At 71.5% G+C, this 54,547-nt stretch carries 53 protein-coding genes and 1 tRNA gene (2 of these 54 running past the window's edge); 36 read left to right on the forward strand and 18 right to left on the reverse strand.

Annotated features, from left to right (window positions below; genetic code table 11):
- From LR948_RS07240 to LR948_RS07255, 4 genes are all read right to left on the reverse strand, one after another.
- A protein-coding gene (locus LR948_RS07240) for an adenosine deaminase (protein WP_232753325.1) crosses the window boundary here: on the reverse strand, window positions 1–1,018 show its 5' portion. The gene continues 14 nt to the left of window position 1, outside the view; only the first 1,018 of its 1,032 coding nucleotides appear in the window; its start codon is at window positions 1,016–1,018; its stop codon lies off the left edge, out of view.
- A gap of 4 nt (window positions 1,019–1,022) precedes the next feature.
- The gene (locus LR948_RS07245) at window positions 1,023–2,240 is read right to left on the reverse strand and encodes a phosphopentomutase (protein ID WP_232753326.1); all 1,218 of its coding nucleotides are present in this window, start codon (window positions 2,238–2,240) and stop codon (window positions 1,023–1,025) included.
- A gap of 315 nt (window positions 2,241–2,555) precedes the next feature.
- Entirely contained in the window at window positions 2,556–3,863 is a 1,308-nt protein-coding gene (locus LR948_RS07250) for a thymidine phosphorylase (protein ID WP_232753327.1), read from the reverse strand.
- Entirely contained in the window at window positions 3,863–4,255 is a 393-nt protein-coding gene (locus tag LR948_RS07255; protein WP_232753328.1) for a cytidine deaminase, read from the reverse strand. The genes LR948_RS07250 and LR948_RS07255 overlap by 1 nt, the downstream gene beginning before the upstream one ends.
- 549 nt (window positions 4,256–4,804) lie before the next feature.
- Here LR948_RS07255 and LR948_RS07260 point away from each other — a divergent pair.
- Window positions 4,805–7,087: an NADP-dependent malic enzyme gene (locus tag LR948_RS07260; RefSeq protein WP_232753329.1), complete on the forward strand. Its 2,283-nt coding sequence runs from the start codon at window positions 4,805–4,807 to the stop codon at window positions 7,085–7,087.
- Between the two features lie 444 nt (window positions 7,088–7,531).
- Here the strand turns inward: LR948_RS07260 and LR948_RS07265 are convergent, their stop codons facing one another.
- Window positions 7,532–9,217, reverse strand: coding sequence for an NAD(P)H-dependent oxidoreductase subunit E (locus tag LR948_RS07265; protein WP_232753330.1), 1,686 nt, complete (start codon window positions 9,215–9,217; stop codon window positions 7,532–7,534).
- A gap of 199 nt (window positions 9,218–9,416) precedes the next feature.
- Between LR948_RS07265 and LR948_RS07270 the strand changes: the two genes are divergently transcribed.
- A complete protein-coding gene (locus LR948_RS07270) occupies window positions 9,417–10,430 on the forward strand; it encodes an alkane 1-monooxygenase (protein ID WP_232753331.1) in 1,014 nt (337 codons plus the stop codon).
- Between the two features lie 41 nt (window positions 10,431–10,471).
- On the forward strand, window positions 10,472–10,891 hold the full coding sequence (locus LR948_RS07275) for a hypothetical protein (RefSeq protein WP_232753332.1): 420 nt from the start codon (window positions 10,472–10,474) through the stop codon (window positions 10,889–10,891).
- A gap of 54 nt (window positions 10,892–10,945) precedes the next feature.
- Here LR948_RS07275 and LR948_RS07280 read toward each other — a convergent pair whose 3' ends face one another.
- Complete coding sequence (locus LR948_RS07280) at window positions 10,946–11,857, reverse strand: lytic transglycosylase domain-containing protein (RefSeq protein ID WP_232753333.1); 912 nt, start codon at window positions 11,855–11,857, stop codon at window positions 10,946–10,948.
- A 106-nt stretch (window positions 11,858–11,963) separates the two neighbouring features.
- On the opposite strand from LR948_RS07280, the gene ftsY reads away from it, so the two are divergent.
- Together ftsY and LR948_RS07290 are read left to right on the forward strand one after the other, a co-directional pair.
- Window positions 11,964–13,559 carry a signal recognition particle-docking protein FtsY gene (gene ftsY, locus LR948_RS07285; RefSeq protein ID WP_232753334.1) on the forward strand — a complete coding sequence of 532 codons (1,596 nt, stop codon included), beginning with the start codon at window positions 11,964–11,966 and terminating at the stop codon, window positions 13,557–13,559.
- A complete protein-coding gene (locus tag LR948_RS07290; protein WP_232753335.1) occupies window positions 13,556–13,951 on the forward strand; it encodes a GNAT family N-acetyltransferase in 396 nt (131 codons plus the stop codon). The genes ftsY and LR948_RS07290 overlap by 4 nt, the downstream gene beginning before the upstream one ends.
- Window positions 13,952–14,012: 61 nt before the next feature.
- Here the strand turns inward: LR948_RS07290 and LR948_RS07295 are convergent, their stop codons facing one another.
- Window positions 14,013–14,501, reverse strand: a complete 489-nt coding sequence (locus tag LR948_RS07295; protein WP_232753336.1) for an MgtC/SapB family protein — start codon at window positions 14,499–14,501, stop codon at window positions 14,013–14,015.
- Between the two features lie 120 nt (window positions 14,502–14,621).
- On the opposite strand from LR948_RS07295, the gene LR948_RS07300 reads away from it, so the two are divergent.
- Window positions 14,622–15,524 (forward strand): EamA family transporter, encoded by a 903-nt coding sequence (locus LR948_RS07300; protein WP_232753337.1) that lies wholly within the window; start codon window positions 14,622–14,624, stop codon window positions 15,522–15,524.
- A gap of 38 nt (window positions 15,525–15,562) precedes the next feature.
- Entirely contained in the window at window positions 15,563–16,165 is a 603-nt protein-coding gene (locus LR948_RS07305; protein ID WP_232753338.1) for an inner membrane-spanning protein YciB, read from the forward strand.
- On the opposite strand, the gene LR948_RS07310 is transcribed toward LR948_RS07305, so the two are convergent.
- Window positions 16,141–16,764: an ImuA family protein gene (locus LR948_RS07310; protein ID WP_232753339.1), complete on the reverse strand. Its 624-nt coding sequence runs from the start codon at window positions 16,762–16,764 to the stop codon at window positions 16,141–16,143. The genes LR948_RS07305 and LR948_RS07310 overlap by 25 nt on opposite strands.
- A 98-nt stretch (window positions 16,765–16,862) precedes the next feature.
- Between LR948_RS07310 and modA the strand changes: the two genes are divergently transcribed.
- The 15 genes from modA (at window position 16,863) to LR948_RS07385 (ending at window position 31,309) form a co-directional block, all read left to right on the forward strand.
- Window positions 16,863–17,744 (forward strand): molybdate ABC transporter substrate-binding protein, encoded by an 882-nt coding sequence (gene modA, locus LR948_RS07315; protein WP_232753340.1) that lies wholly within the window; start codon window positions 16,863–16,865, stop codon window positions 17,742–17,744.
- A gap of 16 nt (window positions 17,745–17,760) precedes the next feature.
- Window positions 17,761–18,456, forward strand: coding sequence for a molybdate ABC transporter permease subunit (modB, locus tag LR948_RS07320; protein ID WP_232753341.1), 696 nt, complete (start codon window positions 17,761–17,763; stop codon window positions 18,454–18,456).
- The gene (modC, locus tag LR948_RS07325; RefSeq protein ID WP_232753342.1) at window positions 18,453–19,547 is read left to right on the forward strand and encodes a molybdenum ABC transporter ATP-binding protein; all 1,095 of its coding nucleotides are present in this window, start codon (window positions 18,453–18,455) and stop codon (window positions 19,545–19,547) included. The genes modB and modC overlap by 4 nt, the downstream gene beginning before the upstream one ends.
- 717 nt (window positions 19,548–20,264) lie before the next feature.
- A complete protein-coding gene (locus LR948_RS07330; RefSeq protein ID WP_232753343.1) occupies window positions 20,265–21,308 on the forward strand; it encodes an aldo/keto reductase in 1,044 nt (347 codons plus the stop codon).
- 57 nt (window positions 21,309–21,365) lie between these two features.
- The gene (locus LR948_RS07335; RefSeq protein WP_370634906.1) at window positions 21,366–22,271 is read left to right on the forward strand and encodes an EamA family transporter; all 906 of its coding nucleotides are present in this window, start codon (window positions 21,366–21,368) and stop codon (window positions 22,269–22,271) included.
- Between the two features lie 43 nt (window positions 22,272–22,314).
- Entirely contained in the window at window positions 22,315–23,025 is a 711-nt protein-coding gene (locus LR948_RS07340) for a tRNA (guanosine(46)-N(7))-methyltransferase TrmB (RefSeq protein WP_232753344.1), read from the forward strand.
- 675 nt (window positions 23,026–23,700) lie between these two features.
- Window positions 23,701–25,050 (forward strand): 3-phosphoshikimate 1-carboxyvinyltransferase, encoded by a 1,350-nt coding sequence (gene aroA / locus LR948_RS07345; protein WP_232753345.1) that lies wholly within the window; start codon window positions 23,701–23,703, stop codon window positions 25,048–25,050.
- The gene (locus LR948_RS07350) at window positions 25,047–25,556 is read left to right on the forward strand and encodes a hypothetical protein (protein ID WP_232753346.1); all 510 of its coding nucleotides are present in this window, start codon (window positions 25,047–25,049) and stop codon (window positions 25,554–25,556) included. Before aroA ends, LR948_RS07350 begins: the two co-directional genes overlap by 4 nt.
- Window positions 25,553–25,993 (forward strand): GFA family protein, encoded by a 441-nt coding sequence (locus LR948_RS07355; RefSeq protein ID WP_232753347.1) that lies wholly within the window; start codon window positions 25,553–25,555, stop codon window positions 25,991–25,993. Before LR948_RS07350 ends, LR948_RS07355 begins: the two co-directional genes overlap by 4 nt.
- A gap of 70 nt (window positions 25,994–26,063) precedes the next feature.
- Entirely contained in the window at window positions 26,064–26,684 is a 621-nt protein-coding gene (locus LR948_RS07360) for a d(CMP) kinase (protein ID WP_232753348.1), read from the forward strand.
- Complete coding sequence (locus tag LR948_RS07365) at window positions 26,684–27,757, forward strand: hypothetical protein (RefSeq protein WP_232753349.1); 1,074 nt, start codon at window positions 26,684–26,686, stop codon at window positions 27,755–27,757. The genes LR948_RS07360 and LR948_RS07365 overlap by 1 nt, the downstream gene beginning before the upstream one ends.
- Window positions 27,758–27,981: 224 nt before the next feature.
- Window positions 27,982–29,664, forward strand: coding sequence for a 30S ribosomal protein S1 (gene rpsA / locus LR948_RS07370; RefSeq protein WP_232753350.1), 1,683 nt, complete (start codon window positions 27,982–27,984; stop codon window positions 29,662–29,664).
- Between the two features lie 258 nt (window positions 29,665–29,922).
- Window positions 29,923–30,207 (forward strand): integration host factor subunit beta, encoded by a 285-nt coding sequence (ihfB, locus tag LR948_RS07375; RefSeq protein ID WP_232753351.1) that lies wholly within the window; start codon window positions 29,923–29,925, stop codon window positions 30,205–30,207.
- 6 nt (window positions 30,208–30,213) lie between these two features.
- The gene (locus tag LR948_RS07380) at window positions 30,214–30,564 is read left to right on the forward strand and encodes a LapA family protein (protein WP_232753352.1); all 351 of its coding nucleotides are present in this window, start codon (window positions 30,214–30,216) and stop codon (window positions 30,562–30,564) included.
- Window positions 30,565–30,646: 82 nt separating this feature from the next.
- Window positions 30,647–31,309 carry a phosphoribosylanthranilate isomerase gene (locus tag LR948_RS07385; protein ID WP_232753353.1) on the forward strand — a complete coding sequence of 221 codons (663 nt, stop codon included), beginning with the start codon at window positions 30,647–30,649 and terminating at the stop codon, window positions 31,307–31,309.
- Window positions 31,310–31,373: 64 nt separating this feature from the next.
- Here LR948_RS07385 and arsC read toward each other — a convergent pair whose 3' ends face one another.
- The 3 genes from arsC to LR948_RS07400 are packed head-to-tail and all read right to left on the reverse strand — an operon-like array spanning window position 31,374 to window position 33,158.
- Entirely contained in the window at window positions 31,374–31,727 is a 354-nt protein-coding gene (gene arsC / locus LR948_RS07390) for an arsenate reductase (glutaredoxin) (RefSeq protein WP_232753354.1), read from the reverse strand.
- Window positions 31,718–32,776: a quinone-dependent dihydroorotate dehydrogenase gene (locus LR948_RS07395; protein WP_232753355.1), complete on the reverse strand. Its 1,059-nt coding sequence runs from the start codon at window positions 32,774–32,776 to the stop codon at window positions 31,718–31,720. The genes arsC and LR948_RS07395 overlap by 10 nt, the downstream gene beginning before the upstream one ends.
- 46 nt (window positions 32,777–32,822) lie before the next feature.
- A complete protein-coding gene (locus LR948_RS07400) occupies window positions 32,823–33,158 on the reverse strand; it encodes a DUF952 domain-containing protein (protein ID WP_232753356.1) in 336 nt (111 codons plus the stop codon).
- Between the two features lie 134 nt (window positions 33,159–33,292).
- Here LR948_RS07400 and LR948_RS07405 point away from each other — a divergent pair, with 134 nt between their 5' ends.
- The 3 genes from LR948_RS07405 to LR948_RS07415 all read left to right on the forward strand — a co-directional run bounded on the left by LR948_RS07405 (window position 33,293) and on the right by LR948_RS07415 (window position 37,766).
- The gene (locus tag LR948_RS07405) at window positions 33,293–34,849 is read left to right on the forward strand and encodes a bifunctional UDP-sugar hydrolase/5'-nucleotidase (RefSeq protein WP_232753357.1); all 1,557 of its coding nucleotides are present in this window, start codon (window positions 33,293–33,295) and stop codon (window positions 34,847–34,849) included.
- 1,046 nt (window positions 34,850–35,895) lie between these two features.
- Window positions 35,896–37,101, forward strand: coding sequence for a bifunctional 2-polyprenyl-6-hydroxyphenol methylase/3-demethylubiquinol 3-O-methyltransferase UbiG (locus LR948_RS07410; protein WP_232753358.1), 1,206 nt, complete (start codon window positions 35,896–35,898; stop codon window positions 37,099–37,101).
- Complete coding sequence (locus LR948_RS07415; protein ID WP_232753359.1) at window positions 37,101–37,766, forward strand: SOS response-associated peptidase; 666 nt, start codon at window positions 37,101–37,103, stop codon at window positions 37,764–37,766. Before LR948_RS07410 ends, LR948_RS07415 begins: the two co-directional genes overlap by 1 nt.
- 297 nt (window positions 37,767–38,063) lie before the next feature.
- On the opposite strand, the gene LR948_RS07420 is transcribed toward LR948_RS07415, so the two are convergent.
- A complete protein-coding gene (locus tag LR948_RS07420; protein WP_232753360.1) occupies window positions 38,064–38,723 on the reverse strand; it encodes a hypothetical protein in 660 nt (219 codons plus the stop codon).
- 320 nt (window positions 38,724–39,043) lie between these two features.
- On the opposite strand from LR948_RS07420, the gene LR948_RS07425 reads away from it, so the two are divergent.
- Both LR948_RS07425 and LR948_RS07430 read left to right on the forward strand, forming a co-directional pair.
- A tRNA-Gly gene (locus LR948_RS07425) sits at window positions 39,044–39,117 on the forward strand.
- A gap of 126 nt (window positions 39,118–39,243) precedes the next feature.
- Complete coding sequence (locus tag LR948_RS07430; protein ID WP_232753361.1) at window positions 39,244–41,043, forward strand: ABC transporter transmembrane domain-containing protein; 1,800 nt, start codon at window positions 39,244–39,246, stop codon at window positions 41,041–41,043.
- A 306-nt stretch (window positions 41,044–41,349) separates the two neighbouring features.
- Here the strand turns inward: LR948_RS07430 and LR948_RS07435 are convergent, their stop codons facing one another.
- On the reverse strand, window positions 41,350–41,565 hold the full coding sequence (locus LR948_RS07435; RefSeq protein ID WP_232753362.1) for a hypothetical protein: 216 nt from the start codon (window positions 41,563–41,565) through the stop codon (window positions 41,350–41,352).
- Between the two features lie 124 nt (window positions 41,566–41,689).
- Here LR948_RS07435 and LR948_RS07440 point away from each other — a divergent pair, with 124 nt between their 5' ends.
- Window positions 41,690–41,950, forward strand: a complete 261-nt coding sequence (locus LR948_RS07440) for a DUF2312 domain-containing protein (RefSeq protein WP_232753363.1) — start codon at window positions 41,690–41,692, stop codon at window positions 41,948–41,950.
- A 179-nt stretch (window positions 41,951–42,129) separates the two neighbouring features.
- On the opposite strand, the gene LR948_RS07445 is transcribed toward LR948_RS07440, so the two are convergent.
- From LR948_RS07445 to pgk, 4 genes are all read right to left on the reverse strand, one after another.
- Window positions 42,130–42,879 carry a YkgJ family cysteine cluster protein gene (locus LR948_RS07445; protein ID WP_232753364.1) on the reverse strand — a complete coding sequence of 250 codons (750 nt, stop codon included), beginning with the start codon at window positions 42,877–42,879 and terminating at the stop codon, window positions 42,130–42,132.
- Window positions 42,876–43,757, reverse strand: a complete 882-nt coding sequence (locus LR948_RS07450; protein ID WP_232753365.1) for a hypothetical protein — start codon at window positions 43,755–43,757, stop codon at window positions 42,876–42,878. Before LR948_RS07450 ends, LR948_RS07445 begins: the two co-directional genes overlap by 4 nt.
- Window positions 43,758–43,888: 131 nt before the next feature.
- Entirely contained in the window at window positions 43,889–44,188 is a 300-nt protein-coding gene (locus LR948_RS07455; RefSeq protein ID WP_232753366.1) for a septum formation initiator family protein, read from the reverse strand.
- Window positions 44,189–44,276: 88 nt separating this feature from the next.
- Window positions 44,277–45,464, reverse strand: a complete 1,188-nt coding sequence (pgk, locus tag LR948_RS07460; protein ID WP_232753367.1) for a phosphoglycerate kinase — start codon at window positions 45,462–45,464, stop codon at window positions 44,277–44,279.
- A 125-nt stretch (window positions 45,465–45,589) separates the two neighbouring features.
- Here pgk and LR948_RS07465 point away from each other — a divergent pair, with 125 nt between their 5' ends.
- From LR948_RS07465 to LR948_RS07485, 5 genes are all read left to right on the forward strand, one after another.
- Window positions 45,590–46,096: a peptidylprolyl isomerase gene (locus tag LR948_RS07465; RefSeq protein WP_232753368.1), complete on the forward strand. Its 507-nt coding sequence runs from the start codon at window positions 45,590–45,592 to the stop codon at window positions 46,094–46,096.
- Window positions 46,089–46,640 (forward strand): peptidylprolyl isomerase, encoded by a 552-nt coding sequence (locus LR948_RS07470; protein ID WP_232753369.1) that lies wholly within the window; start codon window positions 46,089–46,091, stop codon window positions 46,638–46,640. The genes LR948_RS07465 and LR948_RS07470 overlap by 8 nt, the downstream gene beginning before the upstream one ends.
- A gap of 251 nt (window positions 46,641–46,891) precedes the next feature.
- On the forward strand, window positions 46,892–47,488 hold the full coding sequence (locus LR948_RS07475; RefSeq protein WP_232753370.1) for a TetR/AcrR family transcriptional regulator: 597 nt from the start codon (window positions 46,892–46,894) through the stop codon (window positions 47,486–47,488).
- Window positions 47,485–48,339, forward strand: a complete 855-nt coding sequence (locus LR948_RS07480; RefSeq protein ID WP_232753371.1) for an SDR family oxidoreductase — start codon at window positions 47,485–47,487, stop codon at window positions 48,337–48,339. The genes LR948_RS07475 and LR948_RS07480 overlap by 4 nt, the downstream gene beginning before the upstream one ends.
- A gap of 350 nt (window positions 48,340–48,689) precedes the next feature.
- Window positions 48,690–49,646: a DUF3179 domain-containing protein gene (locus tag LR948_RS07485; protein ID WP_232753372.1), complete on the forward strand. Its 957-nt coding sequence runs from the start codon at window positions 48,690–48,692 to the stop codon at window positions 49,644–49,646.
- A 625-nt stretch (window positions 49,647–50,271) separates the two neighbouring features.
- Here LR948_RS07485 and tyrS read toward each other — a convergent pair.
- Complete coding sequence (gene tyrS / locus LR948_RS07490) at window positions 50,272–51,561, reverse strand: tyrosine--tRNA ligase (RefSeq protein WP_232753373.1); 1,290 nt, start codon at window positions 51,559–51,561, stop codon at window positions 50,272–50,274.
- 76 nt (window positions 51,562–51,637) lie between these two features.
- On the opposite strand from tyrS, the gene LR948_RS07495 reads away from it, so the two are divergent.
- From LR948_RS07495 to LR948_RS07505, 3 genes are all read left to right on the forward strand, one after another.
- Window positions 51,638–52,744, forward strand: a complete 1,107-nt coding sequence (locus LR948_RS07495; RefSeq protein WP_232753374.1) for an anhydro-N-acetylmuramic acid kinase — start codon at window positions 51,638–51,640, stop codon at window positions 52,742–52,744.
- Between the two features lie 173 nt (window positions 52,745–52,917).
- Window positions 52,918–54,261 (forward strand): FAD-binding oxidoreductase, encoded by a 1,344-nt coding sequence (locus LR948_RS07500; protein WP_232753375.1) that lies wholly within the window; start codon window positions 52,918–52,920, stop codon window positions 54,259–54,261.
- A 65-nt stretch (window positions 54,262–54,326) separates the two neighbouring features.
- Window positions 54,327–54,547, forward strand: partial view of a M20 aminoacylase family protein gene (locus LR948_RS07505; protein ID WP_232753376.1) — the start only. 943 nt of this gene lie beyond the right edge of the window; only the first 221 of its 1,164 coding nucleotides appear in the window; it begins with the start codon at window positions 54,327–54,329; its stop codon lies beyond the right edge, outside the window.

Genomic DNA, 54,547 nt, shown 5'->3' on the forward strand with positions numbered 1-54,547 from the left:
GTCTCTTGGCGATGGCCGCGCGGGTGGTCTCGTCGCAGAAGGCATGGGCCAGCGCGGTGCGGTTGAGGGTGGTGAAATCCTCGGCGTGCCAGCCGAAGCAGCGCGCGAGGTTCACGTATTCGTCGCGCATCGTGGTGTGGAAGAAGGGCGGATCGTCGGTCGAGACGGTGACCGGCACCCCGGCCCGGCGCAGCCGTGCGATCGGGTGGTCGGCAAGCCGCTTGTAGACCCCCAGCGCCACGTTCGAGCCCGGGCAGACCTCGAGGCAGATGCCCGCCTCGGCCAGCTGCTCGACAAGGGCGGGGTCCTCGGCGGCGCGCACGCCGTGGCCGATCCTTGCGACGCGCAGGTCGTCCACCGCCGAGGCGACCTCGGCGGGCCCGCGCCATTCGCCGGCGTGCACGGTGAGCTGGAGCCCGGCCTCGCGGGCCATGTCGAAGGACCAGGCGAAATCCTTGAGCGCGCCCTGGTTCTCGTCGCCGCCCATGCCGAAGCCGGTGATGAAATCACCCGCGGTCTCGGCGGCGCAGCGCGCCGCGCGGCGGGCCTGGTCGGGGCCGAAGTGGCGCACGCAGGTCACCACGCCGCGCAGGGTCACGCCCATGTCGCGCTCGGCGATCTCGGCGGCCTCGCGGATGGCGGCCAGGTAGTCCTGCCAGGCCGAGATGTCGCCGCCGCCGCAGAAATCGGGCGACAGGAAGCTCTCGGTGTAGACCACGCCGTTCTCGGCCGATTGCTCAAGGAGCGCCAGGGTCAGGCGGTGGAAGTCCTCGGGCGATTTCAGCACGGCGGTGGCCGCCTCGTAGGTGCGCAGGAAGCGCTCGAAGCCCGAGAAGGCATAGCCGCCGTCGGCGTCGAAGACGCCGTCGAGGCGGATGGATTTCTCCTCTCCGAGGCGGCGGATGAACTCCGGCGGGGCGGCGCCCTCGTGGTGCAGGTGCAGCTCGACCTTGGGCAGGTTGGCAATCGCTGCGAGGCTCTCTTCGTCGTGGCGGATCTCTTGGGTCTCGTCGGTCATCTGGTCACTCGTGGGGCGCGGGGCGTCCGGGCCCCTTTGCGGGAATGTCGAGGTGTCGCGCGATGGTCGCGGCGACATCGGCGAAGGCGATCCGGCCCAGCTCTCCCGGGCCCTGGCCGGCGATCAGCACCGGCACCCGCTCGCGGGTGTGGTCGGTGCCGAACCAGGTCGGATCGTTGCCATGATCGGCGGTCAGGCACAGCATGTCGTCCGGGCGCAGCCGGTCGAGGAGCGGGCCCAGCTCGGCGTCGAACCATTCGAGCGCCCGGGCATAGCCCGAGACGTCGCGGCGGTGGCCGTAATGGCTGTCGAACTCGACGAAATTGGCGAAGGTCAGGCTGCCCTCGGGCATCTCGTCGATCGCCGTGCCGAGATGGGTCATCAGCTCGGCGTCGGCGCCCTTCCGCAGCTCGTCGATGCCTTCCATGGTGAAGATGTCGCCGATCTTGCCGATGGCGCGCACCCGGCGGCCGGCGTCCTGGGCCCAGTTGGTCAGCACCGGCTGGGGCGGGCGGATCGCGTAGTCGCGGCGGTTGGCGGTGCGCTGGAAGGCCCCGGGGCTGCCCACGAAGGGCCGGGCGATGACCCGGCCGACGCGCATCTCGTGCAGGCGCGGGGCGATGTCGCGGCAGAGCTGGAGCAGCCGGTCGAGGCCGAAATGTTCTTCATGGGCGGCGATCTGGAAGACGCTGTCGGCGGAGGTGTAGCAGATCGGGAAGCCGGTCTCGATGTGCTCTTCGCCGAAGCGGTCGAGCATCACCGTGCCCGAGCCGTGGATATTGCCGAGGATGCCTTCGGTGCCCGCGAGGCGGCAGACCTCGGCGGTCAGATCCTCGGGGAAGGCGGGCCTTGTGTCGGGGAAATAGTGCCAGTCCCAGGGCACCGGCAGGCCGGCCAGCTCCCAGTGGCCCGAGGGCGTGTCCTTGCCGGGCGAGACCTCGGTCGCCGCCCCCCAGGTGCCGGAGAGGTCTCCGCCGCCGAGGTCCGGGGCGGGATCGCCCGAGGCCAGCGTCACCGCGCGCGAGAGGCCCAGCCCGTCGAGATGCGGCAGGTGCAGGGGGCCCGAGCGGCCTTCCTCGGCCCGGCCCTCGGCGCAGGCCCGCGCGATATGGGCGAGCGTGTTGGCGCCGCTGTCGGGCTTGCCGTCGTTGAAGAAGTCGCCCGCATCCGGGGCGCCGCCGATACCGACGGAATCCATCACGACAAGGAAGGCGCGGGGCATGGGTGATCCTTCACGGGCAGGCGTCTGAGGGTGGCACCGGGCCTAGCGCGCGCGAAAGATTTGGGCAAGGGGCGGGCGGCGGGGCGCCGCCGCGTCGGGCGGTGGTCTGGCGGCTGGCGCCGGGCTGCGGGCTGGCGGGGCGCTTGCCGCCTGGAGGCTCGGGTCCGGGGCGCCTGCCGCCTGGAGGTTCAGGTCTGCGGCGCCCGCTGCATGGGGGCCCACCGCGGAGCCACCCGCCGCTGAGATGCCCACCGCTCGAGCGCTCTCGGCTGACACGCCCGCTTCAGGGCCGCCTGGTGCTGATCCGCCCCCCGCTCAGGCCCCCGCCGCGATGCGGCCGATGGGCTTGCGCGCCGGGGCCTCGCCCAGGGTGAAGGCCGCGCGGATCGCCGCTTCCACCGCCTCGGCGTCCTCGACCCGGGCGGCGTGCAGCTTCACCAGCGGCTGGCCCGGCGCGACCGCGCGCCCGAGCGGCGCCACCTCGGAGAGACCCACCGCCGGGTCGACGCTGTCGGTCTCGACCCGCCGCCCGCCGCCGAGCCGCACCACCACGTGCCCCAGCGCCTCGCCGTCGATCGCCGCCACATGGCCCGCGCCCTCGGCGGTGACCTCGCGGATCACCGGCGCCTCGGGCAGGAAGCGGCCCGGCGTCTCGACGAAACCCATGGGCCCGCCCTGGGCATAGACCATCTTCTGGAAGGCCTCGGCCGCGCGCCCGTCGCCCAGCGTCGCGCGGACCTGGGCGGCGCCCGCCTCGGCATCCTTGGCAAGCCCCGCCTTGGCCAGGAGCGCGCCGCCCAGAAGCTCGGTCAGCGCCGCGAGCCTTCCCTCGGGATCCTGGCCCTTGAGGACCGCCGCCGCCTCCCAGACCTCGAGCGCATTGCCGAGCGCCGGCGCCGCCGGGGCGTCCATGTCGGTCAGGCAGGCCACCGTCGGGCAGCCCGCGTCATTGGCCGTCGCGGCCAGCGCCTCGGCCAGTTCCAGGGCCTCGGCCTCGGTCTTCATGAAGGCGCCGGAGCCCAGCTTCACGTCGAGGACCAGCCCCTCGAGCCCGGCGGCCAGCTTCTTCGACAGGATCGAGGCGGTGATCAGGTCGATCGAGGCCACGGTGCCGGTCACGTCGCGCACCGCGTAGAGCCGCCGGTCGGCCGGCGCGATATCCGCCGAGGCGCCGACGATGGCGGCGCCGGTCTCGCGGACGCAGCGGGTGAACTCGGTCTCGCTCAGCGCCGTGCGGAAGCCGGGGATCGCCTCGAGCTTGTCGAGCGTGCCGCCGGTATGGCCCAGCCCGCGCCCCGAGATCATCGGCACATAGACCCCGAGCGCGGCCAGCGCGGGGGCGAGCACCAGGCTCACGCAGTCGCCCACGCCGCCGGTCGAATGCTTGTCGAGGACCGGGCCCGGCAGGTCCCAGTCGAGCTTCCGGCCCGAATCGCGCATCCCCCGGGTGAGCGCCGTGCGCCCCGCCTCGGAGAGCCCGCGCCAGCAGACCGCCATGGCGAAGGCCCCGGCCTGGGCGTCCGAGACCGAACCCTCGGCGAGCCCGCGCGCGAAGCCCGCGATGGCCGCGGGATCGGGCTCCTGGCCCTGGCGCAGGGCCGCGATCAGCCGGGCGGGCTCCATCAGGACTTGTCCATATGCGACGCGGCGAAGGCCCCGGGCAGCAGCTCGCCCACCGAAAGCCGGGTCTCGGTGCCCTCGAGCGTGGCCAGGGTGACCATGGTCGCGGGGGCGGCGAACTCGGCGATCTTCTGGCGGCAGCCGCCGCAGGGCGGGACCGGGGCGGGGCTGTCGGCGACCACGTAGATCTCGGCGATCTCGGTCTCGCCCGCGGCGACCATGGCGGCGATGGCCCCGGCCTCGGCGCAGGTGCCCTCGGGGTAGGCGACGTTCTCGACGTTGCAGCCCCGGTGGACGGCCCCCGAAGGGGTGGTCAGCGCCGCCCCCACCTTGAAGCCGGAATAGGGGGCATGGGCGTTCTCGCGCACGGCAAGCGCGGCGTCGCGCAGGGACATCGGGGCACCTCTCGCAGCTCTCGGGAAGCGGCATGGTGGAGCGCGGGCGGAGGCGGCGCAAGGGGGGAGGCGGGAATGGGCCCCGCCGCCCTCTCACCCCTCGCACCAGAGGGCGCGCGCCGGACCGGGGGCCGGCGCTGCCGACTGTCGAGCGGGGCGCTTTATCGCGGCAAGGTCAGGGCTAGAGGCTATTTATGCACGTCACCCACAAGAGCGCCAGCCCAAGGGGCCGGTCCGGCGCGCGCCCGGCACCTTCGGTGCTATTCGGGCGCAAGAAGTGGCCGGTGTTCGGGTGGGGTAGCTTTGGAGATTGTTTGAACTGTGGCAGTCCCCAGAGGCGCGGCCTCGATGTGATGTTGCGGCCTTCTGAGCAGCAACCCCGCTCGCACACAGACGCTTTCACTACCTTGGACAGTTCAGCGCGTCCCCACCGCACCTATCTGCGCAGGCCCCAACCTCAGGCTCACCCCCCCCCAAATGACGTCACGTCTTTCCGCCCCCCGCGTTTTGCGCTACGCGAGATTCCCGGACCAGTGAGGGGAGAGAGGCATGTCGGATCAGACCACCGAGGGGCAACGGCAGCAGGCGCTCGACTACCACCGCTATCCCAAGCCCGGGAAGCTCGAGATCCAGGCCACCAAGCCGCTGGCCAACGGCCGCGACCTGGCCCGCGCCTATTCGCCGGGCGTCGCCGAGGCCTGCCTCGAGATCAAGTCCGACCCGACCACCGCCCGCGACTACACCGCGCGCGGCAACCTCGTCGCCGTGGTCTCCAACGGCACCGCGGTCCTGGGCCTCGGCGACATCGGCGCGCTGGCTTCGAAGCCGGTGATGGAGGGCAAGGCGGTGCTCTTCAAGAAATTCGCCGGCATCGACTGCTTCGACATCGAGCTCAACGAACACGACCCTGAGAAGCTGGCCGAGATCGTCTGCGCGCTGGAGCCCTCCTTCGGGGCGATCAACCTCGAGGACATCAAGGCACCCGACTGCTTCGTGGTCGAGGAGATCTGCCGCGAGCGCATGAACATCCCCGTGTTCCACGACGACCAGCACGGCACTGCCATCGTGGTCTCGGCGGCGGCGCTGAACGCGCTGAAGCTCGCGGGCAAAGCCTTCGAAGACATCAAGATCGTCTCCACCGGCGGCGGGGCGGCGGGCATCGCCTGCCTCAACATGCTCCTGAAGCTCGGCGTCAAGCGCGAGAACGTCTGGCTCTGCGACATCAACGGGCTGGTGCACGAGGGCCGCGAGGACGAGGCCATGACCCCGCAGAAGGCCGCCTTCGCCCAGCCCGGCGGGCCGCGCGACCTGGGCGAGGTGATCGAAGGTGCCGACCTCTTCCTCGGCCTCTCGGGCCCCAATGTCCTGAAGCCCGAGATGGTGGCGAAGATGGCCGAGCGCCCGATCATCTTCGCGCTCGCCAACCCCAACCCCGAGATCATGCCCGACGCCGCCCGCGAGGTCGCCCCCGAGGCGATCATCGCCACCGGCCGCTCGGATTTCCCCAACCAGGTCAACAATGTCCTCTGCTTCCCCTTCATCTTCCGGGGCGCGCTGGACGTCGGCGCCACGACGATCAACGACGAGATGAAGATCGCCTGCGTCGAGGGCATCGCGGCGCTGGCCCGCGCCACCACCTCGGCCGAGGCCGCCGCAGCCTATCACGGCGAAAGCCTGACCTTCGGGCGCGACTACCTGATCCCCAAGCCCTTCGACCCGCGGCTCTCGGCCACGGTCTCGGTGGCGGTGGCCGAGGCGGCCATGGCCTCGGGCGTGGCGGAACGGCCGATCACCGACATGGAGGCCTACAAGGCCAAGCTGCGCGCCTCGGTCTACCGTTCGGCGCTGATCATGCGCCCGGTCTTCGCCGCCGCCGCCGGGGCCTCGCGGCGCATCGTCTTCGCAGAGGGCGAGGACGAGCGCGTCCTGCGCGCCGCCCAGGCGATCCTCGAGGAGACCACCGAACAGCCGATCCTGATCGGCCGGCCGGAGGTCATCAATATGCGCTGCGAGCGCATGGGCCTGGAGATCCGGCCCGAGCGCGACGTCAATATCGTCAACCCCGAGAACGACCCGCGCTACCGCGACTACTGGACCACCTACCACGAGATCATGGCCCGCCGCGGCGTGACCCCGGACATCGCCCGGGCGATCATGCGCACCAATACCACCGCCATCGGCGCGGTCATGGTGCACCGCGAAGAGGCCGACAGCCTGATCTGCGGCACCTTCGGGGAATACCGCTGGCATCTCAACTACATCGAGCAGGTGCTGGGCTCGCCGGAGCTCTCGCCCCACGGCGCGCTGAGCCTGATGATCCTCGAGGACGGGCCGCTCTTCATCGCCGACACCCATGTGCATTTCGCGCCCACGCCCGAGGAGATCGCCCGCGCCGCGGTGGGCGCCGCGCGCCACGTCCGCCGCTTCGGGCTCGAGCCGAAGATCGCGCTCTGCTCGCAGTCGCAGTTCGGCACCCAGTCGAACGAGGCTGCCGCGCGCATCCGCGCGGGCCTCGAGCTGCTCGACGCCCAGCCGCGGGACTTCTGCTACGAAGGCGAGATGAGCGTCGAGGCGGCGCTCGACCCGGATCTGCGCGAGCGGCTGCTGCCGGGCAACCGCATGGTCGGCAAGGCCAACGTGCTGATCTTCGCCCATGCCGACGCGGCCTCGGGGGTGCGCAACATCCTGAAGATGACCGCCCGCGGCCTCGAGGTCGGCCCGATCCTGATGGGCATGGGCAACCGCGCCCATATCGTGACCCCCTCGATCACCACGCGCGGCCTCCTGAACATGGCCGCCCTCGCCGGCACGCCGGTCTCCGACTACGGCTGACGGCGCCCGCGCCCGGCCGCTGGGAGGTCGGGCGCGCGGCGCTTCGGCCCGGCCCCGAGCAGAGGCGCGCGACCACCGCCGCCGCCCCGCGCGACAAACGTCTGCGCCGCCCGACGCCTCGACCAAAGGCACCGCCGCGCGCCCCCCCCGCGCGGCGCAACGCCTCAATCAAAGCGCCACCGCGCAATCCCAGCCGCGCCCGCACCCAACAAACCCGCGCCCCCCCGGCCACAGCCGACCCACCTCACCACTCAAACCAAAAACCCGCGCCCGCCCTCACCCCCGGCGCGCAGCCCCTCTTTGCGCATGACCGGGCTGAAAATACCTCCGGGAGCGCGAGGGCAGCGCCCTCGCCCGCCCGATGATCGGAACGATCAGCGGGCCAGACAGTCCGCCCGCCGCCAGGCGGGCGACCGCCCAACCAACGGCCCAACCAAACCCGCTTCAGATCTCCTCGGGGAAATGCCGCATCACCGCGCGGATCGGGTTCGGAGCGGCCTGGCCGAGGCCGCAGATCGAGGCGTCGACCATGGCCTGGCTCAGCTCTTCCAGAAGCCCCTGGTCCCAGTGCTCGGCCTGCATCAGCTTCACCGCCTTCTCGCAGCCGACCCGGCAGGGGGTGCATTGCCCGCAGCTTTCGTCCTCGAAGAAGCGCAGCATGTTGAGCGCGGCAGCCCGGGCGCTGTCCTGGTCGGAAAGCACCACCACCGCCGCCGAGCCGATGAAGGAGCCGTGCTCCTGCAGCACGTCGAAATCGAGCGGGATATCGCCAAGCGAGGCGGGCAGGAGGCCCGAGGAAGGGCCGCCGGGCTGGTAGGCCTTGAAGACATGGCCCTGGGCCATGCCGCCGGCGGCTGCGATGATCTCGGTGATCGTGGAGCCTGCGGGCAGCAGGTAGACCCCCGGCGAAGCCACCCGGCCCGAGACCGAGAAGCTGCGCAGCCCGCGGCGTCCGTTGTGCTCGGTGGATGAGAGCACCTCGGGCCCCTCGCGGCAGATCCGGGCGACCCAATGCAGGGTCTCGACGTTGTGCACCAGCGTCGGGCGGCCGAAGACGCCGACCTGGGCGACATAGGGCGGGCGGTGGCGGGGCAGGCCGCGCTTGCCCTCGATGGATTCGATCATCGCGCTTTCCTCGCCGCAGATATAGGCGCCGGCGCCGCGCCGCAGCTCGATGAAGTCGCGCGGGGCGAGCCCGGCCTCCTCGAGCGCGGCGATCTCGCGGCGCAGGATCTCGAGGACGGCGGGATATTCGTCGCGCATGTAGAGGAAGACGTGGTCGGCCTCGACGGCCCAGGCGGCGATCAGGAGCCCCTCGAGGAAGAGATGCGGCTGGCGTTCGAGGTAATACCGATCCTTGAAAGTGCCGGGCTCGCCCTCGTCGCCGTTCACCGCGAGGTAGCGCGGCCCGGGTTCGGCGCGCACGAAGCCCCATTTGCGCCCGGCGGGAAACCCCGCGCCGCCGAGGCCGCGCAGGCCGGCGCTCAGGACCCGCTCCTGCACCTCCTGCCAGTCGCCCTCGGCGCGCAGATGCTCCAGCGCCGCGTAGCCGCCGCCCGCGCGGTAGGACGCGAGGGCCTCGTAGTCGGGGATGCGGGGGTGGATGGCGCCGGCGGTGATCGCGGCGCGGACGCTCTCGGGCGTGGCGGCGTCGATGTGGTTGTGGCCCAGCTCGCAGACCGGGGCGGTGTCGCAGCGGCCCATGCAGGGGGCGCGCAGGACGCGCACCTCGGCGGGGTCGAGCCCCGCCTCCAGCGCCTCGCGCAGCGCCTCGGCTCCGGCCAGCTCGCAGGAGAGCGAATCGCAGACCCGCACGGTCAGCGCCGGCGGCGGGGTCTCGCCTTCGCTGACCGGGTCGAAATGGGCGTAGAAGCTCGCGACCTCGTAGACCTCGACCTGCGACAGGCGCAGCTCCTCGGCGAGCGCGCGGATATGGGCCGCCGAGAGATGCCCGTAGGCGTCCTGGATGCGGTGCAGGAATTCGATCAGCAGATCGCGCCGCCTGGGCGCGGTGCCCAGGAGCGCGCGCACCTCGGCCTGGGCCGTCTCGTCGAGCGGCCGGCCCTTGGGCGTGGGGCGGCCCTTGCCGCGCCCGGATTTCCAGCTGCCCTTGCCCTGATCGAGCGCCATGTCGCCTCCTCGCGCGCTGCTGTCTCTGGTCCCCGGGTGTAGCCCGCGCGAGGCCCCGCCGTCACGCGGGATGCGGCGCCTGAGGGCCGCCTTGCGACCTCATCCTGCCGCGAAGGGGCCTTCGTGGCGACGAAATTTTCCGATAGGAGACGGGGGGAGAGATTTTAGACCGACCCCCCTCAAACTCTACTGGAGGCCCATGGCGCGTTTCACGCTCATCACGCTGTCGCTCGTGGCGCTCCTGGCGCTGGGGGTCGTCTTTGGCGGGGCGCTGGCCTGGGCGGCGCTGGCCTATATCACCCTGGTGGCCTTCTTCCTCGACCGGCTGGGGGCGCTTGCCGCGCCCGATGCGCCCGAGGGGGCGGAATTTCCCGCGGGGCTCGCGCTGTCGGTGACGCTCGGGGTCTTGCATTTCCCGCTACTCTTCGGTGGCGCGCTGGCGCTTGCGGCGGGCGGGCGGGGCCTCGCCGAGGCCGCGGCGCTGTTCTTCGGGCTGGCGCTCTTCCTGGGGCAGGTCAGCATGGCCAACGCCCATGAGCTGATCCACCGGCCGGGCCGGGGTCCGCGCGCCTTAGGCGTCGCGGTCTACGTGAGCCTGCTTTTCGGGCATCACGCCTCGGCGCATCGGCTGGTGCACCATGTCCACGCGGCGACCAAGCGCGACCCCAATTCCGCGCGCCTGGGCGAAGGCTTCTGGCGCTTCGCGCTCCGGGCCTGGCGGGGCAGCTTCCGGGCGGGCTACCGGGCCGAGGCCAAGCGCGCCGCCCGCGCGGGCCGGCCCTCCTGGCGCACGCCTTACGCGCTTTATCTCGGCGGCGGGCTCGTGGCCTTCCTGAGCGTTCTGGCGGCGGGCGGTTGGCGGGCGGCGCTGATCTACGGGGCGCTTTGCCTTTACGCGCAGCTTCAGCTCCTGCTGTCCGATTACGTGCAGCACTACGGGCTGCGGCGGCGGCCCGGCAAGGCGGGCCGGCCCGAGCCCATGGGCGCGCGGCACAGCTGGAACGCGCCGCAGGGCTTCTCGGGCGCGCTCATGCTGAACGCGCCGCGGCATTCGGACCACCACGCGCATCCCGGGCGCGCCTATCCCGGCCTGCGGCTCGACCGCGCGGAGATGCCGATCCTGCCGCAATCGCTGCCGGTCATGGCGGTGATCGCGCTGGTGCCGCCGGTCTGGCGGCGGATGATGGACCGCCGGGCGCGGGCCTGGCGGTGATCCCTTCCGCAGAAGGGGGCGCTCGTGTCAGACTGAAGGACATGAGACCGCGTGTTTTCCTTCTCGCCCTGACCCTCGCGCTGGGGTTTCTGACCGCCGCTGCAGCCCCGCCCGCGCGGGCGCTCGAGGCGCCGATGACCGCGGCGGAGTTCGAAGCCTATGTGACCGGGCGCACGCTGACCTTCTCGGAGGCCGGGCAGCCCTACGGGATCGAGCGCTACCTGCCGGACCGGCGGGTGCGCTGGTCCTTCCTCGACGGCGCCTGCAAGGAGGGGCGCTGGTTCCCGCAAGGCGAGCGCATCTGCTTTGTCTACGAGGACGACCCGATGCCGCAGTGCTGGCGCTTCTTCCGCGAGCCCGGCGGGCTTCGGGCGCTTTTCGACGGGGGCGGGGCGACCGAGCTTTACGAGGCCGAGAGCCAGGGCGAGATGCTCTGCCTCGGCCCCGAGGTCGGGGTCTAGGCGCGGGCGGTCAGCCGGCGCTCGCCACGCGACAGCCCCAGCTCAAACCGCCCGTCACGGGTTCTCATGCACCGCGCAGCGGCAGCCCCGGGCGCGCAGCCCGTCGCAAAGCTTGCCTGCCGCCTCCGGCGTCTCGACGCCCAGCCGCGCCATGACGTAGCCCTGCCGCCCCGCCACCCGATGCGCCACCGACACCAGTTCCAGCGGTGCGCTCTCGGCCAGCGCCCGGCAGGCGCGGGTCCGGGCGCGGAAGGCCGCGCGGGCGGCCTCGGCGTCGGGCCCGAAGGCCAGCTGCACGCCCCAGGGCGCGTGGTCGCGCTCGGGCGCGGGGTAGGGGCTGAGCCGCCGCGTCCGGGCCAGCGCGCGGCAGGCCGGCTCGAAGGGCGCCGCGCCGTCGAGCCGGAAATCGGGTGCCTCGGGCGGGGCGTCGCGCCAGGTCTCGGCGCTGAGCCCGGTGATGATCCGCACGTAGTCGCGGGTCTCGGGCGGCAGCGGGCGTTTTTCGCGGACATGCGCCGCGGTGCGCGCTTCGCCCGCGTTATAGGCCGCCGCCGCCAGCCCGGGATTGCCGAAGCGGCGGGTCAGCTCGCCCAGGTAATGGGCGGAATATTCCAGCGCCTCGGCGGGGTTGAGACTGTCGGTGAGCCCGCGCCGCGCGGCGGTTCTGTCGATGAACTGCGCGATGCCCCGTGCCGCGGCGGGCGAGAGGGCATTCGGGTCGAAGCGGCTTTCCTGCCAGAGGAGCCGCGCGAAGAAATGCGGGTCGATGCCATGGGTCCGCGCGAAGCTGCCGATCGCCGCGCAGGTGTCGTAGACCTGATGCGCGGGCCGGATGCAGAGCGCGGCACTGAACCGCCCCGCCGAGCAGAGCGTGCCGGGATCGCGCGGGCCCGCGCCGGGCGCCGGGCCCGGCAGTGCGGGCGCCAGGAGGCAGGCGAGGAGAAGGGCTCTGAGGGCGCGGCGCATGGCGCCAGTCTAAGGGCCGCCGCCGCCGCCCGGTCAACGGGCCTTTTCCTCGGGCGGGTGAGGGGATAGGTGAAAAGGGTCTGGAAGCGCGCGAGGCCCCCCTCAGATGTCCTTTTTCGGCAAGCTGAAATCCCGGTTGTTCAAATCCTCCTCGAAGCTCGAGGAGGGGCTCGACGCGATTGTCGCCGAGGGCGGCAGCGCCGAGCCGGAGGCCCCCGAGGCGGAGACCCGCCGGGAGGGTGAGGGGCAGGCCGGGCAGGCCGGACCGGAGACGGGGGCTGCAGAGGCGCCCGCCGAGACGCCGCCTGCGCCCGAGAGCGCCGAGGAAGCCCCCCGTCCGTCCGAGGATACCCCGCCGTCCGAGCCCGCGCCGCGCGACGGTGGTCCCGCAGAGCAGACCGAGGCTCCCGCGCCAGAGCCCGAGACCCCGGAGACCCGCCCCGAGGCGCCCGCGCCCGAAGCCGCTCCGCGCCCGGAGGCTCCCGAGAATAAAGCGCCCGAGCCGAGGCCGACGTCCGAAGAGGCGCCGCAGGCCCCCGAGAGCGACCCGGCACCGACGCCGCGCCCTGACGCAAAGGAGCCGGCCAAGACTGCACCCGCGCCGCGGGCGGAGAGCCAGACGCCCGCGCCCGAGGCACGCCCTGCAAGCACCAAGCCTGCCGACACGGCACCGCCCAAGAGCGACGCCCCCGCACCCGCAGCCCATAACGACGCCGCCCTTCAAAGCGACACCCCCCGCAGCGACCCCGCCCCCGCGGGCCCCGCGCCGATCGGCGTCGAGGCGGCCGCCCCCGCGCCCGAACCCGAAGCGCCCAAGGGCGGCATGCTCTCGCGGCTCTTCGGGCGGCGCGACACTCCGGGCGAGACCCGCCGGGCGCTCGACGACGACATGCTCGAAAGCCTCGAGGAGCTGCTCATCGCCGCCGACATGGGCGTCGAGACCGCTCTGCGCGTCACCGCCAACATGGCCGAGGGGCGCATGGGCAAGCGGCTCTCCTCGCGCGAGATCAAGGAGCTCCTGGCGACCGAGATCGCCCGCATCATGGAGCCCGTGGCCAAGCCGCTGCCGCTTTATCCCTCGAAGCCGCAGGTGGTGCTGGTCGTGGGCGTGAACGGCTCGGGCAAGACCACCACCATCGGCAAGCTCGCCAGCCAGTTCCGCGCCGCAGGCAAATCGGTGGTCATCGCCGCCGGCGACACCTTCCGCGCCGCGGCGGTCGAACAGCTGCAGGTCTGGGGCGACCGCGCCGGGGTGCCGGTCCTGACCGCGCCCGAGGGCTCGGACCCCGCAAGCCTCGCCTTCGACGCCATGGGCAAGGCCCAGTCCGAGGGCGCCGACCTGCTGATGATCGACACCGCCGGGCGGCTGCAGAACCGCGCGGACCTCATGGCGGAGCTGGAAAAGATCGTCCGGGTGATCCGCAAGAAAGATCCCGACGCGCCGCACAACACGCTCCTCGTGCTGGATGCGACCACCGGGCAGAACGCGCTGAACCAGGTCGAGACCTTCCAGAAGCTCGCCGATGTCTCGGGGCTGGTGATGACCAAGCTCGACGGCACCGCCAAGGGCGGCGTGCTGGTGGCCTTGGCCGACCGCTTCGGGCTGCCGATCCACGCCATCGGCGTGGGCGAGCAGATCGACGACCTGGCGCCCTTCGACCCCGAGGAGTTCGCCGCGGCCCTGACCGGGGTGGGCGCGTGAGCCTGACCTGGTCCGACCAGGTGCCCGCCGTGGGCGAATACACCGAGCTGCGCCGGCTCGCCGGGCTCGGGCGGCGCGCGCCGGGCGCAGCGGCGCGCGGGCTCGAGGGCTCGCTGGCCGCCGTCTCGGTGCGCAGCCGCGGGCGGCTGGTCGGCATGGGAAGGATCGTCGGCGACGGCGGCTGTTTCGCCCAGGTCGTGGACATCGCCACCGACCCGGGCTTTCGCGGCCAGGGCATCGCCACGGGGGTGCTGGAGCGGCTCATGGCCTGGGCCGAGGCCGAGCTGCCGGCCTCCTGCCACCTGAGCCTGATCGCGGACCCCGGGGCCTTCGAGCTCTACAAGCGCTTCGGCTTCGAGATCCGCACCGGGATGGCGCGGACGCTGCCGTGAGCGGCGCGGCCCTGCCGGCAGGCGCGGCGGGCCAGGCGCCCGGGCGCGCGACAGGGCGGGCTCAGCGCTCCTGCAGGGTGTCGCGCACGAAGCGCCGCAGGAGCCACATCACCACCACGGTCAGCGTCGTCGCCAGCGCCGCCAGCGGCACGTTGCCGGTCCCGCAGGAGAGCCCCACGGCGCCCGCCATCCACATGCCCGCGCCGGTCGTCAGCCCGCGCACCTGCGCGCCCTGGGTGATGATCGAGCCCGCCGCGAGGAAGGCCACGCCCGCGGTCACCGCCTCGATCACGCGGATCGGATCGACCCGCAGCGCATCGCCCGCCGCCTTCTCGTCCAGCGCCATGAGGTCGAAGGCGATCAGGGTGAACAGGCAGGCGGCGATCGAGATCAGGATATGCGTGCGCAGGCCCGCGGGCTTGTCATGGGCCTCGCGCTCCCAGCCGATCACCGCGCCAAGCAGCGCCGCGGCCATGAGCCGGAAAAGCGCCGCGGGCAGCGAGGTCGCGGCAAAGGTCGTGAGCAGTTCGGTGCGCACAAGGTCGAGCATCTGGGCCTCCTCGGGGATCTGCGGGTCTGACGCGGGCCCAACGCGCGCCCCGTGCGCGCGGTTGCGCGGGACGGGCTTCGGGACGGGCCGCGGCGCCGCCCCAACCGCCGGGATGCGCCCATGAGCGCCTGGCTTCTCTCGCTCGAGGGCACCGAGGCGGGGCATCACCTCGCCATGGCGCTGGCGCTGCTCGCGGCCTTCCTGCACGCGGTCTTCGGGGCGCTGCAGAAGGGCCGACACGACCCCTGGCTCTCGCGCGGGGCGATCGACATCTCCTACGGGCTCATGGCCGCGCCCATGGCGCTGTTCCTCGTGCCCTGGCCCGAGCCGCACATGTGGCCGATCTTTGCCGGGGCCTTCGCGATCCACACGGTCTACAAGATCCTGCAGGCGCTGGCCTATACCCGCGGGGCCTATACCGTGGTCTATCCGGTGGTGCGCGGCAGCTCGCCCTTCTTCGCGGTGATCGGCGCCTATCTTCTCTTCGGAGAGACCTTCGCGCCGATGCAATGGCTGGGCGTTGGCGTGCTCATGGCGGGTATCTTCGGGCTCGCGGTCTACAATTACATCTTCCTCGAACAGGGCCGCGCGACGCTGGGCCCGGCCCTGGCCTTCGCGGTGGCGACCGGGCTCTTCGTGGCGCTTTACACCACCTATGACGCCTTCGGCATCCGCTCGACCGCCGATCCTTTCACCTTCCTGGCCTGGTTCTTCATGATCGACGGCATCGCCATGCCGATCTTCGCGGCTTTCCGTTACGCGCGGATGCCCGATCCGCCGCCGCCCGGGCCGCTGGCCCTGCGCGGGCTGATCGGCGGCATGGTGGCCTTCCTGAGCTTCGGGTCGATCATGCTGGCGACCCGGCTCGACAAGGTCGGCGAGGCGGCGGTCCTGCGCGAGACCTCGACGGTCTTCGCCGCGCTGATCGGCTGGATCGTCCTGAAAGAGACGGTGGGGCCCCGGCGCATCTTCCTGATGACCCTGATCGCGCTTGGCGCGGTCATCGTTGAGTTCGGCGGCTGAGCGCCCCATATCCCCCGGAAACCAAAGTGAGGACGAAGATGAGCGACCGGCGCGAGGTCAACCCGCTAGTGAAGACGGCCCTGGAGCTGGGCCCGGTGATCCTGTTCTTCGCGGCCTACCTCTGGCTGAAGGACGAGGTCTTCACCATCGGCGGCAGGGAATACGACGGCTTCATCGTGGTCACCGCGGGCTTCATCCCGGTGATCCTGGCCTCGACCGCGGCGCTCTGGGCGCTGACCGGGCACCTGAGCCGGATGCAGCTCGTGACCGCGGTGCTGATCGTGGTCTTCGGCGGGCTCTCGGTCTGGCTCAACGACGAGCGGTTCTTCAAGATGAAGCCGACGCTGATCTACCTGCTGTTCGGCGGTGTTCTCGGCATCGGGCTGATGCGCGGGCAGAGCTACCTGCGCTCGCTGATGGAGGGGCTGATGCCGCTCCAGGAGGCCGGTTGGATGAAGCTGACGAAGCGGCTCTGCGGGTTCTTCTTCGCGCTGGCGCTGCTGAACGAGCTGGTCTGGCGGACGATGTCGACCGAGAGCTGGGTCTACTTCAAGACCTTCGGCCTGACCGCGGCGCTGTTCCTGTTCTTCCTCGCGCAAAGCGCGCTCTTCCGCGACTACGCGGTGGAGGAGGAAGAGTAGGGCGTCGCTGACCAAGCCGGGTTCGCGGGCGCGCCGGGGCCGCGGGACAGGGTGAAGGCGCGGGGCGGGGCCATGCGGGCGCGCAGCCGCTCGGCCTGCCAGCGGGTCCGGGCGGGCGCATGCTCCGGGGTCAGCCGCCAGCGGCTCTCGACCCCCGCCGCGCCGCCGGGATCGGGGGTCAGCAACAGCCCCGTCGGGCGCAGCCCGCCCTGGCTGCCGGCCTCGGCGGCGAGCTGCAGGCGCCGCACCGGGGTCAGCGCGGGCGGCGCATCGAGATCGGCCACCGCCAGCGCCGTGGCGCCCGAGCGCAGCGTCTCCTCCAGCGCCCAGAGCCGGTCGGCCGGGCGCCGCGCGGCCACGAAGAGAAGCCGCCCGGGGTCGCAATAGGGCGCCAGCCCCTCGGCGGCGAGCCCGGCGGCCTCGGCGTCTCCGATCCAGACCACCGCCCCCGTGCAGCGCCCGGCCAGCGCCGCGGCGAAGGCATGGCGGCCAAGCCCGCAGGCCTCGTGCACCCGGCCCTCGGTCAGGCGGATGTCCCCGACAAGCGTCAGGGCCGGCGCGGCGGTCTGGGGTTTGCGGGCAAGGAGCGTGTCGGGCATGGGCTCAAATGTAGCGTGTTCCTATTTTGTTCTCAAGTGCGACGCGACAGGGCAGCGACCAAAGGCGGCTTGCCGGGCGGGCCGGCCGCATGCCACCCATGGGCGCAGGACCCCTGCCGGAGCCGGACCCGCCGATGCGCCTTCTGCCGCTTCTACTCCTGATGATCCTCGGTGCCGGCCTGCCGGCGCGGGGGGCGGAGCTGACCGTCTTTGCCGCCGCCTCGACTCGCGAGGTGCTGGAAGCCGCGGCGGCGCGCTACGCCGAGACCCGGGACGTCACGATCCGCGTCGCCCCGGCGGGCAGCGCCACGCTCGCCCGGCAGATCGCCCGGGGCGCCCCGGCGGATCTGTTCGTTTCGGCCAATCCGGGCTGGATGGACTGGCTGGAAGGCGAGGGCGCGCTGGCGGGGGCGCCGCAGGTGCTCTTCGGCAATCGGCTGGTGTTGATCGGCCATGGCGCGGGGCCGGATGAGGCGCTCGGTGACGCGGCGGAGGCGCCCGGCGGGCAGGGGGGTGACACGGCATCGGACCCCTCCGCCACCCAAAGCGCAGACCTGCCCGAGGTCACCCGGACCACCCCGATCCTCGAGCGGCTCGGCCCCGAAGGGCGGCTCGCGGTGGCGCTGACCGACGCGGTGCCGGCGGGGCTCTATGCCCGGGCGGCGCTCGAGAGCCTGGGCCTCTGGGAGGGGCTCGCCCCCCGGCTGGCCGAGACCGACAGCGTCCGCGCGGCGCTCGCGCTGGTGGCGCTCGGCGAGGCGCCCCTGGGCGTGGTCTATGCCACCGACGCCCGGGCCGAGCCCCGGGTGCAAGCCCTCGCGGTCTTCCCCGAGACCAGCCACCCGCCGATCCGCTACCCGGCCGCGGTCACCCGCTCCGCCCGCGCCCCCGAGGCCGCCGCGGCCTTCCTGGACTGGCTCGCCGGGCCCGAGGCCCAGGCCATCTACCGGCGCCACGGCTTCCCGCCGGTGCCGGACTAGGGTATCGGCAGAAGGGATGGAGAGCCTCGGACCCGAAGCCTGGGAGGCGGTGCGCCTTTCGCTCAAGGTCGCCTTCTGGGCGACGCTCGTGGCGCTGCCGCCGGGGCTGGCGGTGGCCTACCTGCTCGCGCGCGGGCGCTTCCCGGGCCACGGGCTTCTGAACGGGCTGGTGCATCTGCCCTTGATCCTGCCGCCGGTGGTGACCGGCTACCTGCTGCTTCTGAGCTTCGGGCGGCAGGGCTGGCTCGGCGCCCCGCTCGAGGCGGTCTTCGGCATCAGCCTGGCCTTCCGCTGGACCGGGGCGGCGCTGGCCGCGGGCATCATGGCCTTTCCGCTCCTGGTGCGCGCGATCCGGCTGGCGATCGAGGCGGTGGACCCCGGCCTCGAGGAGGCGGCGGCGACGCTCGGGGCCTCGCGGGCACGGGTCTTTGCCACGGTGACCCTGCCGCTGATCCTGCCCGGGGTGATCGCCGGCGCGGTCCTGGCCTTCGCCAAGGCCATGGGCGAGTTCGGCGCCACGATCACCTTCGTGTCGAACATCCCAGGCCAGACCCAGACCGTGCCGACCGCGATCTATGCCTTCCTGCAGGTGCCGGGCGGCGAGGGCGCGGCGATGACGCTGGTGGTGATCTCCATCGCGCTGTCGCTCGGGGCGCTTTTCGTCTCGGAGTGGCTGGCGCGGCGGGTCGCGCGGCGGGTGGCCGGGCGATGACGCTTTCCGTCGCGATCAAAAAGCGCCTCGGCGCCTTCGGCCTCGACCTCGATTTCGAGGCGCCCGACGGGGTGACGGCGCTTTTCGGGCGCTCGGGCGCGGGCAAGACCTCGCTAGTGCATGCCATCGCGGGGCTGATGCGGCCCGACGCCGGGCGCATCGCGCTCAACGGCGATCTGCTGTTCGATGCCGAGCGGCGGCGCGACCTGCCGGTGCACCGGCGGCGGCTCGGCTATGTCTTCCAGGAAAGCCGGCTTTTTCCGCATCTGAACGTGCGGCAGAACCTGCTTTACGGCCGCCGCGCGCGGCATCTGCGGGGCGAGGGGGACCTGGCCCATGTGACCGAGCTTCTGGGGCTCGGCCCGCTTCTCGACCGGCGGCCCGGGGCGCTTTCGGGCGGCGAGGCGCAGCGCGTGGCGATCGGCCGGGCGCTTCTGTCGGAGCCCCGGATGCTGCTCATGGACGAGCCGCTGGCGGCGCTCGACGCGCCGCGCAAGGGCGAGATCCTGCCTTACCTGGAGCGCCTGCGGGCCGAGACCGGCCTGCCGATCCTCTACGTCAGCCACAACCTCTCCGAGGTGGCGCGGCTGGCGACGCACTTGGTGGTGCTCGAGGGCGGGCGGGTGCTGAAATCGGGCCCCATCGGGGCGCTGCTGTCGGACCCGGACCTGGTATCGGTCATGGGCCTGCGCGAGGCCGGGGCGGTGCTGACCGCCCGGGTCGCGGGGCATGAGGCCGACGGGCTGACCACGCTCGAGGCCGCCGGCGGGCGGCTCTACCTGCCGCGCATCGAGGCGGCGCCGGGCTCGGAGCTGCGGGTGCGGATCCTGGCGCAGGACGTGATCGTGGCGACCGAGCCGCCGCGCGGGATCTCGGCCCTGAACGTGCTGCCCGCGACGGTCAAAGCGATCCGCCGCGGCGAGGGGCCGGGCATGGTCGCCCAGCTCGACCTCGGCGGCGACACGATCCTCGCGCGGGTGACCCAGCGCAGCGCCGAGGCCCTGGGCCTGGTCCCCGGCCGCGCCTGCTACGCGGTGATGAAGACGGTCGCCGTGGCGCCCGCGGACGTGGGGCAGGGGTTGAGGGGGTGAGCTTGGTGGGGTGAGGGCTGAGGTGCTCCGCCGGAGTGGGGCGCAGATGCCGAGACGCGAAGGGTTCCCGATCGTGGCGCCCCGCTGTTCCGAGGCGCGCCGCTCTCCCCAACATCATCCAAAGTCGCCCTCCGCGACGTCTTCCCCCCTTGCGCCCGAACAGCATCGAAGATGCCGGGCGCGCGCCGGACCGGCCCGATGGGCCGGCGCTCTTGTGGATGGTGCGGATAGCTCACCCCTAGCCCTGACCTTTCTGCCATAAAGTGCGCAGCTCGGACCTCAGCAGCGCCGGCCCCCGGTCCGCCGCGCACCCTCTGTTGCAAGGGGCGGAGGGCGGAATGGTGCCTGTTGCAGTAGGTGGTTCTGCAATTTGGGGGAAGGCGCGTGTGGGGGCGGAGCTGAGTCGGGGCGCAGGACGGCTAGGGGCGAGTCTGTCTTTGCTTACGAACTCGCTGCCGGTAGCGCGCCTTCTCTTCACTGGCCTTTACCTGCCCCCATGGCGGCATCTGCCACCCCGACTCGCCCGTCGTTCCTCCTGACCCCATACCTGCTCCAAAAGCCGCGCTACCGGCCGCGCCTCCTGAAGCTGAACCAATCCGGCACCCATCCTCCAGCCCTCCAATCCAAACCCACCGCCTCCCAGCCCACTCCCCCCAACCAAGGGCTTGCGGACCGGGCGCGGGCCGCTAGGGTCGCGCGCGACAAAGGAGACCCCCGATGAGACGAAACCCCCTTGGCCGCTCCGGCATCGAGGTCAGCGCCTTCTGCCTCGGCACCATGACCTTCGGCAGCCAGACCGACGCCGCCACCGCCCACCGCCAGATCGAGGCCGCCTCCGCCGCCGGCATCGACTTCATGGATGCCGCCGAGATGTATCCCGTGAACCCGGTCACCGCCGAGACCGTGGGCCGCACCGAGGAGATCCTCGGCGACTGGTTCGCCAAGTCCGGCCGCCGCAGCGACTGGGTCCTGGCCACCAAGGTCTCGGGCGAGGGCCTCGCCGCGGTGCGCGACGGCGCGCCGATCAGCCCTTCCACGATGACCGAGGCGCTGGAGGCCTCGCTCAGGCGGCTGCAGACCGATGTCATCGACCTCTACCAGCTGCACTGGCCGAACCGCGGCTCCTATGCCTTCCGCAAGATGTGGGGCTTCGCGCCCTGGCAGCAGGACCCCGCCGCCGAGCGCCAGCACATGGCCGATGCCCTGGGCTGGGCCGCCGAGCAGGTCGCGCGCGGCACGATCCGCGCTATGGGCCTCTCGAACGAGAGCGCCTGGGGCACGATGACCTGGAACCGCATCGCCGAGGCCGATGGCCTGCCGCGCATGCAGTCGGTGCAGAACGAATACTCGCTGCTCTACCGCCATGCCGACACCGACCTCGCCGAGGTCCTCCTGCACGAAGAGGTGGGCTTCCTGCCCTATTCCCCGCTCGCCGCGGGCCTCCTGTCGGGCAAATACCAGGCCGGCGCGCTGCCCGAGGGCAGCCGCATGGCGATCAACGGCGATCTCGGCGGGCGCAAGGGCGACCGGGCCTTCGAGGCGGTCGAGACCTACCTGCAGATCGCCCGCGACTTCGGCCACGACCCGGTGCAGATGGCCTTCGCCTGGTCGGCGGCGCGGCCCTTCGTGACCTCCTCGATCTTCGGGGCGACCACCTTCGATCAGCTCGAGCATGCGCTCGGGGCGGTGGATGTGACCCTCTCCGAGGAGTGCCTCGCCGCGCTCGACGCCGCCTGGCGCGCGCATCCCTTCCCCTACTGACGGCGCGGGCAAGGCCGGACCGCCCCGCGGCCGGCCTCCGCCCCCAAGGGGTGCGAGATGATGGAACCCTGGATCCTCTTCACCATCGGCGCGGCGGCCTTCCAGACGCTGCGCTTCACCCTGCACAAGGTGCTGAGCCTCGGCGGGCTCACCAGCACCGGCTCGACGCTGGCGCGCTTCGCCTATGCGCTGCCCTTCGCGGCGCTCGCCGCCGTGCTCTACCTCGGGCCCGCGCCCGGCGCCTGGCCCGAGATCGCGCCTGCCTTCTGGGCCTATGCGGGCATCGGCGCGCTGGGCCAGATCCTCGCCACGATCTGTGTCGTGGCGCTTTTCGAGACCCGCAACTTCGCCGTCGGCATCACCTTCAAGAAGACCGAGGTGATCCAGACCGCGATCCTGGGGCTGATCGTCCTGGGCGAGGTGGTCTCGCCCGGCGGCTGGCTGGCGATCCTGCTGGGTCTCGGCGGCGTGCTGCTCCTCTCCGAAACCCCGGGCCTCGCGGGGCGCTGGTGGCAGCGGATCGGCCCGCGCGAGGTGGCGCTGGGGCTCGGCTCGGGCTTCTTCTTCGCCTTCTCGGGTGTGGGCTTCCGCGGCGCCACGCTGGCGATCGGCGCCGAGGATCCGCTGTCCCGCGCGCTCCTGGCGCTGGTCATCGTGACCGCGGCGCAGAGCCTCGCGCTCACCCTCTGGATGGGCCTGCGCGACCGCGCAGGGCTCGCCGCGGTCTGGGCGGCGCGGCGCCAGGGCGTCTGGCTCGGGCTCGCCTCCATGGCCGGCAGCGCCTGCTGGTACAGCGCCTTCACCCTGCAGCAGGCCGCCTATGTGCAGGCCATGGGCCAGATCGAGCTGATCTTCTCGATGATGGTCTCGGCGCTGGTCTTCCGCGAACGCATCACCCGGCGCGAGCTCGGCGGCATCGGGCTCCTGACGCTGTCGATCCTGGCACTCCTGGTGCTGCTCTAGGCCCGTTGCGGAAAACCCGCGGGGGCGCTATGCCGCCCGCGTCATGTCGAAATCGCATCCCTCCGGCGCCCCCTGGCGCAACTTCTACGGCCGCCTCAAGGGCAAGGGCCTGCGCCGCGCGCAGGAAGCCTACCTCGAGGAGGATCTCGCAAGCTACGCCCCCGGCGCCGTCGACTGGGAGGCCAATCCCGCGCGCGCGCCCCTGGACCTCGAGGCGACCCTCGGCGACCGCCCGGTCTGGCTCGAGGTCGGCTTCGGCGGCGGCGAGCACCTGGTGCACCAGGCGCTGGCCAACCCCGGCACCGGGATCATCGGCTGCGAGCCCTATATCAACGGCGTCGCCATGCTGCTCGGCAAGCTGCGCGAGAACCCGGCGGGCAACGTGCGGATCCATCCCGGCGACGTGCGCGACCTCTTCGACGTGCTGCCCGAGGACTGCCTCGACAAGTGCTTCCTGCTCTATCCCGACCCCTGGCCGAAGAAGAAGCACCACCGCCGCCGCTTCGTGACGCCGGAGCATCTCGAGCCGCTGGCCCGGGCGATGAAGCCCGGCGCCGAGTTCCGGGTCGCGACCGACATCCCCGACTACGTGCGCCAGACCCTGCAGGAGGTGCCCCGCGCCGGCTTCCGCTGGCAGGCCGAGGGCCCCGAGGACTGGCGCCGCCCCTGGGACGACTGGCTCTCGACGCGCTACGAGCAGAAGGCCCTGCGCGAAGGCCGCACGCCGCATTACCTGACCTTCATCAAGACCTGAGCGCGGCCGCCGGGGAATCGCACCACCGCCGGGACGCTGCAGCGTCCCCAGTGAAACACCGCGCGCCCGCGCCTTCCCGCTCCCGGTCAATCGGCCGGGAGGCGGGCTCCACGGCCCGGCGCCTGCGGGCACCCCTCGGCCGGAAATTGAGCCCCACCTTCCGCGCCCCACCGTCCCCCGGTTCGGCCTCCAGCAGCAGGCCGCGCCACCCCGCGCACCGCCCATAACCCGGCAAGAAGAGCCCCACCGCCCGCCACCCGCGCCCGACCGATCTCCCTCGTTCGGCCTGCCGCGGCTGACCGCGCCGTTCCGGGCGCACCCCCACTTCAGGCCTGACCGGGCCGAAAATACTCGCGGGGTGAATGCCGCCCGGCACGGGCGGCAGAGGGGGCGGCGAGCCCCCTCGCGCGCCGGGCACCGGCGCGCCTCCGCCCCGGCCCACCCGGCGCCACGCGCGGTCCGTCGAGCAAGACCCGCATCATGCCGGCTAGAAGCGCTCGAAGACCGATCCGGTGCATCACGCTCGCCAGGCAAAGCGTAGGACACTGAATGCACCACACCCGCCCCAACCACACCCCCCAAACCACCCCCACACCCCCGCCCCCAACCACGACGGATAGACCCCGCCCCGCGGGCTTGCTAAAGCGCGCTCAAGTCTCAGCGAGGAAGCCCCCCATGTCCGGCCACGGCCCAGCCATCCCGATGCAGTCCAAACCCTCCGGCCCGCTCACCGGCGAGGCGCATGTTCCCGGCGACAAGTCGATCTCGCACCGATCGCTGATTCTCGGCGCCATGGCGCTGGGCGAAACCCGGGTGACCGGGCTTCTCGAGGGCCAGGACGTGCTCGACACCGGGGCGGCGATGCGCGCCTTCGGGGCCGAGGTCTGGAAGGACGGCGAGACCTGGGTGATCCGGGGCGTCGGCGTGGGCGGTTTCGCCGAGCCCGACCAGGTGATCGACTGCGGCAATTCCGGCACCGGGGTGCGGCTGATCATGGGCGCCATGGCGACCTCGCCGATCGCCGCCACCTTCACCGGCGACGCGAGCCTCAACGGCCGGCCCATGGCGCGGGTCACCGATCCGCTGGCGCTCTTCGGGGCGCGGGCCTTCGGGCGCTCGGGCGGGCGGCTGCCGATGACCATCCAGGGCGCCGAGATGCCGGTGCCGGTGCGCTATGCCACGCCGGTGCCCTCGGCGCAGGTGAAATCGGCGGTGCTGCTGGCCGGGCTCAACGCCCCCGGCGAGACCGTGGTGATCGAGCGCGAGGCGACCCGCGACCACTCCGAGCGGATGCTGGCGGGCTTCGGTGCCAAGGTCCTCAGCGAGGACACCGCCGAGGGCCGGGTGATCACGCTCACCGGCCAGCCCGAGCTTGCGCCCCAGACCATCGCGGTGCCGCGCGATCCCTCCTCGGCGGCCTTCCCGGTCTGCGCGGCGCTGATCACCGAGGGCTCGGACGTGCTGGTGCCCAACATCGGGCTGAACCCGACCCGCGCGGGGCTATTCACCACGCTGCGCGAGATGGGCGCGGATCTGACCTACGAGAACGAGCGCGAGGAGGGCGGCGAGCCCGTGGCGGACCTGCGCGCGCGCTTCTCGCCCGATCTCCAGGGCATCGAGGTGCCGCCCGAGCGCGCCGCCTCGATGATCGACGAATATCCCGTCCTCTCGGCGGTCGCGGCCTATGCCCGCGGCAAGACCCACATGCCCGGCGTCAAGGAGCTGCGGGTCAAGGAAAGCGACCGGATCGACGCCATGGCCGAGGGGCTGCGCGCCAATGGCATCGAGGTCGCCGAGGGCGAGGACTGGTGGACGGTCACGGGCCGCGGCTTCGGCGATGTGACCGGCGGCGCCCGGGTCGCCTCGCGGCTCGACCACCGGATCGCCATGTCCTTCCTGGTCTTCGGCCTGGCCGCGCGCGACGGGATCACGGTCGACGACGGCGGGCCGATCGCCACCTCCTTCCCGGTTTTCGAACCGCTCATGCAGGGGCTCGGCGCCGCGATCTGGAGGGCAGAGGGATGATGCGCCCCTTCCTCGGCTGGAGCGCGCTGGCGCTCCTCTTGGTCATGGCGGCCTACAACCTCCTGGTGGTCGCCCCCGAGGTCACCGGCGGCTTCCTGCCCCAGGCCGCCTGGTGGGGCTACAGCACCACCGAGCTCGCTGTCTTCGGCTTCGAGATCGCGGGCCGCACGGAGATCGCGCGCCTCTATCACCTGCAGCTCGCGGTGGTGGACCCGCTCTTCATCCTGGCCTTCGCGCTCTGGGGCGGGCTGTCGCTGCGCCCGCTCGGGCGGCGCTGGGTACTTCTGCCGCTGGCCTTCACGCTGGCCGACCTGGGCGAGAACTTCCTGCTCCTGGGCGCCACGGGCTTCGGCTCGAGCCCCGCCGACCCGATCCTCGCGCTGCCCCTGGCCGATGCGCCGCTGGCACCCGCGGCCTGGTTCACCCTGGCCAAGCTGGGCTTCGCGGCGGTGATCCTGCTGTCGGTCTGGTCGCGCCGCGCCGCGCGGATCGAGCGCTCGCGATGAGCGGCGCGGGCGGGCCCAGTGCATCCGGCGCCGAGGTCGCGCGCGGCTCCTGCCTCTGCGGTGCGCTGCGCTACCGGGTCACCGGGCCCCTGCGCCCGGTGGTGGCCTGCCACTGCGTCATGTGCCGCAAGACCTCGGGCCATTTCGTCGCCGCCACCGCCGCCCGCGAAGAGCATGTGACCATCACAGGCAAGGCGCGCTGGTATCGCTCTTCCGCGCGGGCCGAGCGCGGCTTCTGCCCGACCTGCGGGTCGAACCTCTTCTGGCGGAGCGCCGGGCGGGTCTCGCTCTGGGCCGGCTCGCTCGATGCCGCGCCCGCGGATCTGAGGCTTGCGGGCCATATCTTCTGCGGCGACAAGGGGGCTTACTACGAGATCACCGACGGGCTGCCGCAGGCCGCGGGCGACGACCCCGACCTGGCCCTGGCGCCGCGCTGACCCGCAGCGCGCGCGGCCTGCGGCCCTAAGGCCGCCCGCCGCGACACCGACCGAAGGAAGGAGCCTCGCCATGGCCTTCACCATCGCCATCGACGGACCCGCCGCCTCGGGCAAGGGCACGATCTCGCGCGAGGTCGCCCGGCTCTTCGGCTGCGCGCATCTCGACACCGGGCTGCTCTATCGCGCCGTGGGCAAGCGGATGCTCCTGGGCGAGGAACCCGTGGCCGCCGCCCGCGACCTCCGCCCCGAGGACCTCGAGGCCGAGGGTCTGCGCAGCCCCGAGGCGGGCGAGGCGGCCTCCAAGGTGGCGGCGATCCCCGAGGTCCGCGCCGCGCTGGTGGATTTCCAGCGCGCCTTCGCCCGGCGCGACGGCGGGGCGGTTCTGGACGGGCGCGACATCGGCACGGTGATCTGCCCCGAGGCCGAGGCGAAGCTGTTTGTCGTGGCCACCCCCGAGACCCGCGCGCGCCGGCGTTTCCAGGAATATGTCGCCGCCGGCACCGAGGTCGATTACGACAAGGTCCTTGAGGACGTGCGCGCCCGTGACGCCCGCGACATGGGCCGGGCCGATGCGCCGCTGCGCCCGGCCGAGGATGCCGTCGAGATCGACACCACCCGGCTCAGCGTCGAGGAAGCCGTGGCCGCCGCGGTGGCGGCGATCGAAGGGGCGGGCGGCCGCAGGGCGCGCTGATGCAGTTCCACCGGCTGGCCTTTCCCGCGCATCTGCGCCGCGCCTCGGCGGTCAAACCCGCCTATCGGCCCGAGGGCTACGAGGCGGGCTTCGACGCCGAGACCTTCTGGTACGACGCGATCTGGCGGCAGGGCGTGGTGCACCTGGTCTGCCCGCCGCTGAACAACCTGGCCGGCGCGGTTCTGGGGGCCGATTACCGGCTCGACGGCAAGCCCGCCTCGATCCGGGCGCATCGCCGTTACCGGCGGCACGCGGTGCTCGAGATCCCCGCCGCCCATGCGCCCGACCGCATCGAGGTGCAGATCGGCGATTGGCAGGGCGGCACGCTGGTCGCCCAGGCGGGGCTGCCCGGGATCGACGGCGCGCGGGTGCATTTCTGCATCAACAAGGACAACGACCTGGCCTGGATCGCCGAGCACGCGCGGCTGACGCGGCGGGTGCACGGGCTCGAGGCGGTGGCGGTGATCGACAACGGTTCGACCCGCTACGCGCCCGCCGAGATCGGTGCGGCGCTCGAGGGCGCGGGCGTGACGCCGCTGGTCTTCGAGGCGCCCTTTCCCTACGGGCCTGTCGGGCTGAAACCCTACCGCCGCACCGAGAAATACCTCCAGACCGCGCTCTTCAACGCGCTGAGGCTGCGCGGGCTAGACCGGGCCGGGGCGGTGCTGAACGCCGACATCGACGAGATCGTCCTTGGTGACAACGTCTTCGAGCGCGCCCGCGCCGCGCGGCTGGGCTTCGTGCAGATCGCCGGCGAATGGATGAGCCCGCCGCCCGACGCCGCGGCGCCCTTCACCCATGCGGACCACCACTTCCGCTACCGCCCGCCGAAGCCCAGCCCGACGAAATGGTGCCTCGATCCCTCGGGCCCGCTGGGCGGCGCGAGCTGGGACATCCACACGCTTGAGCGGCTGTCGCTTCTGCAGCGGTTCCCCGCCAAGGGGCTGCGCTACCTGCACTGCCGGGGGGTGAGCACCAACTGGAAGAACAAGAACCGGCTGAACGTCTCGCAGCGGACCGAGCCCGACCCCGAGGCCCGCGCCTTCTTCGCCGCCCATGGCGGGGAGGGGTAGGGGCGTCCCAAAGCGGGTATACCCCCGCCAGGGCTTGCCAAAGCCGCCTCCCGGGAGTAGACACGCGCGCGTCGAAAAGGCGCAAACGCCGCGAAGCGAAGAGTGAGGCGAGCAGGGTCGGCCCCGTCCGGCCCTCTTTGTTTTGCGGGCCAAGGACCAACCCAAAGACCGGCGGAGACAACCGCGCGGCCGGAATAGAATGACGTAAAGGAACCAGACGCCACATGGCTCAGAACGCATCTATGGAGGAATTCGAGGCCCTCCTGAACGAAAGCCTCGAAATGGACACGCCCGACGAGGGCTCTGTCGTCAAGGGCAAGGTCATCGCCGTCGAGGCGGGCCAGGCCATCATCGACGTCGGCTACAAGATGGAAGGCCGCGTCGAGCTCAAGGAATTCGCCAACCCGGGCGAATCCGCGGACATCACCGTCGGCGACGAGGTCGAGGTCTATCTGCGCGCGGCCGAGAACGCCCGCGGCGAGGCCGTCCTCAGCCGCGAGATGGCACGCCGCGAGGAAGCCTGGGACCGTCTCGAGAAGGCCTATGCCGACGACGCCCGCGTCGAAGGCGCGATCTTCGGCCGCGTCAAGGGCGGCTTCACCGTCGACCTCGGCGGCGCCGTGGCCTTCCTGCCGGGCAGCCAGGTCGACGTGCGCCCGGTGCGTGACGCCGGTCCGCTCATGGGTCTCAAGCAGCCGTTCCAGATCCTCAAGATGGACCGTCGCCGCGGCAACATCGTTGTCTCGCGCCGCGCCATCCTCGAGGAGAGCCGTGCCGAGCAGCGCGCCGAAGTCATCGCCAACCTCGAAGAGGGCCAGGCGGTCGACGGCGTGGTCAAGAACATCACCGAATACGGCGCCTTCGTCGATCTCGGCGGTGTCGACGGCCTGCTGCACGTCACCGACATGGCATGGCGCCGGGTGAACCACCCCTCCGAGATCCTCTCGATCGGCGAGACGGTCAAGGTGCAGGTCATCAAGATCAACCGCGAGACCCACCGCATCAGCCTCGGCATGAAGCAGCTGCAGGAAGATCCCTGGGATCTGGTGGGCGCCAAGTACCCGCTGTCCTCGGTCCACACCGGCCGCGTGACCAACATCACCGACTACGGCGCCTTCGTGGAGCTGGAGCCCGGTGTCGAGGGTCTGGTGCACGTCTCCGAGATGTCCTGGACCAAGAAGAACGTCCATCCGGGCAAGATCGTCTCCACCTCCCAGGAAGTGGACGTCATGGTTCTCGAGATCGACCCGGCCAAGCGCCGCGTGTCGCTGGGTCTCAAGCAGACCATGCGCAACCCCTGGGAAGTCTTCGACGAGCAGTTCCCCCCGGGCACCGAGGTCGAAGGCGAGGTCAAGAACATCACCGAATTCGGTCTGTTCATCGGCCTCGAGGGCGACATCGACGGCATGGTCCACCTTTCGGACCTGTCCTGGGAAGAGCGCGGCGAGGACGCGATCCAGAACTACCGCAAGGGCGACGTGGTCAAGGCGGTGGTCCAGGAGACCGACACCGAGAAGGAGCGCATCTCGCTCTCGATCAAGGCACTGGGCGGCGACAAGTTCGCCGAGGCGACCGGCGGCGTGAAGCGCGGCTCGATCGTCACCGTGGAAGTGACCGCGATCGAGGACGGCGGCATCGAGGTGGAATACGAGGGCATGAAGTCCTTCATCCGCCGCTCCGACCTGTCGCGTGACCGCGCAGAGCAGCGCCCCGAGCGCTTCTCGGTCGGCAACAAGGTGGACGTCCGCGTCACCAACGTCGACATGAAGTCGCGCCGCCTGGGTCTGTCGATCAAGGCCCGCGAGATCGCCGAAGAGAAGGAAGCGGTGGAGCAGTACGGCTCCTCGGATTCCGGTGCATCGCTCGGCGACATCCTGGGCGCGGCGCTCAAGCAGAACGACGACTGATCGCCCCGCGATCATCGCACGAGAAAGGCCCCGGTCCCCGCGACCGGGGCCTTTTTCTTGGCCGAATCGCCGGCGCCGCCCCCGACCGGTGGCCTTGCCGCCCATGCGCCCGCGGGGCGCGCTCATGGCGCGATTTCCGCCAAGTATGCGGATTCGCGACCCAAAACCGGCAGGAATTGGTTTCGCGCTCGCCCGCCCCGCCCTATAGTCGTGGGAAACAAACACGCGACAACTGCGTGTGCCTGGGAGGGATGAGGGATGATCCGATCGGAACTGATCCAGAAGATCGCGGATGAGAATCCGCATCTCTATCAACGTGACGTGGAGCGGATCGTGAACACGATCTTCGAAGAGATCACCGGCGCCATGGCGCGCGGAGACCGGGTCGAGCTGCGCGGCTTCGGCGCCTTCTCGGTGAAGAAGCGCGACGCCCGCACCGGGCGCAACCCGCGCACCGGCGAGGCGGTCGAGGTCGAGGAAAAACACGTCCCCTTCTTCAAGACCGGCAAGCTCCTGCGCGACCGGCTGAACGGAAAGGCCTGAGCCCACATGAGATACATTCGTTACGCCTTCCTTGCCGCCGTGGCGGTGGTGCTGATCGCCGTGGCGCTGGCCAATCGCGGGTTGGTCACGCTGCAGCTCCTGCCCGGCGACCTGGCCGAGCTTCTGGGCGTGCAGCACTCGGTGTCGCTGCCGCTGTTCCTGGTGATCTTTCTCGGCATCGTCTCGGGGCTGATGCTGGGCTTCGTCTGGGAATGGCTGCGCGAACACAAGCACCGCGCCGAGGCGGCGCAGAAGAACCGCGAGGTGCGCCGGCTCGAGCGCGAGCTGAAGCGCACCCAGAACGAGCGTGACAAGGACAAGGACGAGGTGCTCGCCATTCTCGACCAGGCGAGCTAAACCCCGGGTCCGGGCCGGGGTGCGCCCGCGCGCGCCTCTTGGCCCTTCGCCGTGACGACACAAGACAAGCAGGATCCGCCCCGTGCCCGATGTGCGCGTGAAAATCTGCGGGCTGACGCGCGAAGCCGATGTCGCCGCCGCCGCCGAGGCGGGCGCGGCCTACCTGGGCTTTGTCTTCTTCCCGAAATCCCCTCGTAACGTCGAGGTCGCCCAGGCCCGGGCGCTGGCGCTCTCCGCTCCGGTTGGCCGCGCCAAGGTTGGGCTTTTCGTCTCGCCCGAGGATGCGCTTCTCGATGCGGTTCTGGCCGAGGTGCCGCTCGACATGATCCAGCTGCACGGACGTGAAAGCCCCGAGCGGGTGGCCGAGATCCGCGCCCGCATGGGCCTGCCGGTGATGAAGGCGCTGGGGGTCTCTTCCGAGGCCGACCTCGCCGAGGTCGCGGCTTATGGCCGGGTGGCCGACCAGCTCCTGATCGACGCCAAGGCGCCCGAGGGCGCGCCGCTGCCCGGCGGCAACGGGCTGGCCTTCGACTGGCGGCTGGTGCAGGGGCGGCGCTGGCCGGTGCCCTGGATGCTCGCGGGCGGGCTGACGCCCGAGAACGCGGGCCGCGCGGTCAGCATGACCGGCGCGGTGCAGCTCGACGTGTCGTCGGGCGTGGAATCCGAGCCGGGCCTGAAGGATGCGGGCAAGATCCGCGCCTTCATCGAGAGCGCGCAAGGTGCCGGCGCGGTGCCGCGGCTCTGAGCCCGGGGCTATCCCGGGGCTCGCTGACCGCAGTTTTATCGCGCGATCCCGGGGTGTTCCCCGCTCAATCGTCCTCGATCAGCGCCAGGACCGCCTCGGGCGGTCGTCCGATCGCGGCGCGCTCCTGGCCGATCAGCACCGGGCGTTCGATCAGCTTGGGATCGGCGGCCATCGCGGCAAACAGCGCGTCCTCGCCGCTTTCCCGGGTCAGCCCGGCGGCCTTGAAGCCCGCCTCCTTCACCCGCACCATCTCGATCACCGGGCGGCCGAGCTTGGCCGCCAGGGCGCGCAGCTCCTCCTGGTCGGGCGGCGTGTCGAGGTAGCGGCGCAGGTTCAGCGCCACGCCGCGCTCCTCCAGAAGCGCCAGTGCGGCGCGGGACTTCGAACAGCGCGGGTTGTGCCAGAACTCTAGAGCCATGCCGCGCGCCCCGTGCCCCGGGCTTCCGCGACCGAGGCGAAGCCTTCGGCGGCGAGCCGCGCGTCCAGCCCCTCGACGATCTCGCGCACGAGGCCGAGCCCGCCGTAGACCAGCGCGGTGTAAAGCTGCAGCGCCGAGGCCCCGGCGCGGATCTTCTCGAAGGCGGTCTCGACGGTCTCGATGCCGCCGACGCCGACCAAGGGCATCCGCCCTTCGGTCAGCTCGGAGAGCCGCGCCAGCACCCGCGTCGAGCGGTCGAAGAGCGGCCGGCCCGAGAGCCCGCCGACCTCCTGCGCCTGAGGCGAGATGAGCCCCTCGCGCGAGAGCGTGGTATTGGTGGCGATGATCCCGTCGACGCCCGCCGCGGTGGCGACTTCGGCCACGTCCTTCAGGCCCTCGGGGTCGAGGTCCGGCGCGATCTTCAGGAAGATCGGCAGCCGCCGGGGCAGGGTATCGCGGGTCTCGAGCACCCCGGCCAGAAGCGCCGCCAGCGCCTCCTTGCCCTGCAGGTCGCGCAGCTTCTCGGTGTTGGGCGAGGAGACATTGACCGTCGCGAAATCCAGCGTCGCGCCGGTGCGCGCCAGCACCCGGGCGAAATCGCCGGCGCGGTCGGCGCTGTCCTTGTTGGCCCCGAGGTTGAGCCCAATCACCGCGTCGCGGGGCCGGGTCTCGAGCCGGGCGGCGATGCTTTCCATCCCGTCGTTGTTGAAGCCGAAGCGGTTGATCGCCGCGTGATCCTGCGAGAGCCGGAAGAGCCGCGGGCGGGGGTTGCCCGGCTGCGGGCGTGGGGTGGCGGCGCCGACCTCGAGGAAGCCGAAGCCCGCGCGCGACAGCCCGCGCAGCGCCTCGGCGTTCTTGTCGAAGCCCGCGGCGAGGCCCAGCGGGTTCGGCAGGCGCAGCCCGGCCAGCTCGCAGGCCAGCCGGTCCGAGGTCAGAAGCCCCGGCGAGGGCGCGACGCCGGCGCGCAGCGCGGTCAGCGCCAGCCCATGGGCGCGCTCGGGATCGACGCGGTGCAGGAGGGCCATGCCGGCGCGTTCGGTGAGCCTCATCGACGGGTCTCCGGTCTGGCGGCGGGGCAGGGGCGGCGCCGCGGGGTCATCGCATCTCGGGCGGGAAGACATGGCCCTCGGGGCCGAGCGGCAGATCCGCCACCCAAAGCGCCTGGTCGCGGCGGAGCGGCGCGTAGAGATGCGGGAAAAGCTGCCCCCCGCGCGAGGGCTCCCAGCGCAGTTCGGGCAGGCGCTCGGCGTCATAGGCCAGGAGCTTCAGCCCCTCGGCGCCGGCAAAATGCTTGGCCGCGGTCTCGGCGGCCTGTTCGGCGGTGGAGAAATGCACGTAGCCGTCGGCCAGGTCGATCGGCGCGCCGCCGGTCTCGCCCTCGGCCTCGAGCGCGGCCCATTCCTCGGCGCGCAGGATCTTGTAAATCAGCATGCCGGGGACATGCCGGGTTCGCCGGGGTCGGTCAAGACCGCGCGCGCGGGGCAAGGGAGGCGCCACGGCAGCTTTGACAGAGCGCCGCGCGCGTAGCACGATCAAATCACGATCCTTCCGACAGAGAGGTTTCCATGTCGATCCGACTTCTTTCCGGCGTTGCCGGGCTCGCGCTTGTCGCGGGCGCGGCCCAGGCCGAGTATACAATGACCATTCTTCACACGAATGATTTCCACGCGCGGTTTGAGCCGATTTCCAAATACGATTCGACCTGCGCGGCAGAGGACAACGAGGCCGGCGAATGCTTCGGCGGCTCCGCGCGGCTCGTGACCGCCATCGAGGCGGCGCGCGACCGGGTCGAGAACCCGCTGCTGGTCGACGGCGGCGACCAGTTCCAGGGCACGCTCTTCTACACCTACTACAAGGGCAAGCTCGCCGCCGAGATGATGAACCAGATGGGCTACGACGCGATGACCGTGGGCAACCACGAGTTCGACGACGGCCCCGAGGTGCTGCGCGGCTTCATCGATGCGGTCGAGTTCCCGGTGCTGATGTCCAACGCCGACGTCAGCCAGGAGCCCGAGCTCGCCGATGCCATCATGAAATCCACGGTGATCGAGAAGGGCGGCGAGAAGATCGGCCTCATCGGTCTGACGCCGCAGGACACCGACGAGCTGGCGAGCCCCGGCCCGAACGTGATCTTCACCGATCCGGTCGACGCCGTGCAGGGCGAGGTCGACAAGCTCACCGAGGCGGGCATCAACAAGATCGTCGTGCTCTCGCATTCGGGCTACGGGGTTGACCAGCGCGTCGCCGAGGAGACGACCGGCGTCGACGTGATCGTCGGCGGCCATTCCAACACGCTCCTGGGCGACATGGACGGCGCGGCGGGCCCCTATCCCACCATGGTGGGCGAGACCGCCATCGTGCAGGCCTATGCCTACGGCAAGTTCCTGGGCGAGCTCTCGGTGACCTTCGATGACGCGGGCAATGTGACCGAGGCTTCGGGCCAGCCGAACCTGCTCGACGCCGCGGTCAGCGAGGACGAGGCCACGGTGGCGCGCATCTCCGAGGCGGCCGTGCCGCTCGACGAGATCCGCAACGAGGTGGTGGCCGAGACCGAGGCCGCGATCGAGGGCTCGCGCGACGTCTGCCGGGCCATGGAGTGCCAGATGGGCAACCTCGTCGCCGACGCCATGCTCGACCGGGTGGCCGACCAGGGCATCGAGGTCGCCATCGCCAACTCCGGCGGCCTGCGCGCCTCGATCGACGCGGGCGAGGTGACCATGGGCGAGGTGCTGACGGTGCTGCCCTTCCAGAACACGCTCTCGACCTTCCGGGTCTCGGGCGCGGTGCTGAAGGAGGCGCTGGAGAACGGCGTCGGCCAGATCGAGGAAGGCGCCGGCCGCTTCCCCCAGGTCGCGGGCATGAGCTTCACCGTGGACGCCGCCGCCGAGCCCGGCGCGCGGGTCTCCGAGGTCATGGTCGGCGGCGCGCCGCTCGAGGCGGACAAGATGTACGGCGTGGTGTCGAACAACTACGTCCGCAACGGCGGCGACGGCTACCGGATGTTCATCGACGCCCAGGATGCCTATGACTTCGGGCCGGACCTGGCCGATGTGACGGCGGAATACCTGGCCGAGAACGGCCCCTATGCGCCCTATACCGACGGGCGGATCACGATGAAGTAATGCGCTGGCGGGGGGCTTTGGTGCCTCCCGTTGTGCGGTTTTGGGCCCCCGCCGGGTTGGCGGGGGTCTTTTTGTTTTGGGTTGGGGCGTTGTGGTGGTGGCTTTGCGAAAAGGGGGGGGCTCCGGGAGGACGGCGCTGAAGACCTGTGTTGGCGAGGCTTGAGAGTGGGTTGGACGGGAGAAGCCTAGCGCTCACCCAATCCCCGCACTTCCCAGGCAAACCCCAGTCGCTGGCCTGACCAGCAGTGCCAACCGCGCATACTCCCGGCCTCAAATCCCAACCCAACCTCACCTCCCGAAACACCCCCTTGCGCCCGAACAGCGCCGCAGGCGCCGGGCGCGCGCCTTGCCGGCCCCTCGGCCTGGCGCTCTTGCGGGCGGCGCGCATAGCTCGTCCCTAGGAGGAACATGGCCACCATAAAGCGCTGCCGCTCGTCTGTCGCAGCGCCAGTCCCCGGCCCGGCGCGCGCCCGCTGCCCGCTCGGAGGGGTAGGGCGTGGCGCGGGGAGTACGAAGACTGTCAGCGTGTCTTCCGACCGTGACTTCACCGGGCCGACAATCCTTCTAACCCGCACGACTGTGCCAACCGCGCACAATCCCCGCCTCAAATCCCCACCCAACCTCACCACCCGAAACACCCCCTTGCGCCCGAACAGCGCCGCAGGCGCCGGGCGCGCGCCTGGCCGGCCCAGCGGCCTGGCGCTCTTGCGGGTGGTGCGCATCGCTCGTCCTTAGGAGGAACATGGCCACCATAAAGCGCTGCCGCTCGTCTTTCGTAGCGCCAGTCCCCGGCCCGGCGCGCGCCCGTCGCCCGCTCGGGAAGGGCTATGGCGCGCGCCGCTCGCGCAGGCAACGCCGCCCATCCCCCACCACACCGGGCCGCTCAGCCGCGACCGAACCCATCCCCCCACATTCCCCCGCAAGGGGGATTTCCCCGCGCCCTGCGCTTGGGTAGACCTGTCCCAAGGGGCGGCCCGCCGCCCGGCAGACAGCCCTCAGACAGACCGGCACCGGCCCGACCGGGGGCCGCAGCCCGGCGGAGATCCATGGTCAGCGTTCAGGAACAATACGAGGCCTATCCCTACCCCGAGCGCGACCCCGCCGAGGAGGCGCGCCGGCTGATCACCGGCTCGCCCTCGCATCCCCTGGAGATGGATCACTTCCTCTGGGGCGGCGCCCGCGACTGGTCGCGCGAGATCCGCATCCTGGTCGCCGGGGGCGGCACCGGGGACGGGCTCATCCAGCTTGCCCAGGTCCTGACCAGCGCCGGGCGGCCCTACCGGATCACCTATCTCGACCTCTCCGAGCGCGCCCGCGCGGTGGCCGAGGCCCGGGCCAAGGCGCGCGGGCTGAGCGGGATCACCTTCCACCAGGCGAGCCTCCTCGATGCGCCGGACTTCGGGCGTTTCGATTACATCGACTGCTGCGGGGTGCTGCACCATCTGCCGGAACCCGACCAGGGCTTCCGGGCGCTGCGCGCGGCGCTGGCGCCGGGCGGCGGCGCGGGCATCATGGTCTATGCGCCCTATGGCCGCTCCGGGGTCTATCCCCTGCAGGAGGCCTTCGGCGCGCTCTTCGAAGGGCTGCCGCCCGAGGCCCGGCTCGAGCGCGCGCGGCAGATCGTGGCGGCGCTGCCCGAGGGCCATCCCTTCCGCGCCAACCGCAACCTCGTCGATCACGAGCAAAGCGACGCGGGTTTCTACGACCTGCTCCTGCACAGCCAGGACCGCGCCTATAGCGTCACCGACCTCGCCGAGGCGCTGGCCCGCACCGGCTGGCAGCTGGCGAGCTTCGCGACGCCCGCGCTCTACGAGCTCGACCGGATCACCCCCGAGGGCGCCGATCTGCCGCCGCTCGACCGCGCGGCGCTGGCGGAGAAGCTGCGCGGCACGCTGAAGCTGCACAACGCCTACCTGGTGCCCGGCAATGTCACCCCGCCGAAACCCGCCGAGGGGCGCTCGCTGACGCGGGTGCCGCATCTGCGCGGGCTCGACCCGGCGGCCCTGGCGCGGGCGGTCTCCGAAGGCAAGCGCCCGGCGCTGACCGCCGGCGGCACCCGGGTGCCGCTGCGGCTCGAGCCGCGCGCGGCGCCGCTCATCGCCGCCATCGACGGGCGCCGCAGCCTGGCCGAGATCGCCGCCCGTGCGCGGCTCGATCCCCTGGCCTTCGGCGGGCTCTGGCAGGGCGTCGAGGCGCAGCTCGCGCCCTGGGGCGTGCTGCTCTACTCGGGCCTTCTGCGGAGGGCCGACTGATGTGCGGGCGCTTCGCCGTCACCCTGCCGCAGGACGCCATGGCGCAGCTTTTCGAGGCGCGCCCGGCCAACGACCTGCCGGAGGTGCCGAACTACAACGTCTGCCCGACCAACCCGGTGCATGTGATCCACCTGGGCGAGGCCGGGCGGCAGCTCGAATCCATGCGCTGGGGCTTCATCCCGCATTGGTACAAGGCGCCGAACGACGGGCCGCTCCTGATCAACGCCCGGGCCGAGACCCTGGCCGAGAAACCCGCCTTCCGCGCCGCCGCGCGCAGCCGCCGGGCGCTGATCCCGGCGACGGGTTTCTACGAATGGACCAAGGACGCCGAAGGGGTGCGCTACCCTTGGTATATCACCCGGCAGGACGGCGCGCCCCTGGCCTTCGCGGCGCTCTGGCAGGACTGGGAGGCCGAGGGCCAGCACCTGCGCACCGCCGCCATCGTGACCTGTGCGGCCAATGAGCAGATGGGGCGGATCCACCACCGGATGCCGGTGGTGCTGGCGCCCGAGGACTGGGCGCTCTGGCTGGGTGAAGAGGGCAAGGGCGCGGCGCCGCTCATGCGCCCCGCGCCGGAGGAGACGCTGACCGCGCATCGGGTCGACCGGAAGGTGAACTCCAACCGCGCCGCGGGCCCGGAGCTGATCGAGCCGATCGAGGACTGAGGGGCGGGACGGTCGCAAAGTGGTGGCCGAGGCAGGGCACGGCGGTAAGCGGCCGCCCGGGCAGCGCGCCGCCAAGCGGTCGGCAGGGCAGGGCGACCGGCTGCCTTTTTGTGATAGGGCCCGCGCGGGGCGCGCGCCCCGGCAGAATGTTCTCGCTGGAGGTTTGGTAGGCACTTGGGGCGCGGCCGGCGCTCAAGTCAGGGCCGCTGCCCGGAGTGAGGCCACCGCTTTCGGCGGCCCCGCTCTTCTCTGAAATCCCGTCACGGGCCACATCAGCGCCCGGAGATCCCGCCTTGCTTACGGCTGCGTCGTCGCGTCGGAGACGCCGGCGTCGTCCTGCGTGGACTGGGTGTCGTCGAGCGCACCATAGCCGGTCTGGCCGTCGGGCTCGGGGCGGAACATCGCCTCCCAGTCGTAGCCGTCGGGATCGCCGTCACCGTCGGTGTCCACATCCGGCGCGCCATAGGTCGCCGTGGCGGTGGCGTCGCTGATCGGGCTGCCGCCGTCATCGAGGAAATCCGGCGCGGCCTCCTCGGTCTCGATCCGGCCATAGGCCACGATCTGCTCGGTGGTGGTGTCGACCGGCTCGACCGCGTCCACGGTCTCGCCCGCGGCGGTGCCCTCGCTCAGCATCTGCACGTCCGGCACCGAGTTGTCGAAATCGCGCGTCACCACCTCGCCGGTCTCGTCGGTCACCGCGAGGATGAAGGCCTCGCCCGGCAGGACCAGCCCGGTCGACCAGCTGCCGTCGAGCGCGGTCGCGGCCATGGGCACGTCGGAGGCATTGTAGAAGCGCACCGAATCCTCGGGGCCGGCATGGGCGACCTCGGGGAAATACCCGTAGCCCAGCATCACCACCTCGAAGGTCTCGGAAATACCGTTGGATTGCGCAGCGGCCATCGTCCCGGACAGCATCGCCGCCGAGAGCGCCGCGGTTGTCAGCGTCTTGCGAAGCATAAGCCAGCTCCTCGAACTCGCACCTGGCCCCCGCCAGTGACATCAGAGCCAAAGTCGCTACCCCGGGATTGCGGCGAAAATGTGGCTTCAGGGGCCTGGGGGGAGGCGCGGCGGGCGCGGCGTGGCAGGGGTGGCACAGGGTGGCGGAGGGCGGACCGACCTTGCCGGAGGGACCAGGCGCGCGGCGCCGGGCCCGGGGCGGACAGGGCGAGAGCCCGGGCGCCAAGGCCCGGCCTCGTCGCCCCGCGCAGCCCACCGCGCGCGCCGCCACAACCGCTTGACCGTGCCGGGCGCATGGCATAGGCGAAGGACATGCCCGGGCGGGCATGGTGAAATGGTATCACACGAGCCTTCCAAGCTCTTGGTGCGGGTTCGATTCCCGCTGCCCGCTCCAGCTTCCCCCCGATCCCGCAGAACCGGCCCCAAAACCCGCGAGAGCGGCAAAAAGGCCGCGGCGCCCGCGCTTGAAGCGGCGGGGCTTACCTGCCAAAACCAGCCTCGTTCAACACGCGGAGGGCCGATGGCGCGCGAGGGCAGCAACGGACAGGGCTCGGACGAGCGCGCAAGGTCGAAACGGCTCGGAACGCTGGGGCGGCTCTGGCCCTTCGTGCGGCCCTATCGCGGGCTTCTGAGCGCAGCGCTCCTGGCGCTGACGCTGACCGCGGCGGTCTCGCTGGTGCTGCCCATGGCGGTGCGCCGGGTGGTCGACAACTTCGAGGGCGGCGAGGCGGCGCTGCTCGATCGCTACTTCATGGCCGCGCTGGTGATCGCGGGGCTCCTGGCCCTGGGTACGGCGCTGCGCTACGCACTGGTCACCCGGCTCGGCGAGCGCGTGGTGGCCGACATTCGCATGGCGGTCTTCGACCGGGTCATCGGCCTCTCGCCCGCCTTCTACGAGAAGATCATGACCGGCGAGGTGCTGAGCCGGATCACCACCGACACCACGCTGATCCTCTCGGTCATCGGCTCCTCGATCTCGATCGCGCTGCGCAACCTCTTGATCTTCGCGGGCGGGCTGGCGCTGATGCTGGTCACCTCCTGGAAGCTGACGCTCATGGTGCTGCTGATCGTGCCCCTGGTGGTGGTGCCGATCCTGACCCTCGGGCGCAAGCTGCGCCGGCTCAGCCGCGAGAACCAGGACTGGATCGCGGCCTCCTCGGGCAATGCCTCCGAGGCGCTTCTGTCGGTGCAGGCGGTGCAGGCCTTCACCCACGAGGCGATCTCGCAGCGGGCCTTCGCCGATGTCACCGAACAGAGCTTCGACGCCGCCCGGCGGCGGATCTGGACCCGCGCGCTGATGACCGCCATCGTCATCTTCCTGGTCTTCTCGGGCATCGTGGGCGTCCTCTGGATGGGCGCCTGGGACGTCCGTGCCGGCGAGATGAGCGTCGGCGCCCTGGTGCAATTCGTGATCTACTCGGTCATGGTCGCGGGCTCGGTCGCGGCGCTTTCCGAGGTTATCGGCGAGCTGCAGCGCGCCGCCGGCGCCACCGAGCGGCTGGTCGAACTCTTGGAGACCGAGGACGCGATCCGCGAGCCCGAGACGCCCGCGCGGCTTTCCGAGCCGGTCGCGGGCGCGATCGGCTTCGAGGAGGTCACCTTCGCCTATCCCGCCCGGCCCGAGACCTCGGCGCTCGACGCAGTGTCGCTGACCATCGCGCCCGGCGAGACCGTGGCGCTGGTCGGCCCCTCGGGGGCGGGCAAGAGCACGATCATCCAGCTTCTCCTGCGCTTCTACGACCCCGACGCTGGGCGGATCACCCTCGACGGGCAGGGGCTCGAGACGCTCGCGCGCGCGGACTTCCGCCGCCATGTCGCGCTGGTGCCCCAGGACCCGGTGATCTTCGCCGCCTCGGCGCGCGAGAACATCCGCTTTGGCCGCCCCGAGGCCAGCGACGCCGAGATCGAGGCCGCCGCCCGCGCCGCCGCCGCGCATGACTTCATCGCCGCCCTGCCCGAGGGCTACGACAGCTGGCTCGGCGAGCGCGGGGTGATGCTCTCGGGCGGGCAGAAGCAGCGCATTGCCATCGCCCGGGCGATCCTGCGCGACGCGCCGGTGCTGCTTCTGGACGAGGCGACCTCGGCGCTCGATGCCGAGAGCGAACGCGCGGTGCAGGAGGCGGTGGACCAGCTCGCGGAAGGGCGGACCACGATCATCGTCGCGCACCGGCTGGCGACGGTGAAGAAGGCCGACCGGATCGTGGTCATGGAGGGCGGCCGGATCGTCGCCACCGGCCACCACGACGCGCTGGTCGCCGAGGGCGGGCTCTACGCCCGGCTGGCGCGGCTGCAGTTCACCGACGGGATCGCGGCGGAGTAGCGTGACTGTCCGTCCGGCCGGGCCATCGAGGCCCGCCCGGCCGAAGCGAGGGCGCTGCCCTCGCGCTCCCGGAGTATTTGCGGCCCGGTCAGGCCTGGGGGTGGGCCTGGGTGTTTGGGGTGGTGCTTTTGGTTTTGAGGTTCGGGCTGGCCATCCGTCCGGCCGGGCCATTGAGGCCCGACCGGCCGGAGCGAGAGCTCTGCCCTCGCGCTCCCGGAGTATTTGGGGCCCGGTCAGGCCAAAGGTGGGTGGCGCTTCGGGGGAGGGGACGGGCTGTGGACGGTGATGCGTGCGGCGGCGGCGCGTTTAGCCGAGGAAGATGCCCAGGATCACCATCATCAGGCCCAGGACCGACAGCAGGAGCGCGCCGAGGTTGATCGGCAGGGCGCGGCGCAGCACCGCGCGCAGCGCCTCGTCGTCGGGTGTCGTCCGGCGCGCGCGGGCGACGGTCACGATGGCATAGACGAGGCCCGCGAGCCCCAGGAGCGACAGGGCGGCGCCGCCCCAGATCAAGGCCTCCATGGCAGGTCCTTTCGGCAGGTGATGCGCGTCGAGCCGGTAAAGGATCGCCCTCGCGCCGGCAACCCCCCTTGCCGCGGGCCGGCGCGCAGGCTACCGGAACCGTCACACCGAACAGGAGGCAGTCATGGACGATTCCCAGGGATCGGATCAATACGGGGTCGCGGCGGGCGAGCTGCGCCAGTTCATCGAGCGCTTCGAGCGGCTCGAGGAAGAGAAGAAGGACGTCGCCGAGCAGCAGAAGGAGGTCATGGCCGAGGCCAAGGCCCGCGGCTATGACACCAAGGTGATGCGCAAGGTGATCGCGCTGCGCAAGCGCGAGCCCGATGACATCGCCGAGGAAGAGGCGATCCTCGACATGTATAAATCCGCCCTCGGCATGGGCTGAGGCGCGGCCCCCCGCCGGGGATCTGGCGGGGCGGCTGGAGATGTGGCGGCGTCCGGGGAAGGCCCCTGTCCCGTGAGGGGAGGGGGCCGCCGGGCGCCGTTTTTTGTGTGGGGCGTGCGGGGCTGGCCGAGGCGTGCGCCCTTCGCCGGGGCGCGGCGCTGCGGCCCGGGCCTTTGCGCTCAGAGGCCGCCGCCGAGGCGGGCGCGTTCCTCGTTCAGGACCGGCGCGGCGTGGCGGGCGGCGGCAAGCGCCTCGGCCTCGCTTTCACCGCCAAGCGCGCCTTCGGCGACGCGCGCGAGCCCGTAGGTCGGCACCTGGGTCAGCCCGCGCAGCGCGGCGCGCGCCAGGGCCTGCACCGCGAGGTAGAGGCCCTGGGCGCCCAGCACCCCGGGGCCGGGGGCGGGCGTGCCATGCGCGATCTCGCGGCAGGCCTCGGCGTCCTCGGAGAGATAGCTGCGGCAGATCATCGGGCGGGCCTCGTAGATCCGGCACATCCGGGTCTCGGGGTCGAGCGCCGGGCAGGCTTTGGGCATCCAGTCGCGCCCGTCGGGCTGGCCCGCGAGCGGCGCCAGCGCGGCATGCACGCGGCGGGCCTCGGCCTCGAGGATCACCCCGCCGTCGGGGCCCGAGAGCACGCAGCACCAGGCGCAGCCCGCCGAACAGGCCGCCCGCGCGGCCGGGCCGCCGGGGCGGGTCGCCTGGGCCTCGAGCTCGGCGCCGCCGATGCGCAGCGCGGCATGGCCCGCGCGCAGGGCCTTGGCGGTGGCCTCGAAGCTCTGTCCATGGGCCTCGGCGGTCTCGAGGTAGAGATCCAGCATCTTGCGCGCCCGCGCCATGGCGCCGCCCTGGCCGCCGGGCAGGCTGACCCGGCCCACCGCCTTACGCAGGCCGGATATGTCGCGGGGCGGGCGGGTCTTGCCGGCGCTCACGGGGCGAGGAACCTCAGCCCCTCGAGACCTGCGACGACGCGCATGTCCTCTTCGTAGAGATCGCTCAGCCGGGCCACCCGGTCGCCGTCCCAGCCCGGCAGGTCGAGCTCTTCCTCGAGGGCCTCGTCCTGGGCGTATTTGTCGAGGAAGGCCAGCATCACCCGGCGCTTCTGGCGCTCGGTCATGGTGGGATGCATGTGCAGATAGGCGCGGAAGCGCTTCATGCCCTCGGCGGCCATGATGTCGTGCAGCAGGTCGAAGGCCCCGCGCAGCTTGCGGCTTTCGTCGAAGCCCGCGGCGGCGCGCAGGATCTCGCCCCAGATGATCGGGGAATCCTCGTTGCACCAGACCGTCAGCGGCACGTCGGGATGGGCCGCGCGCAGCCGCGTGATCAGCTCCGACCAGCGGAAGGCGTCGGGGTCGGCGCCGTCGAGGAACTCGGCGAAATCCTGAACCGCGCCCTCGCGGTAGGCGTTCTGCAGGAAGCCCGAGGGATCGCGCAGCCCCATGAAGACCTCCAGGCTGTCGCCCTCGAACAGCGTCTTGATGACCTCGATGCGCTCCTCGGCCTTGCGGTAGGGGCGGCCGCCCTGCATGGCAAGCTTCGGCACCGAGAAGAAGTTGGGATGGCTGAGGACGATGCGCGAGACGCCCTCGGGGTCCTCGTCGAGCAGCCCGTCGAGCAGCACCTCGCGGGCCTCGGGCGCGGGCGCGCCGCCGGCGAGCCGATGCGCGGCCTCGGACAGAAGCGTGCGGTAGCGGCTGGGGCCGGGCACCGCGACGCCCGCCTCGCGCAGGAGCGGCGCGTTGCGCTGCATGCCCTTCAGGAAGCGGCCCTCGTCGGTGAAATGCACGCCCGTATGGAGAATTACCTGCATGGATCGGGACTTGTCCTCGTTCCTCGGTCTCGAACTATACGGGCTTTGGCGGCGAGCGAAACCATTTCCCGAGGGCCTGCGGGCGAGGCGCGGGCAGGTGTCGCGGCGGGGCCTCGGAGGGCCCCTCGGGCTCAGCGCACCACCACCTCGTCGTGGCGCAGGAGCCCCAGCACCTCGCGGGCGCGTTCGTCCAGAAGGTCGAGGTCGAGGTAATCGTCCGAGAGCCGCCGGGTGAGGTTCTCCATCCGCGCCACCTCGGCCTCGAGCGCGGCCAGCTCGGTCTCGAGCTCCTTGGCCTCGACCTCGATCTCAGCACGGCGGAAGATGCCGTAGTCGCCCTGCACCGCGGCAAAGGCGAAATAGGCGCCGACCGAGATCAGGAAGGCGAAGAACAACAGGCCGCCGAGGGCGGGACGGGAATGTTTGGTCATGGCTCTGCCTCGTGCAGCACCTCTGACGGGTGCATGGCGCGACTATGCCACGCGCCATGCCCTTGGGGAATCCGGATAATCGCGGGTGTTACCCCAATGCCGCAACGCCCGGCAGGGTCTTGCCCTCCATCCACTCGAGGAAGGCACCGCCGGCGGTCGAGATATAAGAGAACCGCTCGGCGGCGCCGGCCTTGTTGAGCGCCGCGACCGTGTCGCCGCCGCCCGCCACCGAGGTCAGCTCTCCGGCGGCGGTGCGCGCGGCGGCGTGATCGGCGGCGGCATTGGTGGCGGCGTCGAAGGGGGCGATCTCGAAGGCGCCGAGCGGGCCGTTCCAGATCAGCGTGGCGGCGCGGTCGATGACCTCCTTGACGTGGGCGATGCTGTCGGGCCCTGCGTCGAGGATCATCGCGTCCGCCGGGCAGGCCTCGGCCTTGACGACCTCGTGGGCGGCGCCGGCCTTGAACTCGCGGGCGACGACGACGTCGCGCGGCAGGAGGATCTCGCAGCCGCCCGCCGCGGCCTTCTCGGCGATCTCGCGGGCGGTGCCGGTCATCTCGTGCTCGCAGAGCGACTTGCCGACGTCGATGCCCTGGGCGGCGAGGAAGGTATTGGCCATGCCGCCGCCGATGATCAGCATGTCGACCCGGGCGATGAGGTTGGACAGCAGGTCGAGCTTGGTCGAGACCTTGGCCCCGCCGACCACCGCGGCCACAGGGCGCCGGGGATCGCCCAGCGCGGCCTCGAGCGCGGAGAGCTCGGCCTCCATCAGCCGGCCGGCGCAGGCGGGCAGGTGATGGGCGATGGCCTCGGTCGAGGCATGGGCGCGATGCGCCGCCGAGAAGGCGTCGTTGACGTAGACATCGCCGAGCTTGGCCATCTCGGCGGCCAGATCGGCGTCGTTCTTCTCTTCGCCGGCGTGGAAACGGGTGTTCTCGCAGAGCAGCACCTGGCCCGGGGCCAGCGCCTCGGCTGCGGCCTCAGCGGCGGGGCCGCGGCAGTCTGCGACGAAGACCACCTCGGCGCCGAAGGCCGCCTCGAGCGCGGGGACCAGCGGCGCCAGGCTCATGTCCTCGACGACCTGGCCCTTGGGCCGGCCGAAATGCGCGAGCAGGATCGGGCGGCCGCCCTTGTCCAGGATGTCGCGGATCGTCGGCGCGATGCGCTCGATCCGGGTGGCGTCGGTGACGCGGCCCTCTTCCACGGGCACGTTGATGTCGACCCGGGTCAGCACCCGCTTGCCGTCGAGATCCATCTGGTCGAGTGTCTTCCAGGCCATGTCATCCTCCGTTCGAGATGCCTTGCGCGGTGCATCGCAAGCGCGCGCCCTGGCGTCAACGCCTGCCTTGCGGGGCGGCCATGGCAGGGCTACCTAGGGCGCGACAGAGATGAAGGAGACGGCGCATGGCCGATATCAAGGATCCGGAAAACACCATTCTCATCGAGCTGAAGGATGGCACCGTCACCATCGAGCTGCTGCCCGACGTGGCCCCGCAGCACGTCGCCCGCATGAAGGAGCTGGCCCGCGAAGGCGCCTATGACAACGTGGTCTTCCACCGGGTGATCGACGGCTTCATGGCGCAGACCGGCGACGTGGCCAACGGCAATGCCGAGGGCGACTTCAACCTGCGCATGGCCGGCACCGGCGGCTCGGACAAGCCCGACCTGCCGGCGGAGTTCTCCAAGCTGCCGCACGACCGCGGCACCATCGGCGCGGCGCGCAGCCAGAACCCGAACTCGGCGAACTCGCAGTTCTTCATCAACTTCAAGGACAACCATTTTCTGAACGGGCAATACACGGTCTATGGCCGGGTGGTCTCGGGGATGGAACATGTCGATGCGATCACCCGCGGCGAGCCGCCGGCGAACCCGGACCGGATGCTCAGCATGAAGGTGGCCGCCGATGCGTAAGCTCAGCGCGCTCCTGGCGCTTGTCGCCGCCGGCCCGGCCTTCGCCACCGGGATCGAGATCGACGTCGCGGGCGAAGGCGCCAATGGCACCGTGGTGATCGACCTCTTCGAGGAGGTCGCGCCCCAGCATGTGACCCGGATCACCGAGCTGGCCGAGGCCGGCGCCTATGACGAGGTGGTCTTCCACCGGGTGATCGACGGCTTCATGGCGCAGACCGGCGACGTGGAGTTCGGCAAGGCGGGCGGCGACCTGCGCATGGCGGGCCGGGGCGGCTCGGACCTGGCCGACCTGCCGGCGGAGTTCTCCGACCTGGCCTTCGAGCGCGGCGTGGTCGGCATGGCCCGCGCGCAGTCGCCCGACAGCGCCAACTCGCAGTTCTTCATCATGTTCGCGCCGGGGCCCTTCCTCGACGGCCAATACACCGTCGTGGGCGAGGTGACCGAGGGCATGGAGGTCGTCGACGCCATCACCCGCGGCACCGGCCCCAACGGCGCGGTGACCGGCACCCCCGACCGCATGGAGGCCGTGCGCGTCACGGAGTGATGGTTAGGGTAAGAGAGATCGGGAAGGGGCCTCCTGCGGGGGGCCCTTTTTGTTTGTGGAGGGCGGGTTTCTGGGCGCTTTGGTCCACCGGATTCGGCAGGGCTGACGGCCCCGAAAAGCGCTTCGTTTCAGCGCATTAACCACAACCCCCAGCGCTCCCGCCGCGACCTCGCGCGAAAAATCCACCCCACCCCCACTTGATAATGAATATTCATTATCATACCTGCCCCTCACCCAGGAAAGGACAGGCCATGCCGCCCAACAGCAAGGATCGGACCCGCAGGAAGCTGCAGGACGCGGTGGTCGCGGAGACCGTGGAGCACGGCATCGCGGCGATCAGTGTCGCCGGGATCGTCAAGCGGGCGCGGGTCTCGGCGGGCACGGTCTACGTGCATTTCGCCGACAAGGACGACATGCTCCGGCAGGTCTACCTGCAGCTCAAATCCGAGTTCCACGACAGCGTCACCCGCGGCCGGGATCAGGCCGACAGCGCCGCTCTGGTGCGCGAGATGTGGTTCGGCATGTTCGACTTCGTGCGCGCCCGGCCGCAGGACTTCCTGTTCCTCGAATACGCCTCGACCGCCAAGCTCCTGCTGCCCGAACAGCAGGCCGTGGCCGACGGCTATGCCGCCGACATCGCCGCGCTTCTGCGGCGCGGGGTCGAGGACGGCACGCTGGCGCCGCTCGAGGACGGGCTCCTGTCGCTGCTCCTGGTGGCGCCGGCGCTGCACCTCGCGCGCGGGGCGGTCATCGCCGGCCAGCCGATCACCACCGAGACCATCACCCGGACCTTCGAGAGGGTCTGGCTCTCCATCGCCAACACCCAAGGATCAGGACAGATCACATGAGCAAAGTCATCCTCGTCACCGGCACCTCCACGGGCCTCGGCGTCGCCATCGCGACCCAGGCCGCGGCGGCGGGTCACCGGGTCTATGCCAGCATGCGCAACACCGAGAAACGCGGCCAGCTCGACGCTGCCGCCGAGGCCGCGGGCGTCGCGCTCGAGGTCCTGCAACTCGACGTGCAGGACAGCGCCTCGGTCACCGAGGCGGTCGAGACCGTGGTCCGCCGCGAGGGCCGCATCGACGTGCTGATCAACAACGCCGGCATGGGCTACGCGCGCAGCCTGGAGCAGGCCGAGGAGGCCGATCTCGAGCGCATCGTCGACATCAATTTCACCGGCGTCATGCGCTGCACCAAGGCGGTCATGCCGCATATGCGCGCGGCCCGGAGCGGCCATGTGATCAACATCACCTCGGTCGGCGGGCTGGTGGGCCAGCCCTTCAACGAGGTCTACTGCGGCGCGAAATTCGCCGTCGAAGGGCTGACCGAGGCCATGGCAAGCTACATCACGCCGGCCTTCAGCATCCAGTTCACCGCCGTCGAGCCCGGCGGCATCGCGACCGAGTTCGTCAACACCGTGATGGGCCAGCTCGAGGCCACCGGCGGCCTGCTCGAGGACGAATACCTGCCCGTCCTGCAGCGCTACATCTCGGGCGCGACGAAGCGGCAGGCCTATGGCGCCTCGCAAAGCGCCGAGGAGGTGGCCGAGGTGGTCATGCAGGCGCTCTCCGCCGAGGAGCCGCCGCTGCGGATCCGCACTTCGGAGTGGTCCGAGGAGTTCACCCGGCTGAAGACCGGCCTCGACCCCGACGGGCTGAAGCAGCAGCGCGCGGTGGTGGCGCAGTTCCTGCCGTGAGGTATTAGGGTCCGGGCGGTTTGGGCCGCCCGGGCCTTTTCGGGGGCGCAGGGGCGTCGCGCGGCGGCTGATGGCGGGGCAGGGCGGGCGCATCGTGCGTCAGTGAGGGCGTGCGGCGAATCCGCTCCGCGCCCGATCGCGACGAGGGGGGCAGTCCCTCGGTGAATCATTGAAGCTGTGCGACGCTTCGGCCCCGCGCCCGATCGCGGCCCGCGGGCGCGCTCCGGGCCCCAAAAGACCCGCCCCGCCGCCGATCCGCCCCGCTCTCACCCGATCACATGGCCGTGCCGGCGATTGCGCGGACCCCCGCCCGGGGTGCTTCATGGACACCACCAAGGGAGGATCGTCACATGCTGCGCGCCTTAGCTCTCTGCCTCTTCGTCTCGACCGCCGCCGCCGCCGATCCCGGCTTCTGGCGCAGCGAATGGCCCGAGACCGATTTCTCCCGCGCCTCGGTCGGCAGCTGGTCCGAGATCATCTCGGGCGGGCCGGGCAAGGACGGGATCCCTGCGCTCTCCGATCCCGGCTTCGTCGCGGTGGGCGGAGCACGGCTCGAGCCGCGCGAGCCGGTGATCACCGTGGCGCTCGAGGGCGCCACCCCGCGCGCCTACCCGCTGCGCTACCTCACCTGGCATGAGATCGTGAACGACCGCATCGGCGGGCTGCCGGTGGCGGTGACCTATTGTCCGCTCTGCAATTCCGCCATGGTCTTCGACCGGCGGCTCGGCGGGCGGGTCTTGAGCTTCGGGGTGACCGGCAAGCTGCGCAACTCCGACATGGTGATGTATGACCGCGAGACCCAGAGCTGGTGGCAGCAGGCCCTGGGCGAGGGCATCGTCGGCGAGATGACCGGGCGCGAGCTGCGCCAGCTGCCCTCCTGGATGGAGAGCTTCGCGGCCTTCCGCGCCGCCCATCCCGAAGGGCTGGTCATGGCGCAGCCCGCTTATCCCCGCGACTACGGGCGCAACCCCTACCAGCGCTACGACAGCTCCAAGCGGCCGTTTCTTTACTCGGGCGATCCGCCGCCGCATGGCATCCCGGCGCTGGAGCGGGTGGTGCGGGTCGGGGACCGCGCCTGGCCGATGACCCGGCTGGCCCGAGAGGGCCGGATCGAGGAGGCCGGCGTGACGCTCCTCTGGGCCGACACCCAGGCCTCGGCGCTGGACACCGCGCGGATCGCCCAAGGGAGGGACGTCGGCGCGATCCGTGTCCGCGACGGGCGCGGGCGGGACGTGGCGCATGACGTGCTGTTCGCCTTTGCGTTTCATGCGTTTTGGCCGGAGGGGCGGTGGATGCTGGGGCGGTGAGGGGGGGGCTTGGTGTCGCGGGAGTAACCGTGGAGGCGAATCCCGGCCTGGTACTGGACTAGCCGTGGAGGCGAACCTCGCAGCTGCCTCGCGGTCCGCGCTGTCTCTGCCTCGAAGCCCTTCCGGACCTGACCCGTCTTGGTGCCCCCACCCGGAGCCAGGCCCCGGCACTCCCCTCACAATGAAAGGGCGCGCGCCGGACCGGGGGCCGGCGCGCGCCCTTTTGGCTATGCGCTTTATCCCAGCAAGGTCATTGCTCGCTGTGAGCTAGGCACGCCACTCCAAGGAGCGCCGGCCCATCGGGCCGGTCCGGCGCGCGCCCGGCACCTTCGGTGCTGTTCGGGCGCAAGAGGGGCAATTGGGAAGCGTGCGCGTCGGGCGAGATGGGGGTGCCGCCTTAAGGAGCGCGCAAAGGTGCGGGGAAATCTAGGCGGGGGGCGGGAGATGACTTCTCACCCGCCGCGCAACAACGCCTCACGCACACCCAAATCCCGCACCCAACGGCGCCTCACCTGGGTCCAAAACCCGCGCCCGGCGCAAACCCCAGCGCACACCTCACCAGCGCCCGCACCAACCGCGAAAGCCCACGACCGGCTCACCGCCCCGGGCGCACGCCATCACCCCTTCACGCCAGCTTCACCAGCGCGTGCCGCTTCTTGCCGGCGGACAGCTTCACCGGCGCGGAGAGCGCGCCCGCGTCGAGCATCATCCCGGCGTCGGTCAGCGGCGCGTCGTCGATGCGCGCGCCGTTGTCCGAGATCAGCCGCTTGGCCTCCTTGCCGGATTTCGCCAGCCCCGCGCGGACGATCAGCTGCACCACCGAGATGCCCTCGGCCACCTCCTCGGCGCTCAGCTCCAGCGTCGGCAGGTCCTCGCCCGCGCCGCCCTTCTCGAAGACCTCGCGGGCGGTGGCCTTGGCGGCCTCGGCGGCCTCGGGCCCGTGGCAGAGCGCGGTGACCTCGTCGGCCAAGACTACCTTGGCCTCGTTGATCTCGGCCCCGTCGAGCGCGCCGAGCCGCTCGCAGTCCTCGACCGGCAGCTCGGTGAAGAGCTTCAGGAAGCGGCCCACGTCGGCATCCATGGTGTTGCGCCAGAACTGCCAGAACTCGTAAGGCGACAGCATGTCGGCGTTGAGCCAGATCGCCCCGCCCGCGGATTTGCCCATCTTCCGCCCGTCGGCGGTGGTCAGAAGCGGCGAGGTCAGCCCGAAGATCTCCTGGTCCAGCACCCGGCGCGTCAGGTCGATGCCGTTGACGATGTTGCCCCATTGGTCCGAGCCGCCCATCTGCAGCGCGCAGCCGTAGCGGCGGTTCAGCTCCAGGAAGTCATAGGCCTGCAGGATCATGTAGTTGAACTCGAGGAAGGACAGCGACTGCTCGCGGTCGAGGCGCGATTTCACGCTCTCGAAGGACAGCATCCGGTTGACCGAGAAATGCCGCCCGATGTCGCGCAGGAACTCCAGGTAGTTCAGCCCGTCGAGCCATTCGGCGTTGTTCAGCATCAGCGCGGCGTTGTCCGCGCCCACCGCCTCGCCGGTCGAGGGCATGGCGCTCTGCCCGGCGTCGTAGCTCAGGTACTTGGCGAAGACCTGCTGCATGCCGTCGATATTGGCGTCGATCGCCTCGGGCGTCAGCAGCGGCCGCTCGTCGGCGCGGAAGGAGGGATCGCCCACCTTGGTGGTGCCCCCGCCCATCAGCGTGATCGGCTGGTGGTCGCATTTCTGCAGCCAGCGCAGCATCATGATGTTCAGCAGGTGCCCGACGTGCAGCGATTTCGCCGTCGCGTCATAGCCGATATAGGCGGTGACCCGCCCGCCCGACAGCGCCTCGTCGAGGCCCTGGTAATCGGTGCAGTCGGCCAGGAAGCCGCGCTCCATCATGACACGCATGAAGTCCGATTTCGGGTGGTAGGTCATGGTCTTTCCTTTCGTCGCCAGACGGTGCGATATAAGGCGGCAGGACAAGGTTTGAAAACCGGTTTTCGAGGCAAGCATGGGCAGGGCGACGGGCGGTCCGATCTGGGCACTGGGAGCGATGTCGGGCACCTCGCTCGACGGGGTGGACGCGGCGATGCTGCGGACCGACGGGCTGCGCATCCACGACTTCGGCGAAACCGCCTACCGGCCCTATACCCCTGAGGAGACCCGCACCCTGCGCGCGGCCCTGGGCCGCTGGCCGGACGCCCCCGAGGTCGCGCCCGCCCGCGCCGTGGTCGAGGCCGCCCATCGCGAGGTGCTGGCGGGCTTTTCGGGCGCCGAGCTTGTCGGCTTCCACGGCCAGACCCTGGCGCATGAGCCGCGCGGGCGCGGCACCCATCAGACCGGCGACGGCGCGGCGCTGGCCGAGGCGCTGGGCCTGCCGGTGGTCTGGGACTTCCGCTCGGCCGATGTGCGGCTCGGCGGCGAGGGCGCGCCGCTCGCGCCCTTCTTCCATTTCGCCTGCGCCAAGTGGATCGGGGCCGAGGCGCCCATGGCCTTCCTGAACCTCGGCGGGGTCGGCAACCTGACCTGGCTCGACCCGCGCTGCCCCGCACCCGAGGCGCCGGGGGCTTGCCTCGCCTTCGATACCGGGCCCGCCAATGCGCCGATCAACGACCTGATGACCGAGCGCCGGGGCCTGCCCTTCGACGAAGGCGGCGCGCTGGCCTCGGGCGGGCAGGTGGTTGACGGGGCGCTCGAGCTCTTCCTCGAGGAGGGCTATTTCCGCAAGATGCCGCCGAAGTCGCTCGACCGGGACGATTTCGCGCTGATGCTCGACCTCGTGCGCGAGCTGGGTGACGCCGATGCCGCCGCCACGATGACCGCCATGGCCGCCGCCGCGGTCATGCAGGGGATGGAGCATTGCCCCGCCCCGCCGGAGCGGCTGCTGGTCACCGGCGGCGGGCGCAAGAACCCGGTGCTGATGGAGATGCTGCGCGCCGGGCTCGACTGCCCGGTCGAGCCGGTGGAGGCCGCGGGGCTCGATGGCGACATGCTCGAGGCCCAGGCCTTTGCCTATCTCGCGGTGCGCGTGGCGCGCGGGCTGCCGACCAGCGGGCCCTCGACCACCGGGGTGCGCGCCGCGGTCGGCGGGGGTGAGGTCTCGCGGCCACAGGGCTAGGCCCGTGAGGGGTCCGAGGGGGGTGCCCGCCCTCGCCGCCGCCCGCGCCGTCCGATAGGCTTGTGCCAAAGGAGCTGCCGTTCCATGACATATCCGCCGAGCCGCCGCGCGCCCCGCGCGGTGCCGTTGTTATTCCCGATGCCGCCCCGCGCGAACAGCTGTCCGGAGCCCGCATGAGCTTTCCCTTCACGCTTCCCACGCCCACCGAACACGGCGATGCGCCGCCGGGACGCGCCGCGGTCGTGGTCATCGGCGGCGGGGTGATCGGCACCACGGCGGCGCTGCACCTGGCGCGCCAGGGCCACGAGGTGGCGCTTCTGGAAAAGGGCCGGATCGCGGCCGAGCAAAGCTCGCGCAACTGGGGCTGGATCCGGGTGCAGGGCCGCGACATGGCCGAGATCCCGATCGCCCAGGAGGCCCAGAGCCTCTGGCAGGAGCTCGACACTGCCGCGCGCGGGCGGCTCGGGCTGAAGCAGATCGGGGTGAACTACCTCACCCGCTCCGAGACGAGCCTGGCGAACTACGAAGACTGGCTGTCGGAGGCGCGCACCTACGGCGTCTCCTCGCGGATGCTGTCGCGGGCCGAGCTGGGCGAAGCGCTGCCCGGTGCCCAGGCCGACTGGATCGGCGGGCTGCAGACGCCCACCGACCACAAGGCCGAGCCCTGGGTCGCGGTGCCGGAACTGGCGCGCATGGCGCGCGACGCCGGTGCCCGGGTGGTCGAACGCTGCGCGGTCCGCGCGCTCGAGATCGAGGCCGGGCGGGTCACCGGGGTGGTGACCGAGAAGGGCCGGGTGAAATGCGACGCGGTGATCCTCGCGGGCGGGGCCTGGTCCTCGCTCTTCCTGCGCCGTCACGGGGTGTCGATCCCGCAACTTTCCGTGCGCTCCACCGCGCTCGAGACCGGGCCACTGCCGCAGGTCACCGGCACCGCGGGCGTCGACGACCGGCTGGCCTTCCGGCCGCGCGCGGACGGCGGCTACACGCTGGCGCCCTCGACCCTCTCCGAGCTTTACCTCGGGCCCGACGCGGTCCGGGCGGTGCGGCAATATCTGCCGGTGCTGCGCCAGGGCGGCTTCGAGGTGAAGCTGCGGCTGCGCGCGCCCGAGGGCTTCCCCGATGGCTGGCGCACGCCCCGGACCTGGGCCGAGGATTCCGCCTCGCCCTTCGAGGCGATGCGCATCCTCAACCCGCCGCCCAACCGCGACAAGGCCGAGGCCGCCGCCCGCGCCTTCGCCGCGACCTTCCCGGAACTGGGCGAGGTGCGGGTCAGGACCGCCTGGGCGGGGATGATCGACGTGCTGCCCGACGTGGTGCCGGTGGTCGACCGGGTCGCCGATCTGCCGGGGCTGACCGTGGCGACCGGGATGTGCGGGCATGGCTTCGGCATCGGCCCGGCCTTCGGGCGCATCGCCGCCGCGCTGGCCCTTGGCGAGGCGCCGGGCCACGACCTGCACCGCTTCCGCCTGGCGCGCTTCTCGGACGGCTCGAAGATGGTGCCCGGCCCGAACCTCTGAGCCCACTTGCGGGCGGGGGCGGGCTCGGGCAGGCTCGCGCCGATCCAACCCCAAGGAGAGCCCCCATGCCGGTCAAGAACCGTTTCGCCGAGCTGCATGAAGAGATCACCGCCTGGCGGCGCGACCTGCACCAGCACCCCGAGATCCTCTACGAGACCCATCGCACCGCCGCCTTCGTGGCCGAGAAGCTGCGCGACTTCGGCTGCGACGAGGTCACCGAGGGCATCGGCCGCACCGGCGTCGTCGGCGTCATCCGCGGCAAGGCCAATGGCTCGGGCCGCACCAT

The sequence above is a fragment of the Roseivivax sp. GX 12232 genome, from assembly GCF_021272185.1.
Lineage (GTDB): Bacteria > Pseudomonadota > Alphaproteobacteria > Rhodobacterales > Rhodobacteraceae > Roseivivax.

Excerpts from the sequence above, each read along its gene's own strand:
- LR948_RS07245 (WP_232753326.1), bottom strand. The coding sequence starts at position 2,240 with ATGCCCCGCGCCTTCCTTGTCGTGATGGATTCCGTCGGTATCGGCGGC.
- LR948_RS07250 (WP_232753327.1), bottom strand. The coding sequence starts at position 3,863 with ATGGAGCCCGCCCGGCTGATCGCGGCCCTGCGCCAGGGCCAGGAGCCC.
- LR948_RS07255 (WP_232753328.1), bottom strand. The coding sequence starts at position 4,255 with ATGTCCCTGCGCGACGCCGCGCTTGCCGTGCGCGAGAACGCCCATGCC.
- LR948_RS07260 (WP_232753329.1), top strand. The coding sequence starts at position 4,805 with ATGTCGGATCAGACCACCGAGGGGCAACGGCAGCAGGCGCTCGACTAC.
- LR948_RS07265 (WP_232753330.1), bottom strand. The coding sequence starts at position 9,217 with ATGGCGCTCGATCAGGGCAAGGGCAGCTGGAAATCCGGGCGCGGCAAG.
- LR948_RS07270 (WP_232753331.1), top strand. The coding sequence starts at position 9,417 with ATGGCGCGTTTCACGCTCATCACGCTGTCGCTCGTGGCGCTCCTGGCG.
- LR948_RS07275 (WP_232753332.1), top strand. The coding sequence starts at position 10,472 with ATGAGACCGCGTGTTTTCCTTCTCGCCCTGACCCTCGCGCTGGGGTTT.
- LR948_RS07280 (WP_232753333.1), bottom strand. The coding sequence starts at position 11,857 with ATGCGCCGCGCCCTCAGAGCCCTTCTCCTCGCCTGCCTCCTGGCGCCC.
- ftsY (WP_232753334.1), top strand. The coding sequence starts at position 11,964 with ATGTCCTTTTTCGGCAAGCTGAAATCCCGGTTGTTCAAATCCTCCTCG.
- LR948_RS07295 (WP_232753336.1), bottom strand. The coding sequence starts at position 14,501 with ATGCTCGACCTTGTGCGCACCGAACTGCTCACGACCTTTGCCGCGACC.
- LR948_RS07300 (WP_232753337.1), top strand. The coding sequence starts at position 14,622 with ATGAGCGCCTGGCTTCTCTCGCTCGAGGGCACCGAGGCGGGGCATCAC.
- LR948_RS07305 (WP_232753338.1), top strand. The coding sequence starts at position 15,563 with ATGAGCGACCGGCGCGAGGTCAACCCGCTAGTGAAGACGGCCCTGGAG.
- LR948_RS07310 (WP_232753339.1), bottom strand. The coding sequence starts at position 16,764 with ATGCCCGACACGCTCCTTGCCCGCAAACCCCAGACCGCCGCGCCGGCC.
- modA (WP_232753340.1), top strand. The coding sequence starts at position 16,863 with ATGGGCGCAGGACCCCTGCCGGAGCCGGACCCGCCGATGCGCCTTCTG.
- modB (WP_232753341.1), top strand. The coding sequence starts at position 17,761 with ATGGAGAGCCTCGGACCCGAAGCCTGGGAGGCGGTGCGCCTTTCGCTC.
- modC (WP_232753342.1), top strand. The coding sequence starts at position 18,453 with ATGACGCTTTCCGTCGCGATCAAAAAGCGCCTCGGCGCCTTCGGCCTC.
- LR948_RS07330 (WP_232753343.1), top strand. The coding sequence starts at position 20,265 with ATGAGACGAAACCCCCTTGGCCGCTCCGGCATCGAGGTCAGCGCCTTC.
- LR948_RS07335 (WP_370634906.1), top strand. The coding sequence starts at position 21,366 with ATGATGGAACCCTGGATCCTCTTCACCATCGGCGCGGCGGCCTTCCAG.
- LR948_RS07340 (WP_232753344.1), top strand. The coding sequence starts at position 22,315 with ATGTCGAAATCGCATCCCTCCGGCGCCCCCTGGCGCAACTTCTACGGC.
- aroA (WP_232753345.1), top strand. The coding sequence starts at position 23,701 with ATGTCCGGCCACGGCCCAGCCATCCCGATGCAGTCCAAACCCTCCGGC.
- LR948_RS07350 (WP_232753346.1), top strand. The coding sequence starts at position 25,047 with ATGATGCGCCCCTTCCTCGGCTGGAGCGCGCTGGCGCTCCTCTTGGTC.
- LR948_RS07355 (WP_232753347.1), top strand. The coding sequence starts at position 25,553 with ATGAGCGGCGCGGGCGGGCCCAGTGCATCCGGCGCCGAGGTCGCGCGC.
- LR948_RS07360 (WP_232753348.1), top strand. The coding sequence starts at position 26,064 with ATGGCCTTCACCATCGCCATCGACGGACCCGCCGCCTCGGGCAAGGGC.
- LR948_RS07365 (WP_232753349.1), top strand. The coding sequence starts at position 26,684 with ATGCAGTTCCACCGGCTGGCCTTTCCCGCGCATCTGCGCCGCGCCTCG.
- rpsA (WP_232753350.1), top strand. The coding sequence starts at position 27,982 with ATGGCTCAGAACGCATCTATGGAGGAATTCGAGGCCCTCCTGAACGAA.
- ihfB (WP_232753351.1), top strand. The coding sequence starts at position 29,923 with ATGATCCGATCGGAACTGATCCAGAAGATCGCGGATGAGAATCCGCAT.
- LR948_RS07380 (WP_232753352.1), top strand. The coding sequence starts at position 30,214 with ATGAGATACATTCGTTACGCCTTCCTTGCCGCCGTGGCGGTGGTGCTG.
- arsC (WP_232753354.1), bottom strand. The coding sequence starts at position 31,727 with ATGGCTCTAGAGTTCTGGCACAACCCGCGCTGTTCGAAGTCCCGCGCC.
- LR948_RS07395 (WP_232753355.1), bottom strand. The coding sequence starts at position 32,776 with ATGAGGCTCACCGAACGCGCCGGCATGGCCCTCCTGCACCGCGTCGAT.
- LR948_RS07400 (WP_232753356.1), bottom strand. The coding sequence starts at position 33,158 with ATGCTGATTTACAAGATCCTGCGCGCCGAGGAATGGGCCGCGCTCGAG.
- LR948_RS07405 (WP_232753357.1), top strand. The coding sequence starts at position 33,293 with ATGTCGATCCGACTTCTTTCCGGCGTTGCCGGGCTCGCGCTTGTCGCG.
- LR948_RS07410 (WP_232753358.1), top strand. The coding sequence starts at position 35,896 with ATGGTCAGCGTTCAGGAACAATACGAGGCCTATCCCTACCCCGAGCGC.
- LR948_RS07415 (WP_232753359.1), top strand. The coding sequence starts at position 37,101 with ATGTGCGGGCGCTTCGCCGTCACCCTGCCGCAGGACGCCATGGCGCAG.
- LR948_RS07420 (WP_232753360.1), bottom strand. The coding sequence starts at position 38,723 with ATGCTTCGCAAGACGCTGACAACCGCGGCGCTCTCGGCGGCGATGCTG.
- LR948_RS07430 (WP_232753361.1), top strand. The coding sequence starts at position 39,244 with ATGGCGCGCGAGGGCAGCAACGGACAGGGCTCGGACGAGCGCGCAAGG.
- LR948_RS07435 (WP_232753362.1), bottom strand. The coding sequence starts at position 41,565 with ATGGAGGCCTTGATCTGGGGCGGCGCCGCCCTGTCGCTCCTGGGGCTC.
- LR948_RS07440 (WP_232753363.1), top strand. The coding sequence starts at position 41,690 with ATGGACGATTCCCAGGGATCGGATCAATACGGGGTCGCGGCGGGCGAG.
- LR948_RS07450 (WP_232753365.1), bottom strand. The coding sequence starts at position 43,757 with ATGCAGGTAATTCTCCATACGGGCGTGCATTTCACCGACGAGGGCCGC.
- LR948_RS07455 (WP_232753366.1), bottom strand. The coding sequence starts at position 44,188 with ATGACCAAACATTCCCGTCCCGCCCTCGGCGGCCTGTTGTTCTTCGCC.
- pgk (WP_232753367.1), bottom strand. The coding sequence starts at position 45,464 with ATGGCCTGGAAGACACTCGACCAGATGGATCTCGACGGCAAGCGGGTG.
- LR948_RS07465 (WP_232753368.1), top strand. The coding sequence starts at position 45,590 with ATGGCCGATATCAAGGATCCGGAAAACACCATTCTCATCGAGCTGAAG.
- LR948_RS07470 (WP_232753369.1), top strand. The coding sequence starts at position 46,089 with ATGCGTAAGCTCAGCGCGCTCCTGGCGCTTGTCGCCGCCGGCCCGGCC.
- LR948_RS07475 (WP_232753370.1), top strand. The coding sequence starts at position 46,892 with ATGCCGCCCAACAGCAAGGATCGGACCCGCAGGAAGCTGCAGGACGCG.
- LR948_RS07480 (WP_232753371.1), top strand. The coding sequence starts at position 47,485 with ATGAGCAAAGTCATCCTCGTCACCGGCACCTCCACGGGCCTCGGCGTC.
- LR948_RS07485 (WP_232753372.1), top strand. The coding sequence starts at position 48,690 with ATGCTGCGCGCCTTAGCTCTCTGCCTCTTCGTCTCGACCGCCGCCGCC.
- tyrS (WP_232753373.1), bottom strand. The coding sequence starts at position 51,561 with ATGACCTACCACCCGAAATCGGACTTCATGCGTGTCATGATGGAGCGC.
- LR948_RS07495 (WP_232753374.1), top strand. The coding sequence starts at position 51,638 with ATGGGCAGGGCGACGGGCGGTCCGATCTGGGCACTGGGAGCGATGTCG.
- LR948_RS07500 (WP_232753375.1), top strand. The coding sequence starts at position 52,918 with ATGAGCTTTCCCTTCACGCTTCCCACGCCCACCGAACACGGCGATGCG.